Origin of the sequence: Rhizobium johnstonii 3841 (assembly GCF_000009265.1) — a bacterium.
Classification (GTDB): domain Bacteria; phylum Pseudomonadota; class Alphaproteobacteria; order Rhizobiales; family Rhizobiaceae; genus Rhizobium; species Rhizobium acaciae.
The window spans coordinates 2338028-2394972 of sequence record NC_008380.1 but is presented as its reverse complement, the minus strand read 5'-3'; the positions used below and the strand labels follow the sequence as shown (position 1 = coordinate 2394972).

Annotated in this window: 57 protein-coding genes and 1 pseudogene (2 of these 58 running past the window's edge); 22 read left to right on the top strand and 36 right to left on the bottom strand. The window is 60.9% G+C overall.

The annotated features are described in order from the left end of the window. The 4 genes from RL_RS11765 to RL_RS11750 all read left to right on the top strand — a co-directional run. A protein-coding gene (locus RL_RS11765; RefSeq protein ID WP_011651857.1) for a PepSY domain-containing protein crosses the window boundary here: on the top strand, positions 1 to 470 show its 3' end. It extends 1729 nt beyond the left edge of the window; the window shows 470 of its 2199 coding nt (coding positions 1730–2199); its start codon lies off the left edge, out of view; the stop codon is at positions 468 to 470. Between the two features lies 1 nt (position 471). After that, on the top strand, positions 472 to 1392 hold the full coding sequence (locus tag RL_RS11760; RefSeq protein ID WP_011651856.1) for an FAD:protein FMN transferase: 921 nt from the start codon (positions 472 to 474) through the stop codon (positions 1390 to 1392). 121 nt (positions 1393 to 1513) lie between these two features. Next, positions 1514 to 1897 carry an EF-hand domain-containing protein gene (locus RL_RS11755; protein ID WP_244432372.1) on the top strand — a complete coding sequence of 128 codons (384 nt, stop codon included), beginning with the start codon at positions 1514 to 1516 and terminating at the stop codon, positions 1895 to 1897. Further along, positions 1894 to 2346, top strand: a complete 453-nt coding sequence (locus RL_RS11750; RefSeq protein ID WP_011651854.1) for a DUF302 domain-containing protein — start codon at positions 1894 to 1896, stop codon at positions 2344 to 2346. The genes RL_RS11755 and RL_RS11750 overlap by 4 nt, the downstream gene beginning before the upstream one ends. A gap of 44 nt (positions 2347 to 2390) precedes the next feature. On the opposite strand, the gene RL_RS11745 is transcribed toward RL_RS11750, so the two are convergent. Further along, the gene (locus RL_RS11745) at positions 2391 to 3086 is read right to left on the bottom strand and encodes a VIT1/CCC1 transporter family protein (protein ID WP_011651853.1); all 696 of its coding nucleotides are present in this window, start codon (positions 3084 to 3086) and stop codon (positions 2391 to 2393) included. Positions 3087 to 3346: 260 nt separating this feature from the next. On the opposite strand from RL_RS11745, the gene RL_RS11740 reads away from it, so the two are divergent. Continuing rightward, positions 3347 to 4234: a universal stress protein gene (locus tag RL_RS11740; RefSeq protein ID WP_011651852.1), complete on the top strand. Its 888-nt coding sequence runs from the start codon at positions 3347 to 3349 to the stop codon at positions 4232 to 4234. A gap of 259 nt (positions 4235 to 4493) precedes the next feature. Next, entirely contained in the window at positions 4494 to 4844 is a 351-nt protein-coding gene (locus RL_RS11735; protein WP_041936320.1) for a TraR/DksA family transcriptional regulator, read from the top strand. A 171-nt stretch (positions 4845 to 5015) separates the two neighbouring features. Here RL_RS11735 and RL_RS11730 read toward each other — a convergent pair whose 3' ends face one another. Beyond that, a complete protein-coding gene (locus RL_RS11730; protein WP_011651850.1) occupies positions 5016 to 6674 on the bottom strand; it encodes an arylsulfatase in 1659 nt (552 codons plus the stop codon). 456 nt (positions 6675 to 7130) lie between these two features. Between RL_RS11730 and RL_RS11725 the strand changes: the two genes are divergently transcribed. From RL_RS11725 to RL_RS37480, 9 genes and pseudogenes are all read left to right on the top strand, one after another. Then, complete coding sequence (locus RL_RS11725) at positions 7131 to 8084, top strand: formylglycine-generating enzyme family protein (RefSeq protein WP_011651849.1); 954 nt, start codon at positions 7131 to 7133, stop codon at positions 8082 to 8084. A gap of 295 nt (positions 8085 to 8379) precedes the next feature. Then, the gene (locus RL_RS11720; RefSeq protein WP_028742038.1) at positions 8380 to 8652 is read left to right on the top strand and encodes a hypothetical protein; all 273 of its coding nucleotides are present in this window, start codon (positions 8380 to 8382) and stop codon (positions 8650 to 8652) included. Positions 8653 to 9106: 454 nt separating this feature from the next. Further along, positions 9107 to 11533 (top strand): arylsulfatase, encoded by a 2427-nt coding sequence (locus RL_RS11715; protein ID WP_028742039.1) that lies wholly within the window; start codon positions 9107 to 9109, stop codon positions 11531 to 11533. An 85-nt stretch (positions 11534 to 11618) separates the two neighbouring features. Beyond that, positions 11619 to 12008 (top strand): hypothetical protein, encoded by a 390-nt coding sequence (locus tag RL_RS11710; RefSeq protein WP_041936319.1) that lies wholly within the window; start codon positions 11619 to 11621, stop codon positions 12006 to 12008. Positions 12009 to 12268: 260 nt separating this feature from the next. Further along, positions 12269 to 14107, top strand: coding sequence for an adenylate cyclase (locus RL_RS11705; protein ID WP_011651845.1), 1839 nt, complete (start codon positions 12269 to 12271; stop codon positions 14105 to 14107). Positions 14108 to 14265: 158 nt separating this feature from the next. Continuing rightward, entirely contained in the window at positions 14266 to 15075 is an 810-nt protein-coding gene (locus RL_RS11700) for a DUF2092 domain-containing protein (RefSeq protein ID WP_011651844.1), read from the top strand. Next, positions 15072 to 15284 carry a hypothetical protein gene (locus RL_RS11695; protein ID WP_011651843.1) on the top strand — a complete coding sequence of 71 codons (213 nt, stop codon included), beginning with the start codon at positions 15072 to 15074 and terminating at the stop codon, positions 15282 to 15284. Before RL_RS11700 ends, RL_RS11695 begins: the two co-directional genes overlap by 4 nt. A 239-nt stretch (positions 15285 to 15523) precedes the next feature. Continuing rightward, positions 15524 to 16312, top strand: a complete 789-nt coding sequence (locus RL_RS11690; RefSeq protein WP_011651842.1) for a hypothetical protein — start codon at positions 15524 to 15526, stop codon at positions 16310 to 16312. A 56-nt stretch (positions 16313 to 16368) separates the two neighbouring features. Next, positions 16369 to 16509 (top strand): annotated as a pseudogene (locus RL_RS37480) (transporter); the annotation flags it as partial. 222 nt (positions 16510 to 16731) lie between these two features. On the opposite strand, the gene ntrC reads toward RL_RS37480, so the two are convergent. From ntrC to dusB, 3 genes are read right to left on the bottom strand one after another with little or no spacing between them, the layout of a single operon-like run. Further along, positions 16732 to 18183: a nitrogen regulation protein NR(I) gene (gene ntrC, locus RL_RS11685; protein ID WP_003539347.1), complete on the bottom strand. Its 1452-nt coding sequence runs from the start codon at positions 18181 to 18183 to the stop codon at positions 16732 to 16734. Further along, on the bottom strand, positions 18180 to 19334 hold the full coding sequence (locus tag RL_RS11680) for a two-component system sensor histidine kinase NtrB (RefSeq protein ID WP_003539346.1): 1155 nt from the start codon (positions 19332 to 19334) through the stop codon (positions 18180 to 18182). The genes ntrC and RL_RS11680 overlap by 4 nt, the downstream gene beginning before the upstream one ends. Beyond that, positions 19331 to 20347 (bottom strand): tRNA dihydrouridine synthase DusB, encoded by a 1017-nt coding sequence (dusB, locus tag RL_RS11675; protein ID WP_011651840.1) that lies wholly within the window; start codon positions 20345 to 20347, stop codon positions 19331 to 19333. Before dusB ends, RL_RS11680 begins: the two co-directional genes overlap by 4 nt. Positions 20348 to 20492: 145 nt before the next feature. Between dusB and RL_RS11670 the strand changes: the two genes are divergently transcribed. Then, complete coding sequence (locus RL_RS11670) at positions 20493 to 21710, top strand: bifunctional 2-C-methyl-D-erythritol 4-phosphate cytidylyltransferase/2-C-methyl-D-erythritol 2,4-cyclodiphosphate synthase (RefSeq protein WP_011651839.1); 1218 nt, start codon at positions 20493 to 20495, stop codon at positions 21708 to 21710. Further along, positions 21707 to 22210, top strand: a complete 504-nt coding sequence (locus RL_RS11665; protein WP_011651838.1) for a CinA family protein — start codon at positions 21707 to 21709, stop codon at positions 22208 to 22210. Before RL_RS11670 ends, RL_RS11665 begins: the two co-directional genes overlap by 4 nt. A 14-nt stretch (positions 22211 to 22224) precedes the next feature. Here the strand turns inward: RL_RS11665 and RL_RS11660 are convergent, their stop codons facing one another. The 16 genes from RL_RS11660 to RL_RS11585 form a co-directional block, all read right to left on the bottom strand. Continuing rightward, positions 22225 to 22677 (bottom strand): type II toxin-antitoxin system RatA family toxin, encoded by a 453-nt coding sequence (locus RL_RS11660; protein ID WP_003539340.1) that lies wholly within the window; start codon positions 22675 to 22677, stop codon positions 22225 to 22227. Between the two features lie 9 nt (positions 22678 to 22686). Continuing rightward, positions 22687 to 23283 (bottom strand): ATPase AAA, encoded by a 597-nt coding sequence (locus RL_RS11655; protein ID WP_011651837.1) that lies wholly within the window; start codon positions 23281 to 23283, stop codon positions 22687 to 22689. Between the two features lie 42 nt (positions 23284 to 23325). Continuing rightward, positions 23326 to 23865, bottom strand: a complete 540-nt coding sequence (locus RL_RS11650) for a FlaR DNA topology modulation protein (protein ID WP_028742045.1) — start codon at positions 23863 to 23865, stop codon at positions 23326 to 23328. Between the two features lie 227 nt (positions 23866 to 24092). Beyond that, positions 24093 to 25064: a lipoyl synthase gene (lipA, locus tag RL_RS11645; protein WP_003559117.1), complete on the bottom strand. Its 972-nt coding sequence runs from the start codon at positions 25062 to 25064 to the stop codon at positions 24093 to 24095. 46 nt (positions 25065 to 25110) lie between these two features. After that, complete coding sequence (locus tag RL_RS11640; protein WP_003539331.1) at positions 25111 to 25359, bottom strand: GlsB/YeaQ/YmgE family stress response membrane protein; 249 nt, start codon at positions 25357 to 25359, stop codon at positions 25111 to 25113. A gap of 37 nt (positions 25360 to 25396) precedes the next feature. Continuing rightward, a complete protein-coding gene (locus RL_RS11635; RefSeq protein ID WP_003539329.1) occupies positions 25397 to 25651 on the bottom strand; it encodes a GlsB/YeaQ/YmgE family stress response membrane protein in 255 nt (84 codons plus the stop codon). Positions 25652 to 25726: 75 nt separating this feature from the next. Further along, positions 25727 to 27175, bottom strand: a complete 1449-nt coding sequence (gene lpdA / locus RL_RS11630) for a dihydrolipoyl dehydrogenase (RefSeq protein ID WP_011651835.1) — start codon at positions 27173 to 27175, stop codon at positions 25727 to 25729. A 16-nt stretch (positions 27176 to 27191) separates the two neighbouring features. Next, the gene (locus tag RL_RS11625) at positions 27192 to 27773 is read right to left on the bottom strand and encodes a GNAT family N-acetyltransferase (RefSeq protein ID WP_011651834.1); all 582 of its coding nucleotides are present in this window, start codon (positions 27771 to 27773) and stop codon (positions 27192 to 27194) included. 2 nt (positions 27774 to 27775) lie between these two features. Then, positions 27776 to 28417: an SGNH/GDSL hydrolase family protein gene (locus RL_RS11620; protein ID WP_011651833.1), complete on the bottom strand. Its 642-nt coding sequence runs from the start codon at positions 28415 to 28417 to the stop codon at positions 27776 to 27778. Between the two features lie 18 nt (positions 28418 to 28435). After that, positions 28436 to 29791, bottom strand: coding sequence for a pyruvate dehydrogenase complex dihydrolipoamide acetyltransferase (locus tag RL_RS11615; RefSeq protein WP_011651832.1), 1356 nt, complete (start codon positions 29789 to 29791; stop codon positions 28436 to 28438). Between the two features lie 15 nt (positions 29792 to 29806). Next, positions 29807 to 31198, bottom strand: a complete 1392-nt coding sequence (locus RL_RS11610; protein WP_011651831.1) for a pyruvate dehydrogenase complex E1 component subunit beta — start codon at positions 31196 to 31198, stop codon at positions 29807 to 29809. 15 nt (positions 31199 to 31213) lie between these two features. Further along, the gene (gene pdhA / locus RL_RS11605) at positions 31214 to 32260 is read right to left on the bottom strand and encodes a pyruvate dehydrogenase (acetyl-transferring) E1 component subunit alpha (RefSeq protein ID WP_003539317.1); all 1047 of its coding nucleotides are present in this window, start codon (positions 32258 to 32260) and stop codon (positions 31214 to 31216) included. A gap of 145 nt (positions 32261 to 32405) precedes the next feature. Then, positions 32406 to 32726, bottom strand: coding sequence for an FtsB family cell division protein (locus RL_RS11600; protein ID WP_011651830.1), 321 nt, complete (start codon positions 32724 to 32726; stop codon positions 32406 to 32408). Positions 32727 to 32863: 137 nt separating this feature from the next. Beyond that, complete coding sequence (gene eno / locus RL_RS11595; protein WP_011651829.1) at positions 32864 to 34138, bottom strand: phosphopyruvate hydratase; 1275 nt, start codon at positions 34136 to 34138, stop codon at positions 32864 to 32866. A 137-nt stretch (positions 34139 to 34275) separates the two neighbouring features. Next, a complete protein-coding gene (gene kdsA, locus RL_RS11590; protein ID WP_011651828.1) occupies positions 34276 to 35121 on the bottom strand; it encodes a 3-deoxy-8-phosphooctulonate synthase in 846 nt (281 codons plus the stop codon). Next, a complete protein-coding gene (locus RL_RS11585) occupies positions 35118 to 36014 on the bottom strand; it encodes a VOC family protein (RefSeq protein WP_041936318.1) in 897 nt (298 codons plus the stop codon). The genes kdsA and RL_RS11585 overlap by 4 nt, the downstream gene beginning before the upstream one ends. Before the next feature lie 197 nt (positions 36015 to 36211). Here RL_RS11585 and lexA point away from each other — a divergent pair, with 197 nt between their 5' ends. Beyond that, positions 36212 to 36931 (top strand): transcriptional repressor LexA, encoded by a 720-nt coding sequence (gene lexA, locus RL_RS11580; RefSeq protein WP_011651826.1) that lies wholly within the window; start codon positions 36212 to 36214, stop codon positions 36929 to 36931. Here the strand turns inward: lexA and RL_RS11575 are convergent. Then, positions 36912 to 39344, bottom strand: coding sequence for a ComEC/Rec2 family competence protein (locus RL_RS11575; RefSeq protein ID WP_041936565.1), 2433 nt, complete (start codon positions 39342 to 39344; stop codon positions 36912 to 36914). The genes lexA and RL_RS11575 overlap by 20 nt on opposite strands. Positions 39345 to 39634: 290 nt before the next feature. Between RL_RS11575 and gltA the strand changes: the two genes are divergently transcribed. Continuing rightward, complete coding sequence (gene gltA, locus RL_RS11570) at positions 39635 to 40924, top strand: citrate synthase (protein ID WP_003539304.1); 1290 nt, start codon at positions 39635 to 39637, stop codon at positions 40922 to 40924. Between the two features lie 31 nt (positions 40925 to 40955). On the opposite strand, the gene lpxB is transcribed toward gltA, so the two are convergent. The 14 genes from lpxB to RL_RS11500 all read right to left on the bottom strand — a co-directional run bounded on the left by lpxB (position 40956) and on the right by RL_RS11500 (position 55352). Then, positions 40956 to 42134 (bottom strand): lipid-A-disaccharide synthase, encoded by a 1179-nt coding sequence (lpxB, locus tag RL_RS11565; RefSeq protein ID WP_011651824.1) that lies wholly within the window; start codon positions 42132 to 42134, stop codon positions 40956 to 40958. Then, positions 42131 to 43012, bottom strand: coding sequence for an LpxI family protein (locus RL_RS11560; RefSeq protein ID WP_011651823.1), 882 nt, complete (start codon positions 43010 to 43012; stop codon positions 42131 to 42133). Before RL_RS11560 ends, lpxB begins: the two co-directional genes overlap by 4 nt. Positions 43013 to 43015: 3 nt before the next feature. After that, positions 43016 to 43834, bottom strand: a complete 819-nt coding sequence (gene lpxA, locus RL_RS11555) for an acyl-ACP--UDP-N-acetylglucosamine O-acyltransferase (protein ID WP_011651822.1) — start codon at positions 43832 to 43834, stop codon at positions 43016 to 43018. After that, the gene (gene fabZ / locus RL_RS11550; protein ID WP_003539296.1) at positions 43831 to 44298 is read right to left on the bottom strand and encodes a 3-hydroxyacyl-ACP dehydratase FabZ; all 468 of its coding nucleotides are present in this window, start codon (positions 44296 to 44298) and stop codon (positions 43831 to 43833) included. The genes lpxA and fabZ overlap by 4 nt, the downstream gene beginning before the upstream one ends. Next, positions 44291 to 45355, bottom strand: coding sequence for a UDP-3-O-(3-hydroxymyristoyl)glucosamine N-acyltransferase (lpxD, locus tag RL_RS11545; RefSeq protein WP_011651821.1), 1065 nt, complete (start codon positions 45353 to 45355; stop codon positions 44291 to 44293). Before lpxD ends, fabZ begins: the two co-directional genes overlap by 8 nt. A 50-nt stretch (positions 45356 to 45405) precedes the next feature. Then, the gene (gene bamA, locus RL_RS11540; protein WP_032984271.1) at positions 45406 to 47739 is read right to left on the bottom strand and encodes an outer membrane protein assembly factor BamA; all 2334 of its coding nucleotides are present in this window, start codon (positions 47737 to 47739) and stop codon (positions 45406 to 45408) included. 199 nt (positions 47740 to 47938) lie between these two features. Continuing rightward, positions 47939 to 49072 (bottom strand): RIP metalloprotease RseP, encoded by a 1134-nt coding sequence (rseP, locus tag RL_RS11535; RefSeq protein WP_011651819.1) that lies wholly within the window; start codon positions 49070 to 49072, stop codon positions 47939 to 47941. A 28-nt stretch (positions 49073 to 49100) separates the two neighbouring features. Next, the gene (locus RL_RS11530) at positions 49101 to 49931 is read right to left on the bottom strand and encodes a phosphatidate cytidylyltransferase (RefSeq protein ID WP_011651818.1); all 831 of its coding nucleotides are present in this window, start codon (positions 49929 to 49931) and stop codon (positions 49101 to 49103) included. Then, positions 49931 to 50674, bottom strand: a complete 744-nt coding sequence (locus RL_RS11525) for an isoprenyl transferase (protein WP_011651817.1) — start codon at positions 50672 to 50674, stop codon at positions 49931 to 49933. The genes RL_RS11530 and RL_RS11525 overlap by 1 nt, the downstream gene beginning before the upstream one ends. Positions 50675 to 50711: 37 nt before the next feature. Then, positions 50712 to 51272: a ribosome recycling factor gene (gene frr / locus RL_RS11520; RefSeq protein ID WP_011651816.1), complete on the bottom strand. Its 561-nt coding sequence runs from the start codon at positions 51270 to 51272 to the stop codon at positions 50712 to 50714. Positions 51273 to 51436: 164 nt separating this feature from the next. Next, complete coding sequence (gene pyrH, locus RL_RS11515; RefSeq protein WP_003539289.1) at positions 51437 to 52159, bottom strand: UMP kinase; 723 nt, start codon at positions 52157 to 52159, stop codon at positions 51437 to 51439. A 96-nt stretch (positions 52160 to 52255) separates the two neighbouring features. Continuing rightward, a complete protein-coding gene (gene tsf, locus RL_RS11510; protein WP_011651815.1) occupies positions 52256 to 53182 on the bottom strand; it encodes a translation elongation factor Ts in 927 nt (308 codons plus the stop codon). Positions 53183 to 53423: 241 nt separating this feature from the next. After that, entirely contained in the window at positions 53424 to 54191 is a 768-nt protein-coding gene (gene rpsB / locus RL_RS11505; RefSeq protein WP_003539287.1) for a 30S ribosomal protein S2, read from the bottom strand. A gap of 324 nt (positions 54192 to 54515) precedes the next feature. Then, positions 54516 to 55352 carry a cell envelope integrity EipB family protein gene (locus RL_RS11500; protein WP_011651813.1) on the bottom strand — a complete coding sequence of 279 codons (837 nt, stop codon included), beginning with the start codon at positions 55350 to 55352 and terminating at the stop codon, positions 54516 to 54518. 136 nt (positions 55353 to 55488) lie between these two features. Between RL_RS11500 and RL_RS11495 the strand changes: the two genes are divergently transcribed. The 3 genes from RL_RS11495 to RL_RS11485 all read left to right on the top strand — a co-directional run. Continuing rightward, positions 55489 to 55959: a RidA family protein gene (locus RL_RS11495; RefSeq protein ID WP_003539285.1), complete on the top strand. Its 471-nt coding sequence runs from the start codon at positions 55489 to 55491 to the stop codon at positions 55957 to 55959. After that, positions 55956 to 56675: a glycerophosphodiester phosphodiesterase gene (locus tag RL_RS11490; RefSeq protein ID WP_011651812.1), complete on the top strand. Its 720-nt coding sequence runs from the start codon at positions 55956 to 55958 to the stop codon at positions 56673 to 56675. The genes RL_RS11495 and RL_RS11490 overlap by 4 nt, the downstream gene beginning before the upstream one ends. Before the next feature lie 179 nt (positions 56676 to 56854). Next, a protein-coding gene (locus RL_RS11485) for a GNAT family N-acetyltransferase (protein WP_011651811.1) crosses the window boundary here: on the top strand, positions 56855 to 56945 show its 5' end (the start). 1100 nt of this gene lie beyond the right edge of the window; only the first 91 of its 1191 coding nucleotides appear in the window; the start codon lies at positions 56855 to 56857; its stop codon lies off the right edge, out of view.

Below are 56945 nucleotides of genomic sequence, written 5' to 3'. Positions count from 1 at the left end.
AACCGCGGGATACCGTCGCGGCCTTCGTGCGCCCAAACCCCTCCTTCCGCCCGGCCCGGGGAGGCAAGCCGGTCATTCTCATCGGCGCCGGCGCCGGTATCGGTCCGCTTGCCGGCTTCGCCCGCCGAAACCGGGCACGCCGCCCCATGCATCTCTATTTCGGAACTCGCCATCCCGCCAGCGACGCGCTTTACGCCGAGGAGCTTTCCTACTGGAAAAAGGATGGCCGGCTGACCTCGGTATCGACAGCCTTTTCACGAACTGCAAGCCCGGCCTATGTGCAGGATATTGTGCGTAAGGACGGCGAGCGCATCGGCAAGCTCATTGCCGCAGGCGGTCAGGTTCTCATCTGCGGGAGCCGGGACATGGCGGCGGCCGTTGCCGCCGTCCTTGCCGACATTCTCGCGGCACAGGGCTTCAACCTCGCACTCCTGAAAGCCACTGGCCGCTATGCCGAGGACGTCTACTGACATGACGCGCCATGCGATGAACGGTCCGACCATGGGCACGCGCTGGTCCGCCCTCTTTCACATGCAATCGGGTTTCGATGTCGTCCCCGCCCGCAAGGCGATGGCCGACGCCGTGACTGAAGTCGACAAACAAATGTCCACCTGGAGGCCTGAAAGCGACCTGAACCGCTTGAACGCCGCACGACCCGGCGGATGGGTTGCCCTGCCCGACCGGCTGCTTACCGTGCTGGGAGCGGGTCTTGCCATCGGCCGCACCTCGGGCAGCGCCTTCGATATCGGCATGGGTGATGCCACCACCGCGTGGGGTTTCGGCCCGGCGGACGCAAACGAGGACATGATCAGGACCGCCCGTCTTGCGAAACGCAGCCCGGCCCATGATGTTCTGGAGCTGGACAAGGCCGCCGGACGCGCCCGCAAGCACTCCGAGATGTGCTTCGATCTCAATGGCATCGCGAAGGGTTATGGCGCCGATCAACTGGCTGAGGCTGCGCGCCAGCACGGTATCGACGCCGGCCTCTTCGCCATCGACGGCGAACTGCGAGCGCTCGGCACTCGGCCCGATGGTCGCGGCTGGGCCGTCGCAGTCGAAACGCCAAATCTGGATGTGCGTGCCGTGCACTCCATGCTCGAGTTGGATGATGCCGCCGTCGCGACGTCCGGCGACTATCGACACTGGATCGATGTCGGCGGCCATCGTCTCTCGCACACCATGGAGCCGCGCCTCGGCATGCCGCTCAGGGATCCGCCCGCCTCGGCGACGGTGATCGCCTGCGATTGCATGAGCGCCGACGCCTGGGCGACGGCGATGATGGTTCTCGGCCAAGCACGCGGTCTTGCGGTCGCCGAAAGGCTGGGTCTGTCTGTTCTCTTCCTCAAGCATGATGAGCCTGAAGGGATCGGATGCGGCCTGTTTGCGCGCTGACCGGACCTCGTAACAACCGAGCAAGTGGTTTGATCCAGCGCAATGTTTGAACCCCGTGAGCATCGTATCCTTAAAGGGCGCTCCAACTCGTGGAGGACAATACTCAAAGAGGAGAGTCAGGATGTCCATGTTCAGACTGCCAACGATCACTCTGCTGGCCTTGCTCGGTGCCGTAGGCGCCATGGGCAGCGCCTTCGCCCAGACGAAAAGTCCAGACCCGGCCCAGTCGGAGGCTAAACCCGAGGCCGACGGATGGGAAATGATGCCAGGCATGATGGGTCGCAACATGATGCCATCTGGCATGTACCCAGGAATGCGCATGATGGGGCCAATGCGCGGTCATATGATGAAGATCATGTTCGTCATCGCCGACAGTGATGGGGACGGCGCAATTTCTTTCGAAGAGGTGACCGCAATCCACAAACGCATCTTCGACGCGGTCGACGCGAACAATGACGGTAAAGTCACACCTGAGGAAATGCAGGCTTTTATGCAGGACATGTGATCCAAGGCCCGGCATTTGCCGGCCGTTGCATCGGAGCTACCGCTCACAGGAGACTTCTCATGACCTACACGCTCGATAGAACCCTGTGGGCGACCAGTTTCGAAGATGCGGTCGGCAGGACCAAATCCGCTCTCATCAAGCACGGTTTCGGTGTTCTGACGGAGATCGATGTCAAGGCAACCATGAAAAAGAAGATCGACGCCGACATCGACGACTACCTCATCCTCGGAGCCTGCAATCCTCGCATGGCGTTCGAGGCGATGAAACTGGAACCGAAGGTGGGGGCCATGTTGCCGTGCAATGTCATCCTGCGCGCAGTCGGTGGTGGCAATGTCATGGTGAGCGCCATCGATCCGGTCGCCTCCATGCAGGCGATCGACAACGAAATGCTGACCAGCCTGGCAGGCAGGGTCCGCTCGATGCTTGCGGATGTCGTGACAGACGTTTGATACCCGATTTTGCGAGCGCCGGCCACCGCATCTGACATGCCTGGTCAGATGGCCGTGCCAACCAGCGCACCGATTCCGGCCGTCAGCGCCATCGCGAAGGCGCCCCAGAAGGTGACGCGAGTTGTGGCTCTCAAGACGTTTGCGCCGCCCGCTTTCGCACCGATCGCGCCCAGCAGCGCAAGGAAAGCCAAAGACGCGCTTGCAACGCTATAGACCAGCACCGATGCGGGTGAAAGGACGACCATCAGCAGGGGCAGTGCGGCTCCCACCGCGAAGGTGGCGGCCGACGTCAAGGCTGCCTCAATGGGCCGGGCGCCCATGTGTTCGACGATACCGAGTTCGTCGCGCGAATGCGCGTCGAGAACATTATTGGCGGTCAATTGGACCGCGACCTGCCTGGCCAGATCGTGGGTGAGGCCGCGTTTGACGTAGATTTGCGTCAGCTCATCGAGCTCAGCTTCTGGCTGCGTCTCCAACTCCGTCCGCTCCCGCGCAAGATCGGCTTCCTCGGTATCCGCCTGGGAGCTTACCGATACATATTCGCCGGCCGCCATCGACATTGCGCCCGCGACCAGACCAGCGGCGCCCGCCACCAGGATCTGCGAGGTTCCGGCGGATGCGCTGGCGACGCCCATGATCAAACTCGCCGTTGAGACGATCCCGTCGTTTGCACCGAGTACGGCGGCCCGGAGCCAACCGATGCGGGAGACGAGGTGATTTTCCGAATGCAGTCTGCTCATGGGTGTCTCCTGAATGCGAGATTAGACGAAGAGCGCAACACCGAACGCGAGCAACGCGGCACTCGCGGTCGCACCCCGAATTTTATATCGGTCCTCGACCATCAAGGATTTGACGACGATCAAAAGCTGCCTCTCCGAACCTTCTGCTTTTCCTCGCCTTCTTCGAAGCCGAGACCGAATGAGCGGTGCGCGGCGTTGCCAAAGCCAAAAAAGCGGCCACGCCAACGCAATTGCGTTACATCAATGCCGAGTTGAGACGAATGGAGATAGATGATTGTAATCGTGGCGGTCCACGAGAGATGGAGCAGGACATGACGACGGCACAATATTTTCTCCCGCTGGCAACGTATCCCGATTCAAGTTCCGGATTGATCATTTCGAACGCTGTAGCGTTTGCTGGGCACTACGGTGCACATCTTCACGCGTGCGCGCTAACAGTCGCGATTCCGCACATCCCCAACGCATGGTCGTCTTTGCTGCTCGATACTCCGAAGATGATCGAGCATGCCGAGACTTTGAGCCGCGATCGTGCCGCAACGCTGGTTTCAGCGGCAACGAACCTCGCAGCGAGCGCCGAGGTTGAATTATCTTGTCGAACAGTCAAAACCACCTTGCCCTTGTTGCACGACACGGCAGCCACGGAAGCACGTTTTTTCGATCTGGCTATTCTCGAATGTATCGCGGACGTTCCGGATACCCGTATCGTCGCCGAAGCGGTCATATTCGGATCCGGCCGGCCAGCCATCATCTTTCCTAACAAGACCCTTGTGGGCCTAATCGACCATCTGGTCATCGCCTGGGACGGAAGCCGAGCCGCCGCTCGGGCCGTCAACGATGCAAAGCCATTCATTCACAAGGCCAAGCGGGTCTCGGTCCTATCTCTGACGGGCGAAAAGCCGTTGCCGGAGCCAAGCGGAGCGCACCTTGCTGAGATCCTGGTTTCGAGCGGCATCAATGCAAGCGCAACGGTCGCTCGCTTTGCCTCTTCATCGATCGGTCAGAGCATTCAGCAAACAGCATTGGAACTCGGCGCCGATATGCTGATCATGGGAGGGTTTGGACACTCGAGGTTGCGAGATTTCGTCCTGGGCGGAGCAACCGATGGCGTCTTGGAGAACCCGATGTTGCCCGTTCTCATGTCACATTGACGGAAACTGCCCGCATGGGTCTGTGACCTGCTTCTGCCCGTTTCCGAGTCAGGACCGTCAGCGAAGCCAAGGAAAAATAGTATCCTGCAAGTTGGCTCTTTGGACAAGGAAGCCTGGACACTCGTGGATCGAAGCTACCTTGATTCGGATCAATGCGACGGACGCCCGACACGCCTAGCTTTGTAGCTTCCCGTCAGGGGCGAAATTCCCACCAAAGCAAGGTGTCGGTCGCGAACATAAGGCCGACTGGAGAGCGATCATGCAGAAGCAGTCCTCCTCACAAACGAGGAAACATATCGAAAAGCACAAGGCGATCCTTGGCCAACGCCGGCGCGAGCTAGAAACCCGCCTGCAGGCAATCGAGCATGATTTCGAAGAGCCCCGTAATCCTGATGATGACGATCGCGCTACAGAGCGAAATAACGATGAGGTCCTGGAAGAACTCGGCGAGGCTGGACAAAAGGAGCTCCTCGCCGTGCAAGCGGCGTTGGACCGGATTGAAGCTGGAACTTTTGGCACTTGTGTGAAGTGCAGCAAGCCGATCGGCGAGAGGAGGCTTGACGCCGTCCCCCACACACCTTTCTGTCAGTCTTGCGCTCAGTCGGTTTGAAGCCTGACTTGCAAGGCCACCATGCTTTGCGACCTGAAACCTTCCAAATAGCCTAACTCAACGGCCGTACGTCAACCGCTCCCGTCTCGACAAAAGCTGGTTCAATGCGGCTGGAGGCACAAAAACTCTCCACCCGCATTCACGTGCCGCGCCATGCGACGTGCACGTGGCTTACTGTGCGTGTTGCTTGCGCATGGCCTCGGCGATTTGTGCCTTGACTGCGTCTATTCCGAAGCTCGCGCCTTTCTGCATCGGCGGAAATTCAATGGCGGTCTTCGCCAGCTCTTCAACTTTTTGCTGAACCAGGACGAAACGCCAGAACTCGAACTTGTACCATTCAAAGTATTCTTGTGAACCAACGTTACCCTTGAAAAAGGCCGTACGCTCAAATGGATCAAGGCGCAGGTTTATCACGGTCGGCACGTCCAATTTCACCGTGTTGCCTATCCAGCCGTCCGGCTGTTCCATGAACGTGTATTTATAGTCATCAATCCGGGCCGCACCGAGCACGCTTTCGGCGAAATACCAGATTTCATGACGGTTCGACGGGCCAGTTCCAGTGATCATGCTGGTTTGATCATAGCCGTCGAGGTGAACCTTGTAGGTCTGGCCATTGAGTTCCTTCCCCGCTTTCAGTTCGACTGCGATATTGGTGCTACCAGCGGCGGCCGCAAGCGTGGGGAACCAGTCGAGGCCGGACATCAGCCCATTGCAAATCGAACCGGGAGGAACGTGCCCCGGCCAGCGGACCATGGCGGGGGCGCGGAAGCCGCCTTCGTATGTCGTGCCTTTTCCGCCGAAGAATGGTGTCTGACCGCCATCCGGCCAGGTGAAGTTCTCGGTGCCATTGTCAGTCGTGAACACGATGATCGTATTCTCATCCTCGCCCATGTCTCTGAGCTTCTGCATGGTATCGCCAACAATGTCGTCAAGCTGCGCCATGCCTGCTTCATGGATGGTCCAGCCGTTCTCGGAATTGCGCATCTTCTCGTACTTTTCCGATAGATGAGTCACGATGTGCATCCGTGTCGGGTTGAGCCAAAGGAAGAACGGCTTGCCATCGGCCTTGGCCCTGTCGATAAACTTGAAGGAAAGATCCCGGATCTCGTCGTCGACCGTCTTCATCCTTTCCGGATAGAGCGTGCCAGCATCTTCAATCTTCTGTTTGCCGACCTTGCCCCATCGCGGCATTTCCGTCGGGTCATCGGTTTCCGTGGCCCAGGAATGGACCATATTGCGCGGCCCCACTACGTTCAGCAGTTCCTGCGGATAGCCGGGATGGGCGGGGTCTTCCATCGCATCGAGATGATAAAGGTAGCCGAAGAACTCATCGAAGCCATGAACCGTTGGCAAAAACTCGTTGAGATCGCCAAGATGGTTCTTGCCGAACTGCCCCGTGGCGTAGCCCAGGGACCTCAGCACGGTGGCAATGGTTGGCGCCGCAGCAGGAAGGCCGATGGGCGAGCCTGCCTGGCCAACCGTGGTCATGCCAGTTCGAACCGGAAGCTCGCCGGTGATGAAGTTCGCCCGCCCTGCCGTGCAGCTCGCTTCGGCATAGTAGTCGGTAAAGAGCATCCCCTCTGCCGCAAGCCTGTCGAGATGTGGAGTACGACCGGCCATCATGCCGCGATTGTAGGCGCCGATATTCCAGATGCCGACGTCATCGGCCATGATAACCACTATATTGGGTCTTTTGCCCGTGGCCTGAGCCATGGCATTCCGGCTCATGGTGGTGCTCGCAGCCGCGCCAATCGCCGACATGGCGAGCAAAGATCCGCCGGTTAGCAGGATATCCCGCCTCGTTGGAGTCGCGTTTTCTGTCATGCCCATTTCTCCCTCTTTTGGTCAGGCGAAGCAAAGCTCAACACTGCAAGGGCTGTTGGATACAGTGCGATGAGGTTCTCGAATGCTCTGTTGAGATAGCCGTGTGAAAGTGCACGCCGCGTTGACAACAACAAGGCCCGTCGGCTTGCTGGACGCGTATATAAATCGCAGCAAATATAAGGAGAGCAAGTATCTTACCGTAACCTACGGGCTAAACCGCCGATAGGCAGGAACCAATGTCCGGGAGAAAGCCGCCCAGAAATACCGGTAGCGTGAAAAGCGAGATCCGTGCTGACGCGATATCATCTCCGCGACTTCTATTTCGCTCGATAGAATTCGGCGGGGTCGCGTATTTTACTGTAACCTACTTCAAGAACGCCGCTGTGAGGGATAGTTATCTTGATCGAAGATCGGGGACACGCACCGTTATATGAACGGCGATAAGCTGCGAGGGTGACGCACATGATACCTGACCGGCGCGCGGTGGACGACGCGGGATTTCAGGGTCTGGTCTGGGTGGCCGGCCGTACCTTCACCATGGGATCGAACGAGCATTATGTGGAGGAGGCCCCCGCCCATCCGGTGACGGTCGACGGCTTCTGGATCGACGCCACCCCTGTCACCAACCGGCAGTTCGCTTCATTCGTCAAAGCCACCGGACATGTAACCGTCGCCGAAAGGGCTCCCCGCGTCGAGGACTATCCCGGAGCGCTTCCCAAAATGCTGCGAGCCGGATCTCTGGTGTTCACGCCGCCGAAAGCCGTCGTCGGCCCCGACATTACCCAATGGTGGTCGTTCAAGTTCGGCGCGGACTGGCGACACCCTTACGGCGGTCGCACCGATATCCGCGGCAAACTCGATCATCCGGTCGTTCATATCGCCTATAGCGACGCCAAGGCCTATGCGGCCTGGGCGGGAAAAGATCTGCCGACCGAGGCAGAGTGGGAACTGGCGGCGCGCGGCGGCCTTGACGATGCGGAATTTGCCTGGGGCGACGGGTTGAACCCGGAAGGAATGCTCATGGCCAACACCTGGCAGGGTATCTTCCCTACGCTGAGCACAAAGCCAGCCGGTGCGGACAGAACGTCCCCGGTCGGATACTTTCCATCAAACGGCTACGGCATCTACGACATGATCGGCAATGTCTGGGAATGGACCTCTGATTTCTGGTCGACACGCCATCCCGAGCCTGCCAGCCATGCATGCTGTATCCCCAGCAATCCCCGCGGAGGCGACGCCGACGCCAGCTACGATCCGCAGTTGCCTGACATCAGGATCCCGCGGCGCGTGCTCAAGGGCGGATCCCACCTTTGCGCGCCGAATTACTGCAGGCGCTATCGTCCCGCCGCCCGACATGCCGAGCCTGAGGACACGTCCACAAGCCATGTCGGCTTCAGATGTGTCAAGCGCGCCTGAGGCACAGTCATGGCCACATGTCGCGTCGGCGGAATAAGCCACCGATTGTGACAAGACGTTTCATGACGTGCCCTCGTGGTCCGCAGGTCATGGGCGTACTCCCGTCGATTGCGGTTAGCGACGGCAGCGCGAAACTGGAGTTGATTCCTGTGGACATGCTTTGAACGGCGGATTCCCATTTCGTTCCCGTTCCTTACTGTAAACTACGTTGCTTCCGCCCTATTCTGGATCATCATGCACCACTTATAGTGCGATGGGCCGCCGGACTTGCAGAGGCCGGCTGGAGGTAGGTTGGATGGATTACGACACACGGTTCGCCAAGCGCATCTTTCCAGCCCGCGCCAAAACCATCGATTCACTGGCCGCCCGTGACGACAATTTCCGCGAACTCTGTGCCGACTTTTCCATTGCAGATGAACTGAGGAGAAAATGGGAAACATCCTCCGCCGCAGAGCGAAATGAGCGCCATGCGGAATGCCTCGAACTCGTGGAGACGCTGCGCAACGAGATCGAAGCCGCTCTGGAAAGTGCCAGTATGATCGTGATCAAGCTTCTCCCTCGCCGTTGAGGACCAGACTCCGGCGCCAAAGACGGTCACTTCTGATCGGTCAGATAGATCGTTTTCCAGTCATCCTTCATGTCGACAACGTCCGGCGACCGATGAAAGTCTGGATGGCAATCGGTTTGGCATCCTTGTCACCATAGAAAAACAGTTCGAGCTGCTCACGAGCGCGGGCTTTCGGTCGCACAGACCGCCCATCCGCAACAATATTCGCTCGAAGAGAGGTTTGCTCGTATCATACGGTAGTATCTGTCAATCCGGCGCAGCGGCAGCGGGACGATCACTCGTTCGGCCGTCGGTCGGAAATCAGGTTCGCAACGCGGTCTCGAATGTGACTGTCGGTGCGAACGCGGATCAACAGTGCATACTGTATGTTACTGGCGCGCTCGCGGTACTCGTCCTACCCTCCCCCAATAAAACGGTCCACATCACGCGGGATCGATTGCCGGGGGGAATCGAGATGAAAAGCAGCATCCTGACTTTGGCTGCCCTATTAGGCGGCACTGCGCTTACATTTTTTTCCATTGACGGGACGAGTGCGTCAGCTCAAGTCATCAATGGAACACCCGGCACGCCCAGTGCAACGATCACAATCGACGGCCGACAGATCCCGCCACCGCCAGGGCAGTTTGGCGGCACGACAAATCTCGACGCGCTTCAGTCGACGCCATATTGGCAGCCGCAAGTTGTGCCGCCCAAGGGTGCGCCAAACGTCTTGCTGATCTTGACCGATGATGTCGGATTTGCGGCCCCAAGCACGTTCGGCGGCGTCATTCCGACGCCAACGCTCGACCGGATTGCCAACATAGGCCTGCGCTACACGAACTTCCATACGACATCGCTGTGTTCCCCCACACGCGCCGCTCTGATCACGGGTCGTAATCATCATTCAGTGGGGTTCGGTGTGATCAGCGAGGCGTCGACCGGCTATCCGGGCTACGACAGTGTCATTACCACGGATAACGACACGATCGGCACGATCCTCAAGGCCAATGGTTATGCAACGTCGTGGTTCGGCAAGAATCACAACACACCATCTTTCCAAACCAGCCAGGCGGGTCCCTTCGATCAATGGCCCATCGGAATGGGATTTGAGTATTTCTATGGCTTTGTCAGCGGCGAGACCAACCAGTGGCAACCGGACCTCTACCGCAATACCACGCGTGTCTATCCCTATCTGAACAACCCAACCTACAACCTGACGACGGACATGGCGGACGACGCCATCAACTATCTCAACCAACTCAATCAGCTCGACCCCAAGAAGCCATTCTTCCTCTACTATGCCCCGGGCGGCACCCATGCGCCTCATCACCCGACCCCCGAGTGGATCAAAAAGATCAGCGACTTGCATCTGTTCGACAAGGGATGGAATGCGCTGCGCGACCAAATCTTCGCCAATCAGAAGAGGCTTGGAGTTGTCCCTCAGGATGCGCAACTTACGCCCTGGCCGGATAAGCTTATCAAGCCGTGGGACGTCCTTTCGGCTGACGAGAAGAAGCTTTTCATCCGCCAGGCCGACGTTTACGGAGCCTACCTCGCCTATACCGACAATGAAATCGGCCGGGTCGTCAAAGCGGTCGAGGACATGGGCAAGCTCGATGACACGCTGATTATCTTTATCAGTGGCGACAATGGCGCGAGTGCGGAAGGCTCCCCGGCCGGAACGCCAAACGAGATGACTTTCTTCAACGGCGTCGACGTGCCCGTCCAGGACCAGCTCAAATTCTACGACGCCTGGGGGTCGGCGGCGACCTATCCGCACTATGCAGTCGGCTGGGCCTGGGCTTTCGATACGCCCTTCAAGTGGACCAAGCAGGTCGCTTCCTATTTTGGGGGCATCCGCAACGGCATGGCCATCGCATGGCCGAGCCACATCAAAGATCCGGGTGGGGTGCGCAACCAGTTCCACCATGTCATCGACATCGTCCCAACGATCTTGGAATTGACGGGCATCCGCGCCCCTGAGACGGTCAATGGGATTACCCAAACGCCGATCGAAGGCGTGAGCTTAGCCGACACATTCGACAAGGCAAACGCCGGTGCGCCATCGAAACATTCGACCCAATATTTCGAGATGTTCGGCAATCGCGCGATCTATCACGATGGGTGGATCGCCTCCACATTGCCCTATCGGGAACCTTGGAACGGAACGGCTCCGATCCCGAAAGACATTGTCAACGGCGTGACCTGGGAGTTGTTCGACCTGTCCAAGGACTGGACGCAAAACAATGATCTGGCGGCCGCCAATCCCGACAAGCTGAAGGAGTTGCAGGATTTATTCTGGATCGAGGCCGCGAAGTACCAGGTTCTGCCGCTGGACGCCTCGGCCTTGACGCGCTTCATTCTCCCGCGACCGAGCATCGTCGCCGGACGCAATGACTTTATCTATACGAAACCCATCGTCGGCGTGCCCCTTGGGACGGCACCGAGCATCCTCAACAAGTCCTTCACGATCACGGCCGATATCGATGTGCCCGCGGGCGGCGGCAACGGCATGCTTGTGACCGCGGGCGGGCGCTTCGGGGGATGGGGCTTCTACCTGCTCAAAGGGAAGCCAATCTTTGTCTATGACCTATTGGACCTCGCCCGGCCAAGGGTGGAGGGCGCAGCGGCATTGACGCCTGGAAAGCACAATCTCGTCTTCTCCTTCAAGTCCGATGGGCCTGGCCTGGGCAAAGGTGGCAAGGGGACAATCACGATCGACGGCGTCGAGGCGGCAAGCGGAACCTTCCCAAACACCATTCCCTTTGCTCTCGAAGCAAGTGAAACCTTTGATATCGGTTCCGATACGGGAACCGGTGTCGACGATAACGACTACCAGGCACCGTTCGCCTTCGACGGCAAGCTGAGCAGCTTGAAGATAGAACTTCAGCCGCAACCTTGATGCAAGAGGTCCTGCGCAGAGCGGCCCGTCACCAAGGCGGCCCGTGCCGAAAGTGACGTTGACCTGGGCACGGGGGTTCTGCGCCATGAACACAGCTCACCGACACACGCTTCTGACCCTGTTCGCAATCGCCGAAGGTGCGACGGGACTGGGGCTTGTCGTGGCGCCATCGATCCTCTTCGTTCTGCTGTTCGAGGCAAGGCCGGTCGCTTCGGAGGCACCACTGATCGCGCGGATTTGCGGTGCGGCGCTGCTCGCTCTTGCCGCAGCAAGCTGGGGTGCGCGTGACGCCGAAGACAGGCAAGGCACCCTGGGCCTCCTCGTCGGAGTGGCGCTCTACAATTTCCTGACCACGGCCATCTTGACCTATTCCGCCCTCGTTCTGGAGATGATCGGCATCCTGTTATGGCCGGCGATCCTCTATCACGCGGCGACGTCCCTGTGGTGCTTGCTCGCTATCTGGCGGGCGCGATAGACCGAGTCGTGGCTCCTTGGGTGGTCATTTACGGCTTTGGCCGCTTCGGGTCGCGGGCTGCTACGAGGCGGCGAAGACGCCATGCCTGCCTCTGCGGTTCACGCGCCTGGAGTCCCCTTCCCTCGATTTGCGAAGTCGTCGAACGGGCTCGATGCAGTGCCTTTGATGGACGAGGATCAGTTTCTGCGGTAGGTTACAAAAGAGATAGATAATAAAATCTCCGGTAGTCACGTCCCTCAAGAGCGGGTGAGGAGCAAGTCGTGCAGGATACATTGCCATCACGGCGTGAGATCGCGCCGGATTCGACGCGCCCACCCCCGACCCATGATGATGTTCGGGCTCAGCTTAATCGAATCATTACCAGCCCGCAGTTTCCGCATATCGGTCGGAGTGCTGCATTTCTTACCTATGCCGTGGAGGAGACGCTTGCGGGGCGCGCAGACCGGATCAAGGGTTACTCTATCGCCGTCGAAGTCTTCAAGCGCTCCAACGGCTTCACGCAGGATGATCCGGTTGTGCGGATCGAGGCCGGAAGGCTCAGGCGGGTGCTCGAGCGCTATTATTTTACAGCAGGTCAACACGATCCGATCCGAATAGACATTCCGAAAGGCGGTTACGTGCCGACCTTTGCCTGGACTAGTCCGAGCGAAGACAATTCCGATGCTGAAGACCAAAGTCTGCCACCGGAGCACGCCTCCTCCCTTTTTCCCGGCTTAAGACGACATATCTGGACGGTGGTTCTTGGGTTGATCGTGATCGTGGGCGGCGCCTCAGCCCTGGCTGGCTTGACCTCAATTCGATTTAGCTCGATCTGGCCGTTTGCGACTGCCGACATAACGGAATCTGATGGGCCGACATTGGTGATCGCGCCATTTGCCAATCTCGGTGATGGTCCTCAGGCGGAACTCTACACGACGGGCCTGACCGAGGAACTCCTCACTGCCCTTCCCCGCTTCAAGGAGATCAAGGTCTTCGGTCGCGAGACGTCCAGATCATTGCCGCCAGAGGTGGAGACATCGCGGATTCGCGGGGAACTTGGCGCACGCTTCCTGCTGGCAGGCGGTGTTCGCGTCTCCGGAAGCCGCGTGCGTGTGACGGCACGTCTGCTCGACACGCAGACCGATGAGATCCTCTGGTCGCAGACCTACGACGACGACATCGGCGTCCGCGACCTGTTCACCATCCAGTCCGACGTCGCAAACAAGGTTGCGACCGCGGTGGCTCAGCCCTATGGCATCATGGCCCAGGCCGATGTCTCCAATCCGCCGCCTGATGATCTTGGCAGCTACGGCTGCACGCTGAGCTTTTATGCCTACCGTGCCGAGTTAAGCATCGAGCGGCACGGAGAGGTTCGAAACTGCCTCGAAAGTGCTGTCGCCCGCTACCCATCCTTTGCGACCGCCTGGGCGATGCTGTCCATAATCTATCTCGACGAGGATCGTTTCAGGTTCAACCGGAAGCCCATTTCGTCCACGCCGATAGATCGCAGCTTTCAAGCCGCCCGCCGTGCCGTTCAACTGGATCCCGGCAACACCCGCGCCCTTCAGGCGCTGATGACAACGTTGTTTTTCAGCCAGCGGGTTTCGGAGGCACTTCAGATCGGCGAACGGGCACTGGCGACCAATCCGAACGACACCGAATTGCTGGCAGAATTTGGTACCCGGCTGGCGATGAGCGGGGAGTGGCAGCGCGGGGCAGCGCTACTGGATCGCGCCATTGCTCTCAACCCTGCCGGCGGCGGCTACTACCGCGGAACGCGCGCACTCGCAGCCTACATGCTGCACGACGACAAGACCGCGGTCATCGAGATCAGGCAGGCGGACCTGCAGAAGTTCCCGCTATTCCATGCGGTGGCTGCCGTCATCTACGTCGACGCAGGAATGATCGACGACGCCCGCAGCGAGGCCGCGCGCTTCAACGAAATGAGACCCGACTTCATTCCGAACATCGTGGCCGAGCTCAAGGTCCGCAATTTCCAGCCACAGGACCGGGCGCGAATGATTGCCGATCTGCGAACGGCCGGGCTGCTTGTGAGGGACGAGGTGCAGGCGACCATGTCGCTGCCGATCGACGACTCCAAGGCCCTTCAGCCGCGGTAGCGCTACTGCCAGGACGACTGGCACAGAACATACCCGATGTTACACGCGCACGCTGTCTTCTGGGTGTAGGCTGTGGTCGCTGATTATCGTTCTTTCACACTCGAGACCCAGGGAGCGACCTCAGTCGTCCGACCAAACCATCTAGAAGGGATTCGTCGATGACCAAAGCACCCCAGCGAGCCTTGCACCCTGTCGTGGCGGCGGTGTCTTCCGCGGCACTCGGCTTGATGATCACCTTGGGATCCGGATCGGCTGCAAGCGCTGCCGACGCAGACACCAAGAAGCTCGTGAAAACAATGTCCGACTACCTGGCAGCAGAAAAGGCGATCTCCTTTTCGTATGACACCAACCTGGAGGTCGTCACCGTCGACCATCAGAAGCTTCTGCTGGCAAGTTCCGGCAAGATTGAAATGGGTCGGCCGGATAAACTCCGGGTTACCCGGTTTGGCGGGTTCGCCAACGTTGAGGTCACATTCGACGGCAAGACGCTCTCGCTGCTCGGCAAGAATGCCAACCTCTATGCCCAGGTAGAAGTTCCAGGCACCGTAGAACACCTGATCGACGAATTGCGGGACAAGCTCCACAGACCCATACCGGGTGCCGACCTTCTGCTCCCGGATGCCTATGACGAGCTGATGCGCGACGTGGTCGACGTCAAGGACCTCGGCAGCGGTGTGATCGGCGGCGTCGAATGCGACCACCTTGCATTCCGCACCAAGGAAGTCGACTGGCAGATATGGATCGCTCAGGGCGAGCGTCCGTATCCCTGTCGATATGTCATTACCGCAAGCCAGGTGGATCAGGGCCCACAATACAGCGTCCAGATCAGTGACTGGAAGACAGGCACCGATGTCGTTGCCGAGGATTTCGATTTCAAAAACACCACGAACGCCAAGAAAGTCGACCTGACGAAGCTTGCCGATACCGACGAGCTTCCTGATCACTTTGCCATGGGAGGCACCAAATGACCGCCGTGAGAAAACTGAAACTCCTGCTACTCGCTGCGGCGATCGGCGTGTCCGGCCTCGAACTTGGAAACGGGCTTTCGATTCCGGGACTGGATGGCGTCTTCACGCCAGCAGAGGCCAGGGTCGGCCGCCCGCTGACACCCGTGAGTGTCGCTGGAGTTGCGCGCCGCTCGGTCCGGCGTTGCGCCGTCGGCGTCTATAATTGCTAGAAAACAGGCCCGGCGACCGCATTCGACAAGCGCCCAGCATGAGGGAAATCGGCCACCGCGGAGCTGCAGACCCTAGCTCCGACATCGGCAGGACAAGCGCGGCAATGTCGCAGACGGACAGATGCTACTGTAACATACTTATCCGCAGGCGGGTGTTGCGCCAGAGTTGAGCGGAGATCGATGATATGTTCGATTCGTCGGCGACCACGATGGAGACCGACAAAGCAGAGGGGACTTTCATGACGGCTTTTCTTCTACGCGCGGCGGTCCTTTGCGCGGGTCTCGTGGCAACCTCGCCCGGCTGGGCAGCCGATCCGACGCCGCTAACAACCGATGCAAAAGTAGTCGAGAGCCCTAGCGGTTGGACTTTCACCGTCGCGCCGTATTTCTGGATGGCAGGGATTTCAGGAGACATTGCGCAGTTCGGATTACCAGAGGTTCATATCGACTCCGATTTCGGCGACATCCTGCAGAACCTCGATTTCGCCTTCATGGCCGCGGGTGAAGCGCGGTACGACCGGTTCAGCATCTTCGGCGACATCATCTACACCAAGCTTGGCGCAGACGCGAACACGCCGCTTGGCATCCTCGCCGACAGCGTCGACGTCACCTCAAAGACCTTCGCCGGACTTCTCGGTGTCGGCTACTCGGTGCTGGAGGACCAGTCGGGGCACCTCGATGTCGTCGGCGGCATACGGGTGTGGTCGGTCGACACCAACATCTCCTTCAATGGCGGGATCCTCGGTGGCGTCGAGCAAGATGACAGCGCGACATGGGTCGACGGTCTGGTGGGCGTCCGAGGCAATTACTTCTTCACGCCGGAGATCTATCTGACAGGATGGGGTCTCGTCGGCGCCGGCGGCGCGGATCTCGACTGGGATGTGGCGCTCGCGCTCGGCTACAAGTTCACCGACACGATCTCGGCCGTCGCGGGATACCGCGCACTCGGCGTTGATTACGACAACGACGGCTTTGTCTTCGACGTCGTCCAACAGGGTCCAATCCTCGGCCTCGTCATCCACTTCTGAAACGACGTCTGGAACAGCAGATCGAGTTTGGCACGGTGGAGACGTCAATCAAGCTCATGACGTGTCGGATGATGCTGCTTGCCGCGGCTCTGGTTCTGTCCTCAGGTGCAGCAAACGCCCAGTCGAGAGAAGAACTCGCGAAGAAGCTGTCGAATCCGATCGCTTCGCTGATCAGCGTCCTGTTCCAGTTCAACTATAGCAGCCGATCAGCCTGACGGCCGGTATCCGCTATTGGCAGACGCTGCGGTGAACGGCCCGGAAGGACTTCGCTTCCGGCTGGCGCTGACCTTCCTGTTTCCAAAGTGAATTCGCAGATCGACGATGCTCTCTGCCGAACGGAATTGCATGGAACGCTGATGGATGAGGACCACAGAGCAATCTTCTTGGTCTTCACCGCAGCACCGTGAAAGCCCGGACACTCAGGCGGTGCGGGAACTCCTGTAGACCGAGACGCCAAGTTCCCTGATCTTCTTGCGCAAGGTGTTGCGGTTGAGACCGAGAAGATCGGCCGCCTTGATCTGGTTGCCGCGTGTCGCCGTCAGTGCGGCGAGGATCAGCGGATATTCCATTTCGGTCAGCACGCGATCATAGAGGCCGGGCGGCGGCAGATTGTCGCCGAATCCTGCGAAATAGCTGCGCATGTTCTCCTCGACCGCCTGGGCGATCGTCATCGAGCCGCTGCGCATCGGCCCCTTGTCGATCGGGCTGTCAGGCACGTCGGAACGGAGTTCCGCGTCGATGATCTCGCGGGTGATCACATCCTGTGGATAGAGCGCCATCAGGCGGCGGATGAGGTTTTCCAGCTCGCGGACGTTGCCCGGCCAGGCATAGGCCTTCATCAGTTCGAGCGCTTCCTGATCGAAGCGCTTGGAGCCGAGGCCTTCCTTTTCGGCCTGCTGGATGAAATGGCGCACCAGATCGGGGATGTCCTCGGCGCGGTCGCGCAGCGGCGGCAGGCGCAGCGGCACGACATTGAGGCGGTAATAGAGATCCTCGCGGAAGAGGCCCTGGTTGATCGCCTGCTTCAGGTCCTTGTTGGTGGCGGCAACGATGCGCACATCGGTGCGGATCGGCGTGCGGCCGCCGACGGTGGTGTATTCGCCCTGCTGCAGGACGCGTAAGAGCCGCGTCTGGGCGTCCATCGGCATGTCGCCGATCTCGTCGAGGAAGAGCGTGCCGCCTTCGGCCTGCTCGAAGCGGCCGGTCGAGCGGGTCTGCGCGCCGGTGAAGGCGCCCTTCTCATGGCCGAAGAGTTCGGATTCGATCAGGTCGCGCGGGATCGCCGCCATGTTGATTGCGACGAACGGGCCGTTGCGGCGCTTGCCGTAATCATGCAGCGCGCGGGCGACGAGTTCCTTGCCGGTGCCGGATTCGCCGGTGATCATCAGCGTCAGGTCCGTCTGCATCAGCCGGGCGAGCACGCGGTAGATTTCCTGCATCGCCGCCGACCGGCCGACGAGCGGCATGCCGTCCTGCATATCGTCTTCAAGCTTGGCGGGCTTGCGCTTCGGCTCGGCCAACGCACGGCCGATGATGCCGATCAGTTCGGTGAGGTCGAAGGGTTTCGGCAGATAGTCGTAGGCGCCCTTCTCCGAGGCCTTTATGGCGGTCATGAAGGTGTTCTGGGCGCTCATGACGAGGACCGGCAGGTCGGGCCGCGCCTTCTTGATGCGCGGCAGCAGATCAAAGGCGTTCTCGTCGGGCATCACCACATCGGTGACGACCAGATCGCCCTCACCTGCCGAAATCCAGCGCCAGAGGGTAGCGGCGTTGGAGGTGATGCGGACGTCATAACCGGCGCGGCTCAAAGCCTGGTTGAGCACGGTCCGGATGGCCGCATCGTCATCTGCAACGAGGATCGTGGCTGTCATCGAGAAGGTCCTGTCGAGCTTGCTATAGAGGCGTCTTCAAGCGAGGCGTCCTTCGACGCCGGCATGAGAACGCGGAATGTCGTGCGGCTGTTCTGGCTGTCGCATTCGATGATGCCGCCGTGATCGCCGATGATCTTGGCGACCAGCGCCAGTCCGAGGCCGCTGCCGTTCGGCTTGGTGGTGATGAAAGGATCGAAGAGATGCGGCAACAGATCGAGGGGGACGCCGGGGCCGTTATCGTGGACGCAGAACTCCAGCGGCAGCGAGATCTTTTCGCGCGTGCCGGCGACCGAAAGACGGATGCCGGGGCGATAGGCCGTCGTCAGCATGATTTCGCCGTCCGGCCGATCGCCGACCGCTTCGGCGGCGTTCTTCACCAGATTGAGGAAGACCTGGACGAGCTGGTCGCGATTGGCATAGACGGCCGGCAGCGACGGATCGTAACTCTCGGTGACCCGGATGTTGCGGGCAAAACCCGCCTTGGCGACCGCCTTCACATGATCGAGCACGGAATGGATGTTGACCGGCATGCGGTCGACAGGGCGTTCGTCGGAAAAGACTTCCATGCGGTCGACTAGCGAGACGATGCGATCGGTCTCGTCACAGATCAGCCGGGTCAGCGCCCGATCGTCGTCGACCGCAGACTGTTCGAGCAGCTGGGCAGCACCCCGGATGCCGGAGAGCGGGTTCTTGATCTCATGCGCCAGCATCGAGGCAAGGCCGGTCACCGAGCGGGCGGCGGCGCGATGCGTCAGCTGCCGGTCGATCTTGTCGGCCATCGAGCGTTCCTGGAAGACGATGACGACGGCGCCGGGCTCGCTGAGCACAGGGGCGACGTAGAGATCGACGAGCTTATCCTGGCCGAGGCGGGGCGAACTCAGGTCGACGCGATATTCGTTGACCGGCGCCTTGCGCTCGCGCACCTGGTCGATCAGGGCGAGCAGCGGGCTGCCGAAAGGAATGAAGGTCGAGATGCGGTAACGCGCCAGATGCGAGGCGCTGGCGCCGAAAAAGGCCTCCGCCTCCCAATTGGCGAAAACGACGAAGCCGGATTCGTCGACCATGACGACGGGGTTCTGGATGGCGTTCAGCACGGCCATGGCGACAGTCCCGCCGGCGTGATCGGACGGAGATGTCATATCCTTCGTCATGCCGCCTCCCGGCTGTCGACAACACTGGCCGCCAATGCATCGTAAAGACGCGCGGCCACTTCGCGCGGATCGCGCGAGGTCATGATCGCAGCCTTTTCAGCGCCTGACAGATCAGGCGCGAAACGCTGGAGATACCAGCCAAGGTGCTTGCGGGCGTGGCGGATCGCCACCGCCTCGCCGTAGAAATCCAGCATCATCCGATAATGTTCGATGGCGATATCGGCTATCTCAGGTGGTAGCGGCTCGGGCGCCCCCGATATGACGCCGGCATGCCACGGCCTGCCCTGGCAGCCCCTGCCGATCATCACGGCATCGGCGCCGGAGCGGCGCAATATTTCCTGCGCATCGCCAGCGGTTTCGACATCGCCATTGGCGATCAGCGGAATGGAGATCACTTCGCGGACGGCGCGGATCGCATCCCAATCGGCGCGGCCTTCATAGAATTGCATGCGGGTGCGCCCATGAATGGTCACAAGCTGGACGCCGGCCGCCTCGGCGCGGCGGGCGATATCAGGCGCGTTGATCGAATTCTCATCCCAGCCAAGGCGCATCTTCAGCGTCACCGGAATGTCGACAGCCTTGACCGTCGCCTCGATGAGCCCGATCGCGTGATCGGGATCACGCATCAGCGCCGATCCGGAATAACCACCGATCACTTTCTTTGCCGGGCAACCCATGTTGATGTCGATGATATCGGCGCCGTGATCGGCGGCGATCTTGGCGGCCTCCGCCATCCAGTGCGCCTCGCGCCCGGCAAGCTGCACCATATGCGGCCGGAAGCCCGCAGCGCTGAGCCGCGACCAGGATTCGGCCGTGTCATTGACCAATTCGCGGCTCGCCACCATTTCGGTGACGACGAGGCCGGCGCCGAAGCGCCAGGCAAGCTCGCGGAAGGGCATATCCGTGACGCCGGACATCGGCGCCAGTACAACGCGGTTCCGCACGGACACGGGTCCGATTTGGAAAGGCGCTGCGAGGTCCTTGGAAATCAAATGATTATCTTTCGGGCACACAATAGAACTGCATTATTTTTAGCCACTATTCCCTGGCTTGCCAAGGGGGCTGCGACCGGAATTGATATTTTTCGGGCAGATGCTGGAAAAGGCATAAGCAAGACGTTAGAGCACTCGGGTCAATTCCGCATAATTTAGGGGATTTATGCTGCAAATGCCTTCTAAGCAACCGATATCGGCTGGAATTGTCATCGTGGCCGCCGGCCGCGGCGAGCGCGCGGGATCATCCAAGGAAGGCCCCAAGCAGTATCGCATGATCGGCGGCAAGCCGGTTATCGTGCATACGCTTGAAAACTTCATGACATGGGAAGCGGCAACTGAGATCGTCGTCGTCATCCATCCCGATGACGAGGCGCTGTTTGCGAGAGCCTTCCGTCACATCATCTCGGCAACGCCGATCGAAACGGTGCATGGGGGTGCGACCAGGCAGCAATCCGTGCTTGCCGGCCTCAGATACCTCAAGGACAAGCAAATCAGCCATGTGCTGATCCACGATGCCGTGCGGCCATTCTTCGATCATGCGCTTCTCGATCGCATCGCCGAGAGCCTTGACGCCGGCGCGCAGGCGGTCCTGCCGGCGATCCCGGTCACCGATACGCTGAAACGCGCCGACAACGCCGGCACCGTGCTGACGACGGTTTCACGCGAGCATCTTTACGCGGCGCAGACGCCGCAATCCTTCGCCTTCGAAACGATCCTCGAGGCGCATGAGAAGGCGGCCGCAAGCGGTCGAAGCGATTTCACCGACGACGCCTCGATCGCCGAATGGCTGGGCATTCCGGTGACGATCGTCGAGGGCACCGCCGACAACGTCAAGCTGACGGTCAAAGACGATATCGCCATGGCCGACGACAAGCTCTCGGCTTCGCTGCTTCCAGACGTGCGCACCGGCAACGGCTACGACGTGCACCAGCTCGTCGCGGGCGATGGCGTGACGCTCTGCGGCGTGTTCATTCCGCATGACCAGAAGCTGAAAGGACACTCCGATGCCGACGTTGCGCTGCATGCGCTGACGGACGCGCTGCTCGCCACCTGCGGCGCCGGCGATATCGGCGATCATTTCCCGCCGTCCGACCCGCAATGGAAGGGGGCGGCCTCGCGGATCTTCATCGAGCATGCCGCCCGGATCGTGCGCGAGCGCGGCGGCACGATCATGAATGCCGACGTCTCGCTGATCGCCGAGGCGCCCAAGGTCGGCCCGCATCGCGACGCCATGCGGGCGAAACTATCGGACTATCTCGGCATCGATATCGAGCGTTGCTCGGTCAAGGCGACGACCAATGAGACGATCGGCTTCGTCGGCCGGCGCGAAGGCATCGCGGCGATCGCCACGGCGACCGTCGTCTATCGCGGGAGGAAATGATGAGCCTTTTTCCCGACGATATCCTTTCGGCGGCGGAGACGATCATCCGTGACTTCACGGCCGCAGGGCTGATGGTCTCGACCGCCGAATCCTGCACCGGCGGGCTGATCGCCGGGGCGCTGACGGAGATTTCGGGTTCGTCCGCCGTCGTCGACCGCGGCTTCGTCACCTATACGAATAGCGCGAAGATCGAGATGCTTGGCGTGCAGACAGAAACGCTGCTGCGCTTCGGGGCGGTCTCCGAGGAAACGGCGCGGCAGATGGTGCAGGGCGCCCTCTTCCGCTCGCGCGCCGAGATCGCCGTTGCCGTCACAGGCATTGCCGGCCCCGGCGGCGGATCGGCAGAAAAGCCGATCGGCCTCGTGCATCTCGCCGCCAAATCGCGCGACGGCGCGCTCATCCATCGAAAGATGCTCTATGGCGATATCGGCCGCAGCGAGGTTCGGCTGGCGACGATCAGGACGGCGCTGGAAATGGTGCGCTCGCTCCTTGCCGCCTGACGCGGGTTCGCCCATCAAACCGGCGTGTAGATCCTGTTTGCGCGCGTCTCGAAGGCTTCGGTGAACATGCGGAAGGCGCGATCGAACATCGAGCCCATCAGCGCGCCCAGGATGCGGCTCTTGAACTCGTAATCGATGAAGAAATCGACGGTGCAGCCGCCAGACGGCGTCTCGGCAAAGTGCCAGCGATTGTCGAGATATTTGAACGGGCCATCGATATATTTGACCTCGATGACGTGTTCGGCCCGGTTCAGCAGCACCTGTGTCGTGAAGGTCTCGCGGATCGCCTTGTAGCCGACCGTCATGTCGGCGACGAGCAGGATCTTGCCGTCGCGCTCCTTGCGGCTCCTGATGGCGAGCGCTTCGCAGAGCGGCAGGAATTCCGGATAGCGCTCGACATCGGCGACGAGGTCGAACATCTGCTCGGGAGTGTGCGGGACGGGACGGTGCGTTTCGAATTGCGGCATAAGCGGCAATTAATCGGGCGGGCCGAGAAGATCAAGAAGCTCGCGCATCTGGCGGCGGGATTTTAGTTGAAGAACCGGCACTTCGGGGCCATGTGCCGCGATGCCCGCGACGAGGCGCGGCGCGAATTTCTCCTCGAAGGTCCAGATGAAGCGGAGGAATTCCAAATCGATCTTCTCGATACAGCCCGGCGCCATTTCAGGGCGAGTGCGGCCGATCCATTTTGCCCACCGGCTGATTGCCCCCGAGATACAGAGACGCCGCGGCATGCGGACCCAGACGACGAAATCGGTGCGCGGCAACCGAATGTCCAAGGAAGACGGGTTCGTGCCGTCCATGATCCAACGTTGTTCGAGGATCCGGCTGGCGATGATCTTTCTCTGCTCGACCCTGTCGCGCGTGACCCAGCCTGGAAGCCAATAAACGTCGCGGTCGACCGAAATGTAGGAAAGCCCGAAGCGCTTGGCGATCTTCAGCGACAGCGTCGATTTACCGCCGCCCGAGCAACCGATGACGAGGATCCGGCGGGCTGCACGGATATGCTCTGCAGCCTTTTTAAGATCGGTGAGCTGCTGACGCGGCGGCAGCTCTACTTTGTGATCCATCATGGAACTCCCCTCGAGCCAGACGTGCGCTTCGCCGGCATGCTCCTAAGCGCCAGGAGCGGTGAACCGGCTAGCTGCTTTGCGCGATCTTATGATGACGGTGGAATTTGCAAGGCCGAACTCATGCAATGCGGCCTCGATCTTCGGGGCGGCACGCCTTTCGAAATTCCAGATATAGCCGACCATGTCGGACGTCAGCCGCTCCGGGCAGCCTTCGGGCATTTCAGGGCGGCTACGACCGAAATACCGAATCGCGCGCGAGATCGCTCCCAACAGGCAGGCCATTCTTGGAAGCCTGAGCCAGATCACCAGATCCGCCCTCGGAAGGCGCAGACGAAACGAGCCGAGGCCAGTTCCATCCATGATCCACCTCTCCTGCGCCACGACCTCCAATATCAGCCGATCGATGTCGCTGCGATCTCGCTTCCTCCAGCCGGGAAGCCAATAGAAATCGCGATCCATCGAGATATAGGGAAGATCGAGCGAGGTCGACAGCGCCCGTGCAAGCACGCTCTTTCCACCACCGGGGCAGCCAATCACCAGAATGCGTTTGGCATGCCGGAGCATTGCTCCGTCGACGGGCATGGCCGCACCTCCCATGAAAACGCTGCGAAAATCCCCGCGGCTCAGACTGCTTATAAAATCGGCCATTCCTCTTTCGTCATGCTCGGGCTTGTCCCGAGCATCTGCAACCGGCGCAGCAGATCCTCGGCACAAGGCCGAGGATGACGTCGAGTAAAGATCGAGGTTTGCCGACAAACTGAACTGCGGCGAAAATCGCCGCGGTTCGATCAAAAAGCAAGTGCCGGCTCTTACTCGGCAGCCATCAACAGCTTCTTCTCGCGCGCAGCTCTCAGCCGGGCAAAGTCGTCGCCGGCATGGTGGGAGGAGCGGGTCAGGGGGCTGGAGGCGACCATCAGGAAGCCCTTGCTGTAGGCGACAGTCTCGTAGGACTTGAACTCGTCTGGGGTGACGAAGCTTTCGACCTTGTGGTGCTTGCGGGTCGGCTGCAGGTACTGGCCGATCGTCAGGAAATCGACATCGGCGGTGCGCAGATCGTCCATCAGCTGCAGCACTTCGTTTCGCTCTTCGCCGAGACCGACCATGATGCCCGATTTGGTGAACATCGTCGGATCGAGTTCCTTCACCCGCTGCAGCAGGCGGACGGAATGGAAGTAGCGGGCGCCGGGGCGAACCGTCAGATAGTTGCCGGGCACCGTTTCCATATTGTGGTTGAAGACGTCGGGCTTGGCGGCGACGACGCGTTCCAGCGCCCCTGGCTTCTTCAGGAAGTCTGGCGTCAGGATCTCGATCGTCGTCATCGGCGAGGCGGCACGGATCGCCCAGATCACCTTTTCGAAGTGCTCGGCGCCGCCGTCCTCCAGGTCGTCACGGTCGACCGAGGTGATGACGACGTGGCTGAGGCCCATCTCCTTGACCGCCTTGGCGACATTCTCCGGCTCGGCCATGTCGAGCGCATTCGGCTTGCCGGTGGCGACATTGCAGAAGGCGCAGGCGCGGGTACAGATCTCGCCCATGATCATGAAGGTCGCGTGCTTCTTGTCCCAGCACTCGCCGATATTCGGGCAGCCGGCCTCCTCGCAGACGGTGACGAGCTTGTGCTCCTTCACGATCGCGCGCGTCTCGGCATAACCCTTGGAGGTCGGCGCCTTGACGCGAATCCAGTCCGGCTTGCGCATGACTTCCGTGTCCGGCCGATGCGCCTTCTCGGGATGCCGCACGCGCTTGGCGTCGGGATTGATCGTATCGAGGATCGTCACCATTGCAGTTTCAGCTTTCTACCGCCCCTATGCGGCAAATCAATCGGATCTAGCGCCGCACCAGCCGCGCAAGGAATATCAACAAGCAGGCGCCGAGGAAACCCGTCACGAAGTAACCGAGCCGCCCGCCGACCACCTCAAGGTGAAACTGCGCGAGGATGGCGCTTGCGACGACCGAGCCGACGATGCCGAGCACGATGTTCAGGAAAATCCCGTATCGCGCTTCCATCAGCTTGCCGGCGAGCCAGCCTGCAAGCCCGCCGATGATGATTGCCGAAATCCAGCCGACGCTTTCCATGCCTTCCCCTACCCTCAAGTTGGCCCTCAGTTGCTCTTCAAGCGACCGCTCTCGCGATCAGAACCACGATAATGGCGCCGACGGTGGCGTGGATGATCTGCACCACCAGCGCGTTTTCAATGCCCAGCGAAATGCCGAGCGCGCTGAACAGATAGCCGCCGACGAAGGCGCCGATGATGCCGCTCAGCAGGCACCTTATCAGCCCGCCGCCACCGACGACCAGGCTTGCGAGGAAGCCTGCAACCAGGCCGATCAGCAAAAACACCAGCAACGCCTGCGTCTCCATAGACATGATGATTTCCTTTCTTGTTTTCCACCCCGCGGGATGGCTTTGCCACCCCGTGATACAGGGCGGCATTGGAAATTATCAAGCGTTCAGCACGCGGCCGTAAGCATCGAGCACCGCTTCCTTCATCGATTCCGACACGGTTGGATGCGGGAAGATCGTGTGCATCAGCTCTTCCTCGGTCGTCTCGAGATTCATCGCGACGACGAAGCCCTGGATGAGCTCGGTAACTTCAGCGCCGACCATGTGGGCGCCGAGCAGTTCGCCGGTCTTCTTGTCGAAGATCACCTTCACCATGCCCTGGTCTTCGCCGAGCGCGATCGCCTTGCCGTTCGCTGCGAAGGAGAAGCGGCCGACGCGGATGTCGCGGCCCTGCTCCTTGGCTTTGGCTTCGGTGATGCCGACGGAGGCGACCTGCGGATTGCAATAGGTGCAGCCCGGGACCTTGCCCTTGTCTGTGGGATGAACATTCGGCAGGCCGGCGATCTTTTCGACGCAGACGACGCCCTCATGCTCTGCCTTGTGCGCCAGCATCGGCGGGCCGGCGACATCGCCGATCGCATAGATGCCGGCGACATTGGTCTTGCCGTAACCGTCGATGACGACGCAGCCGCGGTCGGTCTTGACGCCGAGCGCCTCGAGACCGAGGTTTTCGATATTGCCCTGAACACCGACGGCCGAAATCAGCCGGTCGGCAGTGATCTGCTGCACCTTGCCATCGGCCGTCTCGACATGGGCGGTAACGCTGTTCGTGGCCTTGTCGACCTTCGAGACCTTGGCGCTGGTGAAGATCTTGAGGCCGCGCTTTTCAAGCTGCTTGCGGGCGATCGCCGTGATCTCGGCATCCTCGACCGGCATGATGGTCGGCATGACTTCGACGACCGTCACGTCGACGCCCATCGAACGATAGAAGCTGGCGAATTCGATGCCGATCGCGCCCGAGCCCATGACGATCAGCGACTTCGGCAGAAGATCCGGCTTCAGCGCCTCGAAATAGGTCCAGATCAGCTTGCCATCCGGCTCGATGCCGGGCAGAGCGCGCGGGCGGGCGCCGGTGGCGATGATGATATGCTTGGCGGTATAGGTGCCCTCGCCGCTCTTGACGTTCTTCGGCAGCGGATGCTGCGGCTCGACGACCGGCTTCGACGACTTGCCGACGACGATCTCGCCGGGCTTGGTGATCTTCGCTTCGCCCCAGATGATGTCGATCTTGTTCTTCTTCATCAGGAAGCCGACGCCGGCGTTCAGGCGGGCGGAGACGGCGCGCGAGCGGCCGACGACGGCCTTGGCATCCGGCTTGACCGTGCCTTCGAGAACGAGGCCGAAGTCCTTGAAGTGATTGGCGTGATCGAGCACCTCGGCCGAGCGCAGCAGCGCCTTGGTCGGGATGCAACCCCAGTTCAGGCAGATGCCGCCCATATGCTCGCGCTCGACGATCGCAGTCTTGAGGCCGAGCTGGCTGGCGCGGATGGCAGCGACATAGCCGCCGGGACCCGAGCCGATGATGATGACGTCGTAGGATTCAGCCATGTGTTTCCTGCCTTTGTTACGCTGCGCTGCGGGTCATGAGCACCCACGCATGTCTCTTGCTGTTGTCGAAGAGCGGCACGGCATCGGCGCGCGCAGCCTCCAGGAATCCGTTTCTTCCATAAAGCGACAAAGCCGCTTCGTTGTCGCTGGCGGTGATCAGGCTGACGGGCCGGCTATCCGCCCTTTCGATCTGATCGTCCAGCAGCCTGCGTCCGATGCCGATGCCCCGCAGGTGGCGATAGACGCCGAGACTGCCAATGAACCAACTTCCGACCACCGTCTTCTGCAAGGCAACCATCGGTGCGGTCGCCGGAATCGTCGCCTCGATATCACCTATCCCCTCACCCAGCGCATGGCCAATCGCCACACCAGCGACCTCGCCATAGGCCTCTGCAATGACGGCATCCCGCCAACTGCCGACAGCCTCCTCCTCGCCCATTTTCAGCCGCCCCCGCTCCAGCGGCGTGTCGCTCACGCCGTTTTCCACGCCGGCAAACCAGAGCCAGGAGGCAAAACCGCGCGATGCGATATCCGCCAGAATCGCCAGCTCCGAGGCATCCCGCCGTGAGGCCTGCCGGAGGGCGATGAAGGAGGTCATGCTCAGATCCCCAGCATCATCCGCACGATCGATTCCAGCCCGCGGCCGAGCGCACGCGTATTCTCCGCATCGAGGTGAATGCCGTCGATCGGTGTGGTCTTGGCGACGGAATTGCCGTCGAAAAAGCCACAACCGAGTTCGTCGGCAAGATCACGATAAAGCGTTGCTAGCTTTGACGATTCCTCGATGCCGCCGGGAAACGATGCGGCGAAGGGCACATTGCCCGTCGCGCGGATCGCCGGCGGCGCCACGATCAGGATCTCCGGCCCATCGAATTCGAAGGGCCAGGCATGATTGCGGATCAGCCGCACGAGCCGGCTGATGCCCTGGCATGCGGCAAAGGCCGAGCCTGCCACGACCGGCTTCATGTCATTGGTGCCGAGCAGAAGGATGACGAGGTCGAGCGGCGCATGCGTCTGCAGGATCGTCGGCAGGATGCGCGCACCGTTGCGGTCGCAATCGGCGAGATGGTCGTCGAAAGCGGTGGTGCGACCGTTCAAGCCTTCGGCGATGATACGCGCGTCACCGCCGAGCGCTGCCTGAAGCACGCTCGGCCAGCGATTCTTGTAATCATGACGGCCGATCGTCTCGGCGTCATAACCCCAGGTCAGCGAGTCACCATAGCAAAGAACGGTCTTGGTCATTTCCGCCTCGTGCCGCTATCAGACAAGCATGCCCATCGGGTTTTCGATGTAGCCCTTGAAGGCCTGGAGCAGCTCGGCGCCGAGCGCGCCGTCGACGCAGCGATGGTCGGTCGAGAGCGTGACTGACATCACGGTGGCAATCGCCATTTCGCCCTTCTTGACGACGACCCGCTGTTCACCGGCGCCGACCGCGAGGATCGTCGCATGCGGCGGGTTGACGACGGCTGCGAAGTTCTTCACGCCCATCATGCCCATGTTCGAGACCGAGCTGGTGCCGCCCTGATATTCCTCGGGCTTCAGCTTGCGGTCCTTGGCCCGCTTGCCGAGATCGCGCATCTCGTTGGAGATCGTCGACAGCGTCTTTTCCTCGGCCTTGCGGATGATCGGGGTGATCAGGCCGCCGGGGATCGAGACGGCGACGCCGACATCGGCGTGCTTGTGCTTGACCATGTTGCTGTCGGTCCAGGAGACGTTGGCATCCGGAACGTCGCGCAGCGACAGCGCCATGGCCTTGATGACCATGTCGTTGACCGAGAGCTTGTAGGCCGGAGCGTTGTCCTTGCGCGGAGCCGCATCGTTCAGTTGGGCGCGCAGCGCCAGCAGCGCATCGAGCTCGCAATCGACGCTGACGTAGAAATGCGGGATCGTCTGCTTGGATTCGACCAGGCGCCTGGCGATCGTCTTGCGCATGCCGTCATGCGGCACGAGCTCGTAGGAACCAGGCTCGAAGAGCTTGAGCACGGCTTCTTCGGATGCGCCCTTCGGCGCGGCGGCCGGAGCCGCCGAGGCTTGCGGAGCGGAGGCAGCGGCGGCGGGTGCTGCGGCCTTGGCGGCGCCACCGGCAACGGCGGCTTCAATGTCGCTCTTGACGACGCGGCCGTGCGGGCCGGTGCCTGCGACTGCCGAAAGATCGATACCGGCTTCCTTGGCCAGTCTGCGGGCAAGCGGCGAAGAGAAGGTGCGGTTGCCATCAGCCGAAACCGATGCGGGTGCGGCGGCGGGTGCTGGCGCTGCAGCCGGAGTGGACTGCGCCGGAGCCGGTGCAGCTTCGGCCTTCGGCGCGGCCGCACCGTCTGCCTTCGGCGCTGGGGCGGCGGAACCCGCAGCGCTTGCGGCAGCAGCGACGTCCTCGCCATCGGCGGCGAGAACCGCGATCAGCGCATTGACCTTGACGCCTTCGGTGCCGGCCGCAACGACGAGCTTGGCGACCGTGCCTTCATCGACGGCTTCGACTTCCATCGTCGCCTTGTCGGTCTCGATCTCGGCGATGACGTCGCCAGATTTGACCTTGTCGCCTTCCTTGACCAGCCATTTGGAAAGATTGCCTTCCTCCATGGTCGGAGAGAGGGCGGGCATCGTGATATTGATCGGCATCGAAACACCCTCCCCTTATTTGTAGCAAACAGCCTTCACCGCATCGACCACTTCGCCGACGTTCGGAAGGGCGAGCTTTTCGAGATTGGCGGCGTAAGGCATCGGAACGTCCTTGCCTGCGATCGTCAGGATCGGCGCATCGAGATAGTCGAAGGCCTGCTGCATGACGCGGGTGGCGATTTCGGTGCCGACGGATGATTGCGGATAACCTTCCTCGACGGTCACCAGACGTCCGGTTTTCTTCACCGATTCGATCACAGCCGGCAGGTCCATCGGGCGGATAGTGCGAAGGTCGATCAGTTCGACATCGATGCCGAGCTTTTCGAGTTCGGCGACAGCCTTGATCGCATAGGTCATGCCGATGCCGAAGGAGACCACGGTGACGTCCTTGCCCGGACGATGGATGCGCGCCTTGCCGATCGGCAGGACGAAATTGTCAAGCTTCGGCACATCGAAGTGCTGGCCGTAGAGAATTTCGTTTTCGAGGAAGATGACCGGGTTCGGATCGCGGATCGCAGCCTTCAGTAGGCCCTTGGCATCGGATGCCGTGTAGGGCATGACGACCTTCAGGCCGGGAATGGCGCTGTACCAGGCTGCATAATCCTGGCTGTGCTGGGCGCCGACACGGGCCGCTGCACCATTCGGGCCGCGGAAGACGATCGGAGCGCCCATCTGGCCGCCGGACATGTAGAGCGTCTTGGCAGCGGAGTTGATGATCTGGTCGATCGCCTGCATGGCGAAGTTGAAGGTCATGAACTCGACGATCGGCCGAAGGCCGGCCATGGCGGCACCGACGCCGACGCCGGCAAAGCCATGCTCGGTGATCGGCGTATCGACGACGCGGCGGGGGCCGAATTCCTGCAGCAGCCCCTGCGTGACCTTGTAGGCGCCCTGGTATTCGGCGACTTCCTCGCCCATGACGAAGACGTTTTCGTCGGCGCGCATTTCCTCGGCCATGGCGTCGCGCAGCGCTTCGCGCACGGTCGTCGACACCATTTCGGTGCCGGCCGGGATTTCGGGGTCGTTCTGCACCTGGGCTTTCGGCTCGGCCGGAACGGGTGCGGATGCCGGAGTTGCGGCAGCCGGCTTTTCCTCCTGCGCGGCCTGCGGTGCAGCAGCCGGCGCTGCTGCCGGAGCGGACGCAGACATGTCGGATGCGGATTCACCGTCCTGCAGGAGAACGGCGATCTTGGCGTTCACCTTGACGCCTTCGGTTCCAGCAGGAACCAGAAGCTTGCCGATGACGCCTTCGTCGACGGCTTCGACTTCCATCGTCGCCTTGTCGGTTTCGATTTCGGCGATCACGTCGCCTGAAGTGACCTTGTCACCTTCCTGCTTCAGCCATTTGGACAGTGTGCCTTCTTCCATGGTCGGAGAGAGGGCGGGCATGAGGATATCGATAGGCATGGGTTCCCTCCCCGATTAGAGCAGAATGTCGGTATAGAGCTCGGATACATCCGGCTCCGGATCGGCCTGGGCGAAGTCGGCGCTGTCGGCGACGATGTCGCGGACATCCTTGTCGATCGCCTTCAGATCGTCTTCAGAAGCCCAGCCCTTTTCGACGAGGCGTGCCTTGACCTGTTCGATCGGGTCGTGCTCGGAGCGCATCTTCTGCACCTCGTCCTTGGAGCGATACTTCGCCGGGTCGGACATGGAGTGACCGCGATAACGATAGGTCAGCATTTCGAGAATGATCGGGCCCTTGCCGGAACGGCAATGTTCGAGCGCCTCGTCGGCCGCAGCCTTGACGGCGCGGACGTCCATGCCGTCGACCTGAATGCCGGGGATGCCGAAGCCGGATCCGCGCAGCGAATAATTCGACTGCGCGGTGGCGCGGGCGGTCGAGGTGCCCATGGCGTACCGGTTGTTCTCGACGATATAGACGATCGGCAGCTTCCAGAGAGCAGCCATGTTGAAGCTCTCGTAGACCTGGCCCTGGTTGGCAGCGCCGTCGCCGAAATAGGCGATGGAGACGCTGTCGTTGCCGCGGTAGCGGTTTGCGAAGGCAAGGCCCGTTCCGAGCGAGACCTGGGCGCCGACGATGCCATGACCGCCGTAGAAATGCTTCTCTTTCGAGAACATGTGCATCGAGCCGCCCTTGCCGTGGGAATAGCCGCTGCGACGCCCGGTCAGTTCCGCCATGACGCCGCGCGCTTCCATGCCGGTTGCCAGCATATGGCCGTGGTCGCGATAGGCGGTGATGACCTGGTCGCCATCCTTCTGCGCCATCTGCATGCCGACGACGACAGCTTCCTGACCGATGTAGAGGTGACAAAAGCCGCCGATGAAGCCCATGCCGTAAAGCTGGCCGGCCTTCTCCTCGAAGCGGCGGATCAGCAGCATCTCGCGATAGGCCTTGAGCTCTTCATTGCGATCGAAGTCGGCTACCGGGCCTCCGTTCGATGCTTTGGCTGCCGGTTTTGCTGCAGTTTTGCGGCTGGAAACGGTCGCGGTCTTTCGCGGCGCCATTCAACCCTCCCTATGGGTTTGTCGTTTCTTGGTGGCGCGTACCATAGGGAAGAAATATGACCACAGCAATGCCATAATTGCATGGCTCGTATTCGGCGCTAAATTATTGGAAAAACAATGAAAATTCCAATTAACTTGTTTCCGGTTAATTGGAATAATGGTTGAATATGACGATCTCGTCCGCGCGCGACATGTTGAGCTGATAACGCGCTTTTTCGTCCAACATATCCTTATCGAGCGAGCCGTCACTCAAAAGCGCGACCTGGTTTTCCAGATGTTCGCGCTTCGTCTTCAAGACCGCAAGCTCTTTTTCACGGGCGACACGCTGACGCTCGAACGTCTCCGTCGCGCGCAGGCCGTAATCGCCATGGATGCAATGATAACCGAAATAGGAGAGGAAGGCGACCGTCATGGCCGGAATGACGAAGCGACCGATCTTTCTCTTCTTATGATGCTTTGTCCACATACACGCATGCTCTTGAACGCATTACCAATTCATTCAATCTAGCGCGCAGAGATTAACCGTTCGTTGACTCTAAAAAACGGGCAACAAAAAACCCGCGCCGGGAAGGCGCGGGTCAAGCCGTTGGAAATCAGGTCCGATCAGCCGCGAATGATCGAGCGGCCGGCATACTGGGCCTGGGGGCCGAGGCCTTCTTCGATGCGGATCAGCTGGTTGTACTTGGCAAGACGGTCGGAACGCGACAGCGAGCCGGTCTTGATCTGACCGCAGTTAGTGGCGACCGCGAGATCGGCGATGGTCGAATCTTCGGTCTCGCCGGAGCGGTGGGACATGACGGCGGTATAGGCCGCCTTGTGCGCCGTGTTGACGGCATCGAGTGTTTCCGTCAGCGTGCCGATCTGGTTGACTTTCACCAGGATCGAGTTGGCGACGCCCATGCGGATGCCGTCGCGAAGACGGGCGGAGTTGGTGACGAAGAGATCGTCGCCGACGAGCTGGGTCTTCTTGCCGGCCAGGTCGGTCAGCGTCTTCCAGCCATCCCAGTCGTCTTCGGCCATGCCGTCCTCGATCGAGATGATCGGATAGTTGGCAGCGAGTTCGGCCAGATATTCGGCCATGGCGCCCGATTCCAGCGTGCGGCCTTCCCCTTCGAGAACGTATTTGCCGTCCTTGAAGAATTCGGTCGAGGCGCAGTCGAGGCCGAGGCACATGTCGTCGCCCGGCTTGTAGCCGGCTTTCTCGATCGACTTCATGATGAAGTCGAGGGCCTCAGGCGCGCTCTTCAGGCCGGGTGCGAAACCGCCTTCATCGCCGACATTGGTGTTGTGGCCCTGCGCGGCAAGTTCCTTGCGCAGCGTGTGGAAGACTTCAGAACCCATGCGCACGGCTTCGGCGATCGAATCGGCGCCGACCGGCAGGATCATGAACTCCTGGAAATCGATCGGGTTATCGGCATGGGCGCCACCATTGATGATGTTCATCATGGGCACCGGCAGCAGGCAGGCGGAAGCGCCGCCGACATAACGGTAGAGCGGCAGGCCGGACGCCTGGGCGGCAGCCTTGGCGACGGCGAGCGACACACCGAGGATGGCGTTGGCGCCGAGACGCGACTTGTTCGGCGTGCCGTCCAGCTCGATCATGATGTTGTCGATCTGGATCTGATTTTCGGCGTCGATGCCGCCGATCGCGTCGAAGATCTCAGTGTTGGCGGCTTCAACCGCCTTTTCGACGCCCTTGCCCAGATAGCGCTTGCCGCCGTCACGCAGTTCGACCGCCTCATGCGCGCCCGTCGAGGCGCCCGAGGGAACGGCCGCGCGGCCCATGCTGCCATCTTCGAGATAGACATCGACTTCGACGGTGGGGTTGCCACGGCTATCGAGAATCTCGCGGGCGATGATATCGGTGATTGCAGTCATGGGTTCTTCCTGCTCGGTGGGTGATAAACGGTTCGAAACCTGTCTTAGTCGAAGGCGTGCAAATTACAATGCTGCAATAGCCTTCGGACCAGCGTTCGGATGTGGCCTATAGCACGATCATGTCAGACTGTTGAACGTCAAGCCTTGGCGACCGCATCGAAGGCGAGCAGCTTTTCGAGAAGCCGCGGCATGTCCTTGAGATAGACCATGTTCGGGCCGTCCGAAGGGGCATTGTCGGGGTCCTGATGGGTTTCGACGAAGACACCGGCGATACCGGCAGCCACCGCTGCGCGCGCCAGGGTTTCCACGAATTCCCGCTGACCGCCGGAGGATTCGCCCTGCCCGCCCGGCTGCGCCACGGAATGGGTCGCATCGAAGACAACGGGGGCGCCCATCGCCGCCATGATCGGCAGCGAGCGCATGTCGGAAACCAGCGTATTGTAGCCGAAGGAGGCGCCGCGCTCGCACAGCAGCACGTTCGGATTGCCGCTGGCGTTGAGCTTCTTCAGGACGTTCTTCATATCCCAGGGAGCGAGGAACTGGCCCTTCTTGACATTGACGACGCGGCCGGTCTTGGCGGCGGCGATGAGAAGGTCGGTCTGGCGGCAGAGGAAGGCAGGGATCTGCAGGACGTCGACGACCTTTGCCACCTCCTCGCATTGCTCGGCGGTATGAACATCGGTCAGGACGGGAAAGCCGAATTCCTTCTTGAGGTCGGCAAAGACCTCCATGCCCTTCTCGATCCCGATACCGCGTTCAGCCGACAGCGAGGTCCGGTTCGCCTTGTCGAAGGAACTCTTGTAAACGAGGCCGATGCCGAGCTTTCCGCAAAGCTCTTTCAGCGTGCCGGCAACCATGAAGGCGTGGTCGCGGCTCTCCATCTGGCAGGGACCGGCAATCAGCGACAGGCGGCCGGCATTGGAAAAGGTGACCTGGCCTTGGCCTTCGCCGATCCTGACTTCGGAATTCGTATCAGTGCTCATCGTGTTTCCTCGAAGGCGAAGTGCGTGCCCTGCCCGGGCGCGGGCTTCACCAGAATGCGATTGTTCTTGCGCGTGTGTGTCACCCCGTTAGCAGCCAAATGCGCTTCTGTCACGGCAAGATCGGCGACAGCGAAGAGGATTGCCCGGCCGCGCAGGCCGTGATCTACGGATGAGCCGGCGATGTCGAAATAGGCCTCCAGCCCTTCCGGAGTCATCAGGCTGATTTTCGCATTCGATGCCGCGATATTGACGCCGAAACCGGTTTTCTCGACTGCCGATTGCGCCACGGCAAGGCCGACGAAGGCAGCGAAGGCGGCAGCATCAGGCGCGCAAAGCGCGATCTCCGTTATGCCTGTCACGCCATTGGCATGCGTCTCCAGCGCGGCGCGTGCGGCCGGTAGCGGATTGACGCGCTCGACAGCGAAAAGCAGGAGATCCGGCGCGCGCAGGTCGCCGGCGAAGGCCAGCTTGAAGCCGGCAATCGTCTCGGAACCGTCCGGCATCGTCATCGGCCGGGTGAACTGCAGCATCTCGCCGGCGCTCGATCCGTTGCCGACGAAATTCTGATGATCGATGCCGGCGTCCTTGCTGCCGAAAGCCAGCCCCGAAAGCCCCTCCTCGCCACAGCGGAAACGGAAGGCCTGGTTGCGGGCAGTGAAGACATTGCCTTGGCGCGCTGATGCCTCGCTCTCCTCGACGCTCGCAATCCCGAGTGGCTCCAGATAGGTCTTGCCGGCAAAAAAAACGCAGGCGTTTTCCGTTCCGAAGGGATGGCGCGCATCGGCGGCAACGGTGAAACCGAGCTTGCCGAGCCTCTCGCGCGCCAGATCGATATTGACGACCGGCAGCACGACATGATCCAGCGGGCGCGGTTTGGCGGAATGCTCGTTCATCATATCCCTCCCGGAACGGCAAGAGACGTGCGACGGCGCGCCCCTCAATGCAAGAGATGTGTCCCAATCCGGCGAATGAAAATAAAAATCTCAACGAGTTGGCGCCAAGTTTTACGGAAATTTAGCTACTTGCGGAACACATATGGAACATATAGTGTCTGTTCTGGATTTGTTTCAATCACGAGGTCACAACGTCGATGCTCACGCGCAAACAACAGGAGCTTCTCCTTTTCATTCATGAGCGCATGAAGGAATCCGGCGTTCCGCCATCTTTCGACGAAATGAAGGATGCCCTGGACCTCGCCTCGAAGTCCGGGATTCATCGCTTGATTACAGCGCTCGAGGAGCGTGGCTTCATTCGCCGCCTACCGAACCGCGCCCGCGCGCTCGAGGTCATCAAGCTTCCGGAGGCCTACAGCCCCAGCATCCAACCCCGGCGCGGCTTTTCGCCGAGCGTCATCGAGGGCAGCCTCGGCAAACCTCAGCCGGTCGCCACCCCTGCTCCCGCAAAATCCGTCGCCGACAACGGCAACTCGGTCTCTGTGCCGGTCATGGGCCGAATCGCCGCCGGTGTGCCGATCTCGGCGATCCAGAACAACACCCACGACATCGTCGTTCCGGCCGATATGCTCGGTTCCGGTGAACATTATGCGCTCGAGGTCAAGGGCGATTCGATGATCGACGCCGGCATCTTCGACGGCGACACCGTGATCATCCGCAATGGCAGCACCGCAAGTCCTGGCGACATCGTCGTTGCTCTGGTCGACGACGAAGAAGCGACACTCAAGCGCTTCCGCCGCAAGGGCGCCTCGATCGCGCTGGAGGCCGCCAACCCGGCTTACGAGACCCGGATTTTCGGGCCGGACCGTGTCAAGGTTCAGGGCAAACTCGTCGGCCTCATTCGCCGCTATCACTGACATTGGCCAGGCTGGATTCGGTAAAACTGTTGCTGCGCCAGTCATAGGCGCGATGGCGCATCCATGGCCGCGACAATGCATCGAATGCGGTTGCGACCTCCAGGCCGGTGTCCGTGAAGCGCAACTCGATGGAACCGGTCCTGCGCAGCGTCTCGCCCGTGAAGAGCGTCGCACCTGAGCGGCAGCTGTTGAAGCGAAGGCGGACCGACGTCACGACGATATCGGCCGCGTCGCATGCCGGACCGAGATAGGCGGCATTGTCGATGACGGTTACCACCTGACCATTGCCAAGCCTTGATATGCACCAGGCCTTCTTGACGCAGGAAAAGCGGTTTGTGTCACCGGCCGCTGTGGCCGTCCGCATCGCGGTCCTCGCTTCGTTCTGCTGATCGCGGGAAAGCCTGACGCGGCGATCTTCTCCCTCAGGCGAGATAGCAGGACCATCCAGCATTTTCGGCGGATCATGCCTCGGCAGGACCAGCGCTCTCTGCCACTGGTCGAAGATGAAGTCCGGCGGTCTTTCACGGTTGGAAGCCATTGCCGCCGCCTCGACGACCGCGACGAGACTACCATCCTCCGAAATCACCAGATCCGGCGGACGGGGACCCGGCAGAAGCAACAGGATGAGCGTTGCGACCGCGATGATCGATGTGCCGACATGGCGCAACCGGGTGCGGAGCAGCGTCAGCAGCAGAAAGCCTGCCACGGCGACCGCGAAATACCAGGCGGGCAAGCGGCCGACGTCTATATTGCCATCCCAGCCGGACACCGTCTTTGCGACCGCGATCACCAGATCGAGGCCGAATCCGACGACCTTCCAGGGCAAAACATCCAGACCGAAAGGCATGAGCAGCATCGCCAGCAGGCCGGCCGGCATGATGATGAAGGAGATGATCGGCATTGTCGCGAGATTTGCCGGCAGGCCGTAGGCGGTCAGGCGATGAAAATGCTCGATCGAAAACAGCGCGGTGGAAAGACCGCCGATCAGCGAGGTCAGGAAGACGCCGCCGAAGAAGCCCGCAACCGTAACGAACGGCCTGATGACCGGCAGCTTCAGGAAGGCGTTTTCGCGGACGCGCCGGTCCTTCCACAACTGATAGCCCGAGACCAGCGCCAATGTCGCGGCAAAGGACATCTGGAAGCTCGGACCCAAGACTTCGGACGGCGAAATGGCGATGATGACGAGAGCGGAGAGCGCGACATTGCGCAGGCTGATCGACGGCCGGTCGAAGAAGACGGCAATCAACATGATGGCCATCATGATGAAGGCGCGTTCGGCCGAGACCGCAAAGCCCGAGATCAGGAAATAGGCGGTCACGGCGATGAGCGCGCCGGCGGCAGCGATTTTCTTCGTCGGGTAGGCCTCAGCGATGCCGGGAATGAGGCTGAGCAGCATCCGGAAGCCGACGAAAAAGATGCCGGCCGACAGCGCCATGTTGAGACCGGAGATGGCGATGATATGAGCCAGACCGGACTGGCGTAGCGCCTCCGTCGTTTCATTCGAGATGGCACGCCGCTCGTCCGTCACCAGAGCAGCGGCGAAAGCGCCGGTGTCGCCGGGCAGGATCGACCTTATGCGGTCACCAATGCCGCTGCGCAGCCGGTAGAGCCCTTCGAGGAGCGTTTCCGCCGTCGATCTGGCCGCCTGGGGACCAACCTGCGCATCGACCTTCGTCGGTGCACCGTAGAAGAAGCCGTTGGCGCCGATGCCATCGAAATAGGCACCGAAGGAGAAGTCGTTGAGCTCGGGAAGTGCTGGGCCCGCCGGCGGCGTCAGTCGCGCCCTGCCGGTGATGATATCGCCGATCTCGAAGGCCGCGTCCGCGCCGCGGGCGATCGCGGTGATGCGTTCCGGCGGCCGCTTCACCTGTGGCGCCTCAGTACCGGTGACGGTAAGAATGTAGCGCCACCGCCCGCGACCGTCGCCTTCGCGCCGCTCGACGCGGCCGGTCACCGTCGTCGTCACTGCGGAATCGAGGATCACGGTCGAAGCCCGCCGGCTCTCGAACTGCGCCGTGACCATGCCGCAGGCCACGAGCGAAAGGCCCAGCAGCGTTGCCCGCACTGCCGCCCGGCTGCGGCTGGCGATGAGAACCGCCACGGTCAGCGCCGACAGGCAGAGCAGTGATGCAACGAGAGGAAAATCCGATGCCGCGAGAAACCAGACGGCTGACCCGGCGCCGAGGAAGACCGGCGAGAACAGCAGCAGGCGGCCGTGGTCCGCCTCCTCGCCCAGCATGCGCATGCCGGCACGCAGCAATTGCGAGGCTGCGGCCGGCAGCCGGTGGCGCAATGGTGTCGCCGACTGCGTCCGTGTCGGTCGCGTCACCACGACAGGTGGTGAAAAACGGGAGGAGCCGGCAAGGCCTTCGCCTGCTTCCGGCCGCAATTCGACTGTCGTCAACTCCTGCATGAACCGCCCAAGCCCGGCTGCGAAGGCGGCCAGAATGCAACCTCCAATCAAATCCGGCAAGAATAATCGATTGAAATATGAGGGAAAATCGCGAGCGCCAAAAGACCAGTCGAATCATCGGCTTCCGATATGCGTGCGGCTCATCGCTGCAGTGCCTAAAAGGTGATACCGCAATGCACAAAATGCCATCACGGTAACTTGGCATTAGCTTCACGATCATATAGCTATCGGTGAGGACGCTTAACCCCTATGGCGCTTTTATGGCGCCACCGCCATTTCGGAGGATCAGCATGACGGATCAAAGCGCTACAATAAAAATCGGTGACAAGTCTGTCGACCTTGCTGTCAAAAGCGGCACGATCGGCCCGAGCGTCATCGATATCGGTGCCCTCTACAAGAACACGGCTTCCTTCACCTACGATCCGGGTTTTACCTCGACCGCATCCTGTGAATCGAAAATCACCTACATCGACGGCGACGAAGGTGTCCTGCTGCATCGCGGCTATCCGATCGAGCAGCTCGCCGAGCACGGCGACTTCCTCGAAGTCTGCTACCTCCTGCTTTACGGCGAACTGCCGACCACCGTGCAGAAGAAGGATTTCGATTACCGCGTCACGCACCACACCATGGTGCACGAGCAGATGAGCCGCTTCTTCACCGGCTTCCGCCGCGATGCGCATCCGATGGCCGTCATGTGCGGCTGCGTCGGCGCGCTGTCGGCCTTCTATCACGACTCCACCGACATCACCGATCCGCACCAGCGCATGGTCGCCAGCCTGCGCATGATCGCCAAGATGCCGACGCTTGCCGCCATGGCCTACAAGTACCATATCGGCCAACCCTTCGTTTATCCGAAGAACGACCTCGACTATGCCTCGAACTTCCTGCGCATGTGCTTTGCCGTGCCTTGCGAGGAATATGTGGTCAATCCGGTGCTTGCCCGCGCCATGGACCGCATCTTCATCCTGCATGCCGATCACGAGCAGAACGCCTCGACCTCGACCGTCCGTCTCGCCGGTTCGTCGGGCGCCAACCCGTTCGCCTGCATCGCCGCCGGCATCGCCTGCCTCTGGGGCCCCGCTCACGGCGGCGCCAACGAAGCAGCGCTCAACATGCTGAACGAAATTGGCACGGTCGACCGCATTCCGGAATATGTCGCCCGCGCCAAAGACAAGAACGATCCGTTCCGCCTGATGGGCTTCGGTCACCGCGTCTACAAGAACTACGATCCGCGCGCCAAGATCATGCAGAAGACGACGCATGAAGTGCTCGGCGAACTCGGCATCAAGGACGATCCGTTGCTCGAAGTGGCGATGGAGCTGGAGCGTATCGCCCTCACCGACGAATATTTCATCGAGAAGAAGCTCTATCCGAACATCGACTTCTATTCCGGCATCACGCTGAAGGCGCTGGGCTTCCCCACGACCATGTTCACCGTGCTCTTCGCGCTTGCCCGCACCGTCGGCTGGATCGCGCAGTGGAACGAGATGATTGAGGATCCGGAACAGCGCATCGGCCGTCCGCGCCAGCTCTATGTCGGCGAACCGAAGCGCGATTACATCCCGGTTTCGAAGCGCTGATCGCTTCCAAGGAACCCAAAAGAAAACCCGGTCAGAAACGACCGGGTTTTTTCTTTTTCAGCACGTCGAGAAGTATCTCGGCGGCATGCTCGCCGGGCGGCTTTTCGGTCTGCATGCGTTGCCAGACGAGATCGTAGCCCTCGTTCATCGCCTTCAATTGGAACGTGTCGGCCGACAGCCGCTCCATCCAGCGCGCAAGGCTGGCGCCGCGGACGATCTCGTTCAGATATTCCGGCACGACGGCATAATCAGCGATGATATTGGGCAATGCGCCCGTCCACACCTTAATGCGCCGGGCGAGCAGCCGGATAATCCAATCCGTCTTGTAAACGGACACCGTCGGCACGCCGGCAAGGGCGAGTTCGAGGATCACCGTGCCGGAAGCTGCCATCGCCGCATCCGCCTCGGCAAAGGCCTTCCATTTCTGCGCCCGCCCGACCGCCACCTCCGGCGGCGTGACCCAGCCGGCGACGAGCCCCTTCACCAGCGCTTCGTTGTGCGGCACGGTCGGCAGCAGGAAGCGCATCGGGCCGTTGCGGGCGACGAGTTCCTTGGCCGCATCCTCGAAGAACGGCAGCAGTTTGGCGATTTCGGAGGATCTTGACCCAGGAAGCATCAGGATCGCCTTGCCAGCTCCCTCGACGGGTGCGCGCATGGCGCGCTGCCGCCGCGCTTCAAGCAGCGCCGGATCGGCGGTCAGGCGATGGCCGACATAGGTGGTCTCAGGCCCGCCGAGCGCACGCATTGTTGCCGGCTCGAAGGGCAGGACGGCGAGCACATGATCGACATAGGCGAGCATGCGCGTGGCGCGATATTCCTTCCAGGCCCAGACGCTCGGACAGACATAATTGACGACAGGCAGGTCGGGCAGCGCGGCGCGGACACGCTTGGCGACGCGATGGGTAAAATCCGGGCTGTCGATGATAAGAAGAATATCCGGCCTTGCGGCGATGATGGCAGCCGTCGTCTGGCGGATCAGGGTATAGAGCTTCGGCAGCCGGCTCAGTACCTGGGTGATGCCCATAATCGACAGCTCGGAGAAATCGAACAGGGATCTCAAGCCTTCGGCCTGCAGCCCCTCGCCGCCGACGCCGACGAGTTCCACCGGTCCGCTATGAATCCGCTTCAGGGCGGCGATGAGATCGGCACCGAGCAGATCCCCCGACACCTCACCGGCAATGACGGCGATCTTCAACGGCGCCCCGTTCATTCGAGCCCCCATGCCGGCAGGCCGCGATCGATGCCGCAGACGAAAAGCCCAGCCTCATCGGCGGCTTTGATGACGGCGGCCCGATCGAGCACCAGCGAGCGGCCGGCCTCAACGGCGACGCCGGCAAGGCCGGCCTTCCTTGCGTTCAGGACCGTGGAAACGCCGATCGCCGGCAGGTCGGCGCGAATATCCTGCTGCGGTTTGCAGAGCTTGACCAGCGCGCCGCGGCGGCGCGGCGAGATGCGCCCGGCGGCTCTAAGATCCGCGACACGCTCCAGCATCTCGTCCGTGCCCTCAAGACCCTCCAGCGCGACGATACGCCCGCCGATGGCGACGGCGCCCTGCCCGACATCGAGCCGGCCGAGCATTTCGGCAGCTTCCGCCGCGCGGCTGATATCGCGCCGGTCTTCTTCGCCCGGTATCGCCGTGCCGAGCGGGCCGACGGCGGCAAGAAGGTCGGGGGCGATCTCATGGGCACCGACGACACGCCGGCCGTTTCCCTCGATCAGCCGGATCACCATCTGCAGCACCCTATCGTCGCCGCCGGACAGCAAGGTGCGGATCGTGGCCGGCATCTTCATCAGAGTGCGCAGCGTCGGCCGCACCTCGCGCCATTCCGGCCGGCGCCGCACGCTGCCGGACATGACGACACGGCCGATGCCGTAGCGGTTCAAGAGGCCCTCGAGAGCTGCAAAATCGCCGATACCGATGACGGCATGGTCATACCCTTCCCAACGCCGGTCGCTTTCGTCCTTCAGCGCGACGATCACGGGATTTTCGCCCGCCGCGCGCGCAGCTTCGGCGACATAGGAAGGCAGAAAGCCGCCGCCGGCGATGATCGCCAGCCGGCCCGCAGCGGTATCGCCGGAAAAAGTCACGGACTAGCCCTTCTGCCCCCGGGTCGGCGAGGACAACGCGCGGTCGCTGTCGGCGGCGATGAAGTCGAGGATGTGGACCGCCTGCTCGCAATCAGCATATTCTTCGCGGATGGCGGCGGCGTTTTCGCGGACGGAGCCCGGTCCTTCGAAGATCGATTTGTAGGCGCGCCGCACCCTGTGAATGACGGCGCGGTCGACGCCGGCGCGCGTCATGCCGACGACGTTGAGGCCGCTCAGCAGCCCGGGATTGCCGTTCAGCATGCCGTAGGGAATGACGTCGTAGCTCACTGCCGAGAGCCCGCCGACGAAGGCCTGACGGCCGACGCGGGTAAACTGGTGAACGGCCGAGCCGCCGCCCAGGATGACGCGATCCTCGATGACGACATGGCCGGCAAGCATGACGTTGTTCGACATGATCACGTGATTGCCGACCCGGCAGTCATGCGCGACATGGGAATTGGCAAGGAAGAGATTGTTGTCGCCGACGATCGTCTGGCCGCCGAAATCGGCCGTGCCGGTGTTCATGGTCACGCCTTCGCGGATCGTGCAGTTGGCGCCGACCGTCAGCGTCGTCTCCTCGCCACCGTGATGCACGCTCTGCGGATCGCCGCCGACCACCGCCATCGGGAAGATGCGCGTGCCCTTGCCGATCACGGTGCGTCCGGTGACGATCGCATGCGACAAAAGCTCGACATTCGCATGCAGGACGACGTGCGGCCCGACATGGCAGAAGGGACCGATCTTGACGCCCTCACCGATGGTCGCGCCGTCTTCGACGACAGCCATCGGATGAATGCGGGCGCTTTCGGCGATAGTGCTCATGCCTGATCCTTACGAACGATCATCGCGCCGATATCGGCTTCGGCGACAAGCGCGCCGTCAACCTTGGCATCGCAATGGAATTTCCAGATATTGCCGCGCTGCTTGTGCTTCCTGACATGGAATTCAACACGATCGCCGGGCACGACGGGCTTGCGGAAGCGCGCATTCTCGATGGTCATGAAATAGACGAGGTTGCCTGGCTGGCCATCCTTCTTGGCACAGATCGCACCCGCGGTCTGAGCCATGCCCTCGATCAAGAGAACGCCTGGCATGATCGGAGATTCCGGAAAATGGCCGGTGAAATGCGGTTCGTTCACTGTGACGTTCTTGATGCCGATCGCCGTGTTGTCGCCGTCGATCTCGATGATCTTGTCGACCATGAGAAACGGGTAACGATGTGGCAGCAGTTTCATGATCTCGATGATGTCAGCCGAAGAAAGCGTTGTCGTGGCTTCCTCAGTCATTTTGCTCGCCTCCAGGTTTCTTCCCGCGCAGCTTCGTCTTTGACATCTGTTGCGCGACATCTCTCAGATAGTCATTCAGCGGACGCCCAGGTGTACCACCATATTGTCCGCCGGCGGCAAGATCGGTCATGATACCGCTTTGGGCGGCGATCTGCACGCCATCGCCGATCGTCACATGCCCCTTGATACCGACCTGGCCGCCGATCTGAACGCCATTGCCGATCTTCGCGCTGCCGGCGATGCCGACCAGCGCAACGATGGCGCAATGGCGGCCGATCTGAACGTTGTGGCCGATCTGTACCTGGTTGTCGATCTTGGTGCCTTCGCCGATCACCGTATCGTCCATGGCGCCACGGTCGATCGTGGTGTTGGCGCCGATCTCGACATTATCCTGGATGATCACCCGGCCGATCTGGACGATCTTGATCATGCCGCGCGGGCCCGGCGCATAACCGAAACCATCCTGGCCGATGCGTGCGCCGTTGTGGATGATGACGCCATTGCCGAGCAGAGCGCAGATAATGCTCGCGCCGGCCGCAATCGAACAATCCCGGCCAATCTTGACATTCGGGCCGATGATGCTGTGCGCGCCGATGCGCGTCCCTTCGCCGATCTCGGCATGCGCACCGATGACGGCCATCGGCTCGACGATCACACCCTTTTCAAGCCTGGCGCTCGGATCGATCACCGCGCTTGGCGCGATCTCGCTTTCACCGGAAAAAGCGACCGGGCGCAGTGCCGCGGGATAGAACAGGCCGCCTGCCATCGCGAAGGCCGCGTGCGGATTGGACGACAGCATGACCGGCAGATGTTGGGGGACGAGATCGGCGAGCGCCTTGTCGCAGATCACCGCCGAGGCTTCGCATGTCGCCAGCTCATCGCGGCTGCGGCGCGACAGGATATAACAGACATCGCCCGCCCGGGCCCGGCTGATGGGGGCAACGGACCTGACGATAACATCGGCATAGTCGGAGTTAACAAGTTCCGCCCCAAGAAACTCTGCCAGCTCAGCGAGCTTCAGACCTTCATGGGGCAGAAAGAAAACGTTTTGCTCCATCGGCAATGCTCCAGAACGGAATTGAGTCTTACAGTTCCGGACTGCCGATATCAGAATTGGTTGTTGATGCCAAACTTGAAGTTCTGCGTCTTGTCGAAGTCTTCCTTGAGGACCGGGATCGCGTAATCCAGACGCAATGCACCGAAGGGAGACTGCCAGACGACGCCGACACCGACGGAGGCGCGCAGCGAAGCGCTGGTACCGTCGGCCTGGTCTGACCCAAGAAGCTCGACGTCATTGCCGAACAGCGTACCGGCATCGGCAAAGACTGCGCCGCGCAGGTTGAAGTCACGCGGGAAGCCCGGCATCGGGAAGGTCGCTTCTGCAGACGCCGTGAAATAGGTCGTGCCACCGAGCGGGTCATCGTTGTCCCCGCGGATGCGCGGGCCGATACCCTTGTTCTCGAAGCCGCGAATGTCGCCGTTGGTCAGCGTGAACTGGTCGAAGACATTCAGATGGTCACCCAAGGGAACGACATAACCAGCCGAAGCGGAGAGCGAGCCGATGATATCGGCATCGTCCGCGAGCAAGTGGTAATAACGGGCCTTACCGTAGATCTTGTAGAACTGCGAGTCGCCGCCAAGGCCGGCAAGTTCATGCGTCGCCGTCGCATAGATGCCTTCACGCGGCAGTACGGTGTCGTCAAGCGTGTTGTAGGTCAGCGTCTGCGAGACGGAAGAGCGTGTCCACGGGCTCTCGTCGACCAGATTTGCGTAGGTCGCCGAAAGATCAGAGGTATCGCCGTCATACTTCATCTGCTTGTAGTTATAACGGAAGGTTGTCGCCAGATCTTCGGTGATCGGCGCAGTCACACGCAGGACGACGCTGGTTTCTTCGTAATCGTAATCGTCGTTGCTCGACGTTTCGCTGCGGTTGACGTCGAAGCCTGCCGCCAGACGGTAGCCGAGGAAATAGGGTTCGGTGAAGCTGACGCCGTAGGCGCGCGAGCCTTCCTGGCCGCCACCAGCCGAGATGCGGATGTACTGGCCACGGCCGAGGAAGTTCTTTTCCTCAATAGACGCTTCGAGCAGCAGACCATCGCCGCCGGCGGCATAACCCGCGCCGACACCGAACGAACCGGTCGACTGATCCTGCACGTCGACGACCACCACGACACGATCGGGCGAACTGCCCGGCTGGGTGGAAATGTTGACCGAGGAGAAATAACCGAGCGCTTCGAGGCGACGCTTGGCCTTGGTGATCATCTGCTGGTTGAAGGCGTCGCCTTCACTCATGTCGAATTCGCGGCGGATGACGTAGTCGCGCGTGCGGCTGTTGCCGCGGATCTCGATGCGCTCGACATAGGCGCGCTCGCCCTGGTCGACCAGATATTCGACACCGATCGTGTTGTTGTTAAGGTCGCGGTTACCGCGCGGCGTGACGCGCGCAAAGGGATAACCGGCAGACGCCACCTGATCGGAGATCGCCTCGATCGACTTCTGCACTTCCTTGGCGTTGTAGACTTGGCCTTCGCGGGTGCGCACGAGCGGCTGCAGCTGCTCTGAGCCGACGCCTTCGACGGTCGACTGGACTGTCACCGGTCCGAAGTCATAACGCTGGCCTTCCTCGATGTTGAAGGTGAGCGTGTATTTGTTGGTCGCGTCGTCGAAGGTGGCATCGGAAGAGACGATGCGCATGTCGGCATAGCCGCGATTGTAATAGAACTGGCGCAGCGCTTCTTCGTCGGCGTGGAGCTTGTCTTCGTTGTAGACGTCCTTGCGGGTCAGGAACGACAGGAAGTTCGAACGCTTGGTGGCGATGACGGCAGCCAGACGGCCGGCGCTGTAGGCATTGTTGCCAACGAAGTTGATCGAATCGATCTTGGTACGGTCACCCTCGTTGATGACGAAGGCAAGGTTGACGCGGCCTTCGCCGAGCGGCACCACCTGCGTCGTGACTTCGACCTCGCTGCGGCCGGTGGCAGCGTAAGCTTCCTTGATCGACTGGATGTCAGCCTGAATCTGGGTGTCGCTGTAGGGACCGGCAGCGTGGGTCTGGACGATCGTCGCGAGCTTGTCGTCCTTGATCTTCCGGTTGCCGTTGAAGACGACCTGATTGACCAACTGGGCTTCCTGAACGTTGACGACCAGCGTGCTGCCGGAGACCGAGATCTTGACGTCGGAGAAGTAACCCGTGCCATAGAGCTGCTTGACCGAGGCATCGATATCGCTGTTCGAAAAACTCTTTCCGGGAGCGATGGTGAGGTTCGACCGGACGGCTTCGGCGCCGACACGGCTTGCGCCGCGCACATCGATGCGCTGGATAACCGCGGCCTCAGCGGCCGTAGCGGAAACGAACGTCAAAGCACCTGCGCCCGAAGCAACAACACTAGCAGACAGCGCAACCGCCGATACTGCGTTCAAAAACTTTGAACCAGCCTTCATTTCACCCATTACCTTTTGTTTCCCTCGTCCCCGGCTCCAGGAGAACCCGATTCCGGTCACGTGTGTCGTTTTACCCGCTTTTGACATACAAGCAAGGCAGGTCGTTAATTTCTGTTTACTTCATTTGCAAGCGTGACCCATTCGCCACTACAGCCTTGAAACATCGTAAATAAATAGTAATTACCGTAGCCTTGCTCGTTTACCCTCTCAACGAGCCAATGTCGTTCCAGGTCGTGAAAACCATCAATGTCAGTATCATCGCCAGGCCGATGCGAAATGCAATTTCCTGGGCCGAAGAGCCGAGCGGTTTCCCCCTCACCGCTTCCACCGCATAGAACATCAGGTGGCCGCCATCAAGTACCGGAACCGGCATCAGGTTAAGCAATCCTATCGAAACAGAAAGCACCGCCGCAAGCTGCAACACTGCGCCTATTCCAAGCGACGCCATCTGGCCCGAAGCTTGCGCCACGCGGATCGGCCCGCCCAATTGATCGGCGCGCATCGTTCCGCTGAAGATGTTGCCGATATATTTGAAGGTACCGGTGACAATGTCGCGGGTCTCGATCACAGCCTCGCGCAACGACTCCAGCGGCGTATAGGTCTTCAGACGGAAGTTGCCGGCCTCCCGGCTGGTGACGATGCCGATCTGGCCGAGCTCGACCTTGTTGCCGAACTGGTCGGTCTGGTCTACGCGCTGCGGCACCATCGGCACATCGAGCTTCTGGCCGGCGCGCTCGATCGTCACGACGATCTTCTGGCTCGGGCGGATGCCGACATAGCGGCGCACGTCGTCGAAGGTCTCGACCTTGCCGCCATCGATGGCGACCAGCAGATCGCCGGGAAGGATGCCGGCGGCAGCGGCGGCGCCGTCTGGCTTGACCTCGGCAACGACGGGATCGGCGATCGTGCGGCCATAGACCGAGAAAAGAATTGTGAAGATGGCGATCGCCAGCAGAAAATTGGCGATCGGGCCAGCCGCGACGGTTGCGGCGCGTTTCCACAGCTTGGCGCCGGCAAAGGAGCGCGCCCTGTCCTCCTCGGACATGGCGGCGATCTTGTCGGTATCGGGCTTGCTCGAGGCATCCTCGTCGCCGAAGAACCGGACGTAGCCGCCAAGCGGGATCACCGAAATCTTCCAGCGCGTTCCGTGGCGGTCGGTGAAGCCGAAGATCTCCGGACCGAAGCCGACGGAAAAGGCAAGGATGCGAATGCCGCTCCAGCGCCCGACGAGGTAATGGCCCATCTCATGCACGAAGACGAGCAGTGACAGCACGAGGATGAAGGTAACGATGTTCCCCATCAGAAATGCGTATATGCCGCTCATCGTTTCCATGAGTCCCTTCCGTCAGACTGCAGCGTTGTCAGAGTCCGAACAATGCCGCGCCGAGCGACGTCATTCCGGCCCCCTTTATCAGGGAAAAAAGCCCAGCAAGCAAGAACGCCGAAAAACAGGCGAAAATCAGTCCGTCGACACGGTCCATGACGCCGCCATGGCCCGGAATGAGACGGCTCGAATCCTTGACGCCGAATTTCCGCTTGATGAACGATTCGAAAAGATCGCCCGACTGGCTGCAAACCGAGAGAACGAACGCCACGCCGGCGGCGATGATTTCAGCGCCCGGAAGGAGAAAATGGACGAGAACGACGCCGGCTACGACCGCCGAAACGGCGCCGCCGATTGCACCCGACCAGGTCTTTCCGGGCGAGATCGAAGGGGCAAGCTTCGGCCCGCCAAGCGCCCTGCCGACGAAATAGGCAAGGATATCGGTTGCCCAGACGACCGCAAAGACGAAGAGCATGGCGTAAAGGCCAGCCCGGTCATCGCTTCTGATCGCGGCAAGCGCCAGGCCGGTGGCGCCGGCATAAAACAGGCCCACTGGCAACCAGCGGCTCGTGCCCTGCAGGATGATCAGAGCGATGCCGACGGCGGTGACGCCGGCCAGCATGCCGGCGGCGAATTCGAAATTGCCGACAAGCACGAGGAAGGCAATCGCCGCCTCGCCGATCCAGCCGACGGCATTGGCGACCCAATCCCGCGCGATGCCTGTCATTTTCGACCATTCATAGTAGATCAGCAGGCCGATCACGACCGCCAGGATACGGAAGGCAAGGCCGCCATACCAGGTGGCGGCAAGAACGATGGCCGCAAGAATCACTCCTGAAACGATACGGAGCTTCAATTCCCTCTGCATCAGGTGCCGACCGCGGCCGCCTGCGACGACAGGCCGCCGAAGCGCCGGTCACGAGAGGCGAATGTCTCGAGCGCCGAGCGGAAGATCTCGGGGCTGAAATCCGGCCAATACTCCGGAAGGAAGATGAATTCCGAATAGGCGGCCTGCCAGAGAAGGAAGTTGGAAAGCCGCTCTTCGCCGCTGGTGCGGATAATGAGATCCGGATCGGGAATGCCGGCCGTGTCGAGACGGGCGTTGATCAGCGCCGGTGTAATATCCTGCGCCCTCAGGCGGCCAGCCTCGACGTCCCTGGCGAGACTAACGACGGCGCGGGCAATCTCATCACGCGAACCGTAGTTGAAGGCGATGACGAGTGTCAGTGACGTGTTGTCCTTGGTCGTCTCCTCCGCCTCCAGCAAGAGGCCCAGAATATCGCTGCGCAGGCTGTGGCGGTCGCCGATCACCTTGATCCGCACGTTCTGGCGATGAAGCTCGGCGAGGTCGCGCCGGATAAAAGCCTTGAGCAGGCCGAGCAGATCGGAGACCTCTGCTTCGGGCCGGCGCCAGTTCTCCGAAGAGAAGGCAAAGAGGGTCAGATATTTTATGCCGGCCGCACCGGCGGCGCGGACTGTCTCGCGCACCGCCTCGACGCCCTTGCGATGGCCCATCGTGCGCGGCAGGCCACGTTGCTTGGCCCAACGGCCATTGCCGTCCATGATGATGGCAACATGCTCTGGCACAGTCAAAAATACAGATTCCGACATTTCCCGTCCGGTCTTTCCAGGCAAAGGCACAGATCCACTAGACCTGCATGATTTCCTTTTCCTTCTCGCCAAGCAAGCGGTCGATTTCGGAAATCGTCTCGTCCGTCATCTTCTGTACACGTTCCGACTGCGCCCGGCTCTCGTCCTGGCCGATTACGCCGTCCTTTTCGGCTTTCTTAAGGCCGTCCATGCCGTCGCGGCGGACATGGCGAATCGCCACTTTGCTCTTTTCGGCATAGTCGTGCGCCACCTTGACGAGCGACTTGCGGCGCTCCTCGTTCAGCTCCGGCAGCGGAATGCGCAGGTTCTGGCCGTCGATGATCGGGTTGAGGCCGAGATTGGATTCGCGGATGCCGCGCTCAACGGCGCTGACCATCGACTTGTCCCAGACGGAAACCGACAGCATGCGCGGCTCAGGCACGGTGATGTTGGCGACCTGGTTCAGCGGCATGCGCGAACCATAGGCCTCGACCGTGACCGGGTCGAGAATGTTGGCCGAAGCACGGCCGGTGCGCAGCGATGCGATGTCGCCCTTGAATACGGAAATCGCACCGTCCATGCGGCGCTTCAGTTCCTTGATGTCGATACCTTCACTCATGTCGATGCTCCCGTCCAGAGCATGATGCCGAAAAGTGTCAGTGGTTTTCGGGCGACATCATGCTCTAACTATTTAATGTAGAACATGATTCAGATTTAGGCCCACCGGGCCTAAAATCATCATGTTCTAGCGAGGGCTGCGCCGAAACCGCGGCGCAGCTTATATCAGTTGTCGGAGACGATGGTCTTGAGGCCACCGCCCGTCAAGATTTCAGCAAAACCACCCTTCTCGTGGATCGAGAAGACGATGATCGGAATGGAATTCTCCCTGGCGAGCGCCACGGCGGCAACGTCCATCACCGCCAGCCCTCTGTCCAGCACTTCCTGGTGCGTCAGCCGGTCGAGGCGGGTCGCATCGGGATATTTCTTCGGGTCGGCGGTGTAGATGCCGTCGACCTGCGTGCCCTTGAAGATCGCTTCCGCACCCATTTCGGCGGCGCGAAGTGCTGCGGCGGAATCGGTGGTGAAGAAGGGGTTGCCGGTGCCGCCGGCAAAAATCACCACGCGTCCCATCGACAAATGATAAAGGGTCGCGCGCTGCGAAAAGCTCTCGCAGATCTCGGGCATGGAGATGGCCGAAAGCACCACCGTATCGATGTTCAGCTTGCGCAGCGAGGTCGCCAGCGCCAGCGCATTGATGATGGTGCCGAGCATGCCCATATGGTCGCCGGTCACCCGGTCGCCGCCCTTGGACGCCACCGCGACACCGCGGAAGATATTGCCGCCACCGACGACGACGCCGACTTCCACGCCCATATGCCGTGCCTCGGCGATGTCCGATGCAATGCGGTCCGCCACCGTCACATCGATCCCGAAACCCTGGCCACCCATGAGCGCTTCGCCGGAAGCCTTGAGTAGAACACGTTTATAGACAGGCTCTAAAGACATCTTGGCTCCTCGTAAATTGCCGTGAATGCCCGATACACGAAGGGCACCGCGTTGTCACGCGATGCCCTTCGTGTTTTCCCAATTATGGCTGGAAGATCAACCCTTGACGGCAGCAGCGACTTCGGCCGCGAAGTCGGTTTCTTCCTTCTCGACGCCTTCGCCGAGCAGCAGACGGGCCATGCCGGCAACCTCGATCGGCGCGCCGACGGCCTTTTCAGCTTCCTTGATGGCGGCTGCGACCGTCAGATCCGGATTGATGACGAAAGCCTGCGAGAGAAGGGCCACTTCCTCGAAGAACTTGCGCATGCGGCCGTCGACCATCTTCTCGATGATATTGTCCGGCTTGCCGGAAGCGCGCGACTGCTCGATGAAGACGTTGCGCTCGCGCTCGGCGACGGCGGCATCGACTTCTTCCGGGCGGATTGCCAGCGGCGCGGTGGCGGCGATGTGCATGGCGACCTGACGGCCGATCGCGTTCAGGGCTTCCTTGTCGCCGGTCGACTTCAGCGCAACGAGAACGCCGAGCTTGCCGAGGCCGTCGGAAACAGCATTGTGGATATAGGTGGCGACGACGCCGTCCTCGACCGAGAGGGCGACCGAACGGCGCAGGTTCATGTTCTCGCCGATCGTTGCGATCGCATCCTTGATCGTGTCGGACACGGACTTGCCTGATGCCGGGTAGGTCGCAGCGGCAACGGCGTCGACGGTGCCGTCGGTCGAGACGGCGACCTTGGCGATGCCGCGGACGAGTTCCTGGAAGGCATCGTTACGGGCGACGAAGTCGGTTTCGGAATTGACTTCGACGACGACGGCCTTGGTGCCCTGGCTCGAAACGCCAATGAGGCCTTCAGCAGCGGTGCGGCCGGACTTCTTGTCGGCCTTGGCGATGCCCTTGGCACGCAGCCAGTCGATCGCCGCTTCCATGTCGCCAGCGGTTTCAGCAAGAGCCTTCTTGCAGTCCATCATGCCTGCGCCGGTCTTTTCGCGCAGTTCCTTCACCATTGCAGCCGTAATCTCGCTCATTAGCTTCCTCTTGTCGGTTCATACGGTGGACCGCAAAGCGCGGCTCGGCACCGGATTGAGGCACGAAATGTACCTGTATGTATGACAGCGTGATGAAGACGCGTCATAACGAAACTTATCGGGCGGAGAGCCTGACGCCCTCCCCTTGAAACTGGCAAGGCCGCCGAACTTCGATGAGTCGCGAGCGGCCTTTCCCAGTCTCTGCAAGCATTGGCGGACCTTTTCGATCCGCCCGCCTTCATCAGCCTTCGGCTGCTTCCTCGAGGGCCGGCTCGACCGGAACTTCGGAGGATGCGCCGAGATCGCGGCCGGAAGAGCCCTGCTGACGCGCGATGCCGTCGATCGCGGCGCGGGAGATCAGCTCGCAGTAAAGAGCGATCGCACGCGATGCGTCGTCGTTACCCGGGATCGGATAGTCGATCAGGTCCGGATCGCAGTTCGAGTCGATGATGGCGACAACCGGGATGCCGAGGCGCTTGGCTTCGTCGATCGCGATCTTTTCCTTGTTGGTGTCGATGATGAACATCAGGTCGGGCGTGCCGCCCATATCGCGAATACCGCCAAGAGCCTTGTCCAGCTTTTCACGTTCGCGCTCGAGGTTCAGGCGTTCCTTCTTGGTGAAGCCCTGGGCTTCGCCGTTCAGGATCTCGTCGAGCTTGCGCAGACGCTGGATCGAGTTGGAGATCGTCTTCCAGTTCGTCATCATGCCGCCGAGCCAGCGCGAATTGACGTAGTACTGGGCCGAGCGCTTGGCGCTGTCGGCAATGATCTCGGACGCCTGGCGCTTGGTGCCGACGAAGAGAACGCGGCCGCCGCGGGCAACGGTGTCGCTGACGACCTGAAGGGCGCGCGACAGCATCGGAACGGTCTGGGCCAGATCGATGATGTGAATGTTGTTGCGATCGCCGAAGATGTACGGCTTCATCTTCGGGTTCCAGCGATGCGTCTGGTGGCCGAAGTGGACGCCTGCCTCAAGAAGCTGGCGCATAGAAAAATCAGGCAATGCCATGCCTTGTTACTCCTTTTCCGGTTGAACCTCCGCAAGGCGAACAGCACCCTCTTCGAGGATGCCACCGGGCGGAACAGCCCGGATTTCTCCCGGACGATCCCATGCCTTACGTGTGGAATGCGGGTGCCCATACATTCGATTTGGCGCAAAAGCAAGGCTTATGCCGAAAAAACCTGGCTCACGCACCCCCACGGCGCATGGATCTGCAATAAAGGAGACGAAGGCGACTGCCTGCCCTTGGAATGCTGCGCTCAGCCTGCCACCGTCTGCAGCAACATAGACAGGATGAATATCAGTCTCAGGGGCTGGAGAAGGCAACGAGACCTACTTGCAAACTTCGGCCTTGCGGTCGAGCAGCTCCAGCTTGGCGAGCTTGCCGGTCAGGACGAAATCGCCGTAATCCATCGTCAGGTCGCGGGTGATGCCGTTCTCATAGAGCTTGAAGGACATGCGGTAGACCGGCACAGCATCCGATTTCGCATTCTCGTTGAAATAGGCGATCGTCACCGGCCAGAAGGCGGTCTTGGAGAAGGCGCCGGCGTTGCCGGCATCGGCTTCCTCGGCGATCGGCGTCTCCTGCTTGCCGACGATCGTCGTCGTCGCCAGCGACTTGTCGCCGTCGTCCGAACCGTCGAAGACACGCGCCTCGAAGAAGCGCTTGCCGTCCTTGGCATGCTGGATCACATCGAGCATATGTTCCGTGGGAAAACGGCTTTCTAAAAGCTGCAGCTCGCGGCTCGCCGGCTGCTTGAGATCAACCTTGACGCCATCAGGCTGGTCCTGCGCCGCACCGTTGACCTCTTTGTCGAGCTGCTCGTCGGTGAAGGATTTAGTGTCGAAGGTGAACTTGCCGTCCTTCAGGTTCTCGAAGGTCTTGGTCTGCTGGTCGCTGACACGCACGCTGTCGCCGGTGTCGATCTGTGTCACGAAGCGGAAGTTGGTGGTGAAGCCCTGGCAATAGCTGCCGTCGAACTCATAGACCATGCGACCGTACATGCCGGCGATGCCGGAGCGGTCCGAAGCGTCCTTCAGTTCCAGATCGTAGACCGCGCGATGGGCGACGAGGCCGGTCGCGATCGCAGCGCTCACCGCGGGCGCAGCCGCCCATGCATTGGCGGAAACGCTGGCGAGAAGCAGAGCGACAAGACTCGATCGGAACATTCATTAACTCCTGTTGGACTCGGTCGCGATGTTATAAGAACGCTTTCGGCCAAATCGAGGCTCGAAACTGTCATATTAAAGATTCTAGTCTTGATGCATAATTTTTGAAGAATTGACAACAAAAGCGGAGACGAAAATGTCCGATGAAATTGCAGCGCGCCTGATTGAGATGGGGATAACCCTGCCCGAAGCCGCAGCACCTGCTGCAAATTACGTTCCCTATGTCATCAGCGGCAATCTTCTCTACATCTCCGGCCAGCTGCCGCTCGAAGGCGGCAAGGTCACCGTCTCAGGCCATCTCGGCAAGACCGTCGACGTTGCAACGGGCCAGCGCGGCGCCGAACTCTGCGCCATCAACATCCTTGCCCAGGCGAAGGCGGCACTTGGCGGCGATCTCGGCCGTATCCGGCGCGTCATCAAGCTGAACGGCTTCGTCGCCTCGGCGCCCGACTTCGTCGAGCAGCATCTCGTCATCAACGGCGCTTCGAACCTGATTGCCGGCGTGCTTGGCGAAGCCGGCAAACATGCGCGTGCCGCCGTCGGCATGGCGGCCTTGCCGCTGAATGCCGCCGTCGAGATAGACGCTATCATGGAAATCGCAGAATGACCAATGTTGCCTGGATCAGGGACCTGCCGGTCGCCCATCGCGGCTATCACGACCTCAACACACATGTCTGGGAAAACACGCTTTCGGCCTTCTCACGCGCCGTCGAAGCGGGCTTTGCGATCGAATGCGACCTGCACTACGCCTCCGACGGCGTACCGGTCATCTTTCACGACGAGGACCTGCAGCGCCTGTGCAATCTCAACGGCGACATCCGCGAGCGCACCTCCAGGGAACTCGGACTGATCGCCGTGGGCGGCACAAGCGACAAGGTGCCGACGCTGCGCCAGCTTCTCGATCTCGTCAAGGGCAAGGTGCCTTTGGTGCTGGAGCTGAAGGGGCGCGAGGCCGATGACGAAGGTTTCGCCGAAGCCGTGCTCGAGGTCCTCGAAGGCTATGAGGGCCAGGTGGCGCTGATGAGCTTCGACCACTGGCTGCTGCGCGACCTGAAGGCGCTTGGCTCACCCTACCCGCTCGGGCTGACCGCCAACGGCAACACGCCGGAAGAGTTCAATACGCATGCGAAGGCGATGGAAATCGGTCTCGATTTCATCTCCTATTATTATGACGACCTGCCGAATGCCTTCATCACAGGCGAACGCGAAAAGGGCATTCCCGTCATCACCTGGACGGTGCGTGACGAAGAGGCGCGCCGACGCACATTCGCCAATGCAGACCAGATGACCTTCGAAGGCTTCGATCCGCGTGTGGCTGCTTGACGCTCGCTTTTTGGCCAAGATCATGCGCAGACTGCTGCATAACTCCTTAAATCGGATCGATTTGAGGATAAATTATGCAGCAACTCAAAGTGTTACAGCGTCCTTTGCGCGTCTGAAAAGACGCGCGGCGCTGTAAGGCAGAGCCGAGACCATCCTCCCACAGGCTTCGCATTTGTCCCATGACTGATGAATTATCCATTCGCGTCGAACGCTCCTTCACCGCGATTTCCCCGGAGAGCTGGTCCAGGCTTTCCGGGGCGTCGAAGACCT

Bases quoted from the DNA above. Each gene is read 5' to 3' on its own strand.
- RL_RS11760 (WP_011651856.1), top strand. From the start codon at position 472: ATGACGCGCCATGCGATGAACGGTCCGACCATGGGCACGCGCTGGTCC.
- RL_RS11755 (WP_244432372.1), top strand. From the start codon at position 1,514: ATGTCCATGTTCAGACTGCCAACGATCACTCTGCTGGCCTTGCTCGGT.
- RL_RS11745 (WP_011651853.1), bottom strand. From the start codon at position 3,086: ATGAGCAGACTGCATTCGGAAAATCACCTCGTCTCCCGCATCGGTTGG.
- RL_RS11740 (WP_011651852.1), top strand. From the start codon at position 3,347: ATGGAGATAGATGATTGTAATCGTGGCGGTCCACGAGAGATGGAGCAG.
- RL_RS11735 (WP_041936320.1), top strand. From the start codon at position 4,494: ATGCAGAAGCAGTCCTCCTCACAAACGAGGAAACATATCGAAAAGCAC.
- RL_RS11730 (WP_011651850.1), bottom strand. From the start codon at position 6,674: ATGGGCATGACAGAAAACGCGACTCCAACGAGGCGGGATATCCTGCTA.
- RL_RS11725 (WP_011651849.1), top strand. From the start codon at position 7,131: ATGATACCTGACCGGCGCGCGGTGGACGACGCGGGATTTCAGGGTCTG.
- RL_RS11720 (WP_028742038.1), top strand. From the start codon at position 8,380: ATGGATTACGACACACGGTTCGCCAAGCGCATCTTTCCAGCCCGCGCC.
- RL_RS11715 (WP_028742039.1), top strand. From the start codon at position 9,107: ATGAAAAGCAGCATCCTGACTTTGGCTGCCCTATTAGGCGGCACTGCG.
- RL_RS11710 (WP_041936319.1), top strand. From the start codon at position 11,619: ATGAACACAGCTCACCGACACACGCTTCTGACCCTGTTCGCAATCGCC.
- RL_RS11700 (WP_011651844.1), top strand. From the start codon at position 14,266: ATGACCAAAGCACCCCAGCGAGCCTTGCACCCTGTCGTGGCGGCGGTG.
- RL_RS11695 (WP_011651843.1), top strand. From the start codon at position 15,072: ATGACCGCCGTGAGAAAACTGAAACTCCTGCTACTCGCTGCGGCGATC.
- RL_RS11690 (WP_011651842.1), top strand. From the start codon at position 15,524: ATGACGGCTTTTCTTCTACGCGCGGCGGTCCTTTGCGCGGGTCTCGTG.
- ntrC (WP_003539347.1), bottom strand. From the start codon at position 18,183: ATGACAGCCACGATCCTCGTTGCAGATGACGATGCGGCCATCCGGACC.
- RL_RS11680 (WP_003539346.1), bottom strand. From the start codon at position 19,334: ATGACGAAGGATATGACATCTCCGTCCGATCACGCCGGCGGGACTGTC.
- RL_RS11670 (WP_011651839.1), top strand. From the start codon at position 20,493: ATGCTGCAAATGCCTTCTAAGCAACCGATATCGGCTGGAATTGTCATC.
- RL_RS11665 (WP_011651838.1), top strand. From the start codon at position 21,707: ATGATGAGCCTTTTTCCCGACGATATCCTTTCGGCGGCGGAGACGATC.
- RL_RS11660 (WP_003539340.1), bottom strand. From the start codon at position 22,677: ATGCCGCAATTCGAAACGCACCGTCCCGTCCCGCACACTCCCGAGCAG.
- RL_RS11655 (WP_011651837.1), bottom strand. From the start codon at position 23,283: ATGATGGATCACAAAGTAGAGCTGCCGCCGCGTCAGCAGCTCACCGAT.
- RL_RS11650 (WP_028742045.1), bottom strand. From the start codon at position 23,865: ATGCCCGTCGACGGAGCAATGCTCCGGCATGCCAAACGCATTCTGGTG.
- lipA (WP_003559117.1), bottom strand. From the start codon at position 25,064: ATGGTGACGATCCTCGATACGATCAATCCCGACGCCAAGCGCGTGCGG.
- RL_RS11640 (WP_003539331.1), bottom strand. From the start codon at position 25,359: ATGGAAAGCGTCGGCTGGATTTCGGCAATCATCATCGGCGGGCTTGCA.
- RL_RS11635 (WP_003539329.1), bottom strand. From the start codon at position 25,651: ATGTCTATGGAGACGCAGGCGTTGCTGGTGTTTTTGCTGATCGGCCTG.
- lpdA (WP_011651835.1), bottom strand. From the start codon at position 27,175: ATGGCTGAATCCTACGACGTCATCATCATCGGCTCGGGTCCCGGCGGC.
- RL_RS11625 (WP_011651834.1), bottom strand. From the start codon at position 27,773: ATGACCTCCTTCATCGCCCTCCGGCAGGCCTCACGGCGGGATGCCTCG.
- RL_RS11620 (WP_011651833.1), bottom strand. From the start codon at position 28,417: ATGACCAAGACCGTTCTTTGCTATGGTGACTCGCTGACCTGGGGTTAT.
- RL_RS11615 (WP_011651832.1), bottom strand. From the start codon at position 29,791: ATGCCGATCAATATCACGATGCCCGCCCTCTCTCCGACCATGGAGGAA.
- RL_RS11610 (WP_011651831.1), bottom strand. From the start codon at position 31,198: ATGCCTATCGATATCCTCATGCCCGCCCTCTCTCCGACCATGGAAGAA.
- pdhA (WP_003539317.1), bottom strand. From the start codon at position 32,260: ATGGCGCCGCGAAAGACCGCGACCGTTTCCAGCCGCAAAACTGCAGCA.
- RL_RS11600 (WP_011651830.1), bottom strand. From the start codon at position 32,726: ATGTGGACAAAGCATCATAAGAAGAGAAAGATCGGTCGCTTCGTCATT.
- eno (WP_011651829.1), bottom strand. From the start codon at position 34,138: ATGACTGCAATCACCGATATCATCGCCCGCGAGATTCTCGATAGCCGT.
- kdsA (WP_011651828.1), bottom strand. From the start codon at position 35,121: ATGAGCACTGATACGAATTCCGAAGTCAGGATCGGCGAAGGCCAAGGC.
- RL_RS11585 (WP_041936318.1), bottom strand. From the start codon at position 36,014: ATGAACGAGCATTCCGCCAAACCGCGCCCGCTGGATCATGTCGTGCTG.
- lexA (WP_011651826.1), top strand. From the start codon at position 36,212: ATGCTCACGCGCAAACAACAGGAGCTTCTCCTTTTCATTCATGAGCGC.
- RL_RS11575 (WP_041936565.1), bottom strand. From the start codon at position 39,344: ATGCAGGAGTTGACGACAGTCGAATTGCGGCCGGAAGCAGGCGAAGGC.
- gltA (WP_003539304.1), top strand. From the start codon at position 39,635: ATGACGGATCAAAGCGCTACAATAAAAATCGGTGACAAGTCTGTCGAC.
- lpxB (WP_011651824.1), bottom strand. From the start codon at position 42,134: ATGAACGGGGCGCCGTTGAAGATCGCCGTCATTGCCGGTGAGGTGTCG.
- lpxA (WP_011651822.1), bottom strand. From the start codon at position 43,834: ATGAGCACTATCGCCGAAAGCGCCCGCATTCATCCGATGGCTGTCGTC.
- fabZ (WP_003539296.1), bottom strand. From the start codon at position 44,298: ATGACTGAGGAAGCCACGACAACGCTTTCTTCGGCTGACATCATCGAG.
- lpxD (WP_011651821.1), bottom strand. From the start codon at position 45,355: ATGGAGCAAAACGTTTTCTTTCTGCCCCATGAAGGTCTGAAGCTCGCT.
- bamA (WP_032984271.1), bottom strand. From the start codon at position 47,739: ATGAAGGCTGGTTCAAAGTTTTTGAACGCAGTATCGGCGGTTGCGCTG.
- rseP (WP_011651819.1), bottom strand. From the start codon at position 49,072: ATGGAAACGATGAGCGGCATATACGCATTTCTGATGGGGAACATCGTT.
- RL_RS11530 (WP_011651818.1), bottom strand. From the start codon at position 49,931: ATGCAGAGGGAATTGAAGCTCCGTATCGTTTCAGGAGTGATTCTTGCG.
- RL_RS11525 (WP_011651817.1), bottom strand. From the start codon at position 50,674: ATGTCGGAATCTGTATTTTTGACTGTGCCAGAGCATGTTGCCATCATC.
- frr (WP_011651816.1), bottom strand. From the start codon at position 51,272: ATGAGTGAAGGTATCGACATCAAGGAACTGAAGCGCCGCATGGACGGT.
- pyrH (WP_003539289.1), bottom strand. From the start codon at position 52,159: ATGTCTTTAGAGCCTGTCTATAAACGTGTTCTACTCAAGGCTTCCGGC.
- tsf (WP_011651815.1), bottom strand. From the start codon at position 53,182: ATGAGCGAGATTACGGCTGCAATGGTGAAGGAACTGCGCGAAAAGACC.
- rpsB (WP_003539287.1), bottom strand. From the start codon at position 54,191: ATGGCATTGCCTGATTTTTCTATGCGCCAGCTTCTTGAGGCAGGCGTC.
- RL_RS11500 (WP_011651813.1), bottom strand. From the start codon at position 55,352: ATGTTCCGATCGAGTCTTGTCGCTCTGCTTCTCGCCAGCGTTTCCGCC.
- RL_RS11495 (WP_003539285.1), top strand. From the start codon at position 55,489: ATGTCCGATGAAATTGCAGCGCGCCTGATTGAGATGGGGATAACCCTG.
- RL_RS11490 (WP_011651812.1), top strand. From the start codon at position 55,956: ATGACCAATGTTGCCTGGATCAGGGACCTGCCGGTCGCCCATCGCGGC.